The organism is Telluria sp. RB2R28 (assembly GCF_059685835.1).
This window is the reverse complement of record NZ_JCASIK010000001.1, coordinates 1,716,519-1,767,581: the sequence shown is the minus strand read 5'-3', so window position 1 is coordinate 1,767,581 and position 51,063 is coordinate 1,716,519. Positions and strand designations below refer to the sequence as shown.

Sequence of the window (51,063 nt, the reverse complement as noted above, 5' to 3'; positions counted from 1 at the left end):
GCCGGTGGCGACGCCCTTGACCGAGCCGTCTTCGTTGTACAGGATCTCAGCGGCCGGGAAGCCGGGGAAGATTTCCACGCCCAGCGCTTCGGCTTGCTGGCCCAGCCAGCGCACCACGTTGGCCAGCGAGATCACGTAGTTGCCATGATTGGCCAGTGCTGGCGGGATGGCAAACGCCGGCGTGGCGTACGACTTGGTTTCGCTCAGGAACAAGACGCGGTCTTCGGTCACGGCGGTATTGAGCGGCGCGCCTTTTTCTTTCCAGTCGGGGATCAGTTCGTTGATCGCGCGCGGATCCATTACCGCGCCGGACAGGATGTGTGCGCCCAGCTCGCCGCCTTTTTCCAGCACGCAGACTGTGACTTCCTGGCCTTTATCAAGCGCCAGCTGTTTCAGGCGGATCGCCGCCGACAGGCCGGCCGGGCCGCCGCCGACCACGACGACGTCGTATTCCATCGCTTCGCGCGGGCCGTATTGTTCGAGAAAGTTCGTTGTCTCTGTCATGGTTTTTTTGGGAAAGGAATGACGGTCATCAGAAAATAGCACGAGTGTGCGGGTTTTTGCTGTTCATTGCAATATCGCGGCCATTGTAAAGGCATTATTAGAAGGGACAATCGAATACCGGACATTTGTGGGATCATGGTGCTTTCGCAACTCGTGATCGTACTTACATCGGGGAGTCGGACGTGGGCATTGAAGTCAATTTTGAAGGAAAGATCGCCATGGTCACCGGCGCATCGAGCGGCCTGGGCGCCCGTTTCGCCAAGGCCCTGGCTGGTGCCGGCGCACAGGTCGTGCTGGCGTCGCGCCGCGTCGAGCGCCTCAAGGAGCTGCGCGCCGAGATCGAAGCCGACGGCGGCGCCGCACACGTGGTGCGGCTCGACGTGACCGATCTCGGGAGCATCAAGGCGGCTATTGCCCATGCCGAAACCGAGGCCGGGCCGATCGATATCCTGATCAACAACTCGTCCGTATCATCTACCCAGCGCCTGATCGACGTGGGCGAGGATGACTACACCTACATCATGGACACCAATTTGCGCGGCGCGTTCTTCGTGGCCCAGCAAACCGCCAAGCGCATGATCGCGCGCGCCAAGGGCGATCCGCGCAAGCAGCATCGCATCGTCAATATCGCCTCGGTGGCTGGCCTGCGCGTGCTGCCGCAGATCGGCGTGTACTGCATGAGCAAGGCCGGCGTGGTGCAGATGACCAAGGCAATGGCGGTGGAGTGGGGCAAGTACGGCATCAACGTCAATGCCATCTGCCCCGGCTACATTGCCACCGATGCGAACGAAGATTATTTCGAGACCGAGCAGGGCCGCAAACTTGTCGAGATGTTGCCGCGCAAGCGCGCCGGCCGGCCCGAAGACCTCGACGGCCTGCTGCTGCTGCTGGCCGCCGAAGAAGCCCACTTCATCAACGGCGCCATCATCACGGCCGACGACGGCATGATGGCGCACTAAACGCCAGGAACCACAGAATGAGTAGTGAGAACATCGCACCGATGCTGGTGCACACCATGCGCATGCCGATCCGCTGGGGCGATATGGACGCCATGGGGCACGTCAACAATACCAATTACTTCCGTTACATCGAGTCGGCCCGCATTGCCTGGCTCGAGCAGGTCGGTGGCCTGCCCGATTCGCGCGATGAAGGCCCCGTCATCGTCAACGCATCGATGAACTTCCTCAAGCAGCTGACCTATCCGGGCGAGATCGAGGTGCGTACCTTCGTCGCGCCGCCGGGGCGCTCGAGCATCGAGGTGTCCCACGAAATCCGTTTGCTGGACGCGAACGGCGCACCGGGCGAGCTGCACGCCAACGGGATGGCCAAGGTGGTGTGGGTCGATTTCAAGGTGGGCAAGTCGGCCCCGTTGCCGGCTGCGCTGCGCAGCGTATTCCCGGCTGCGTGACCGCCGTGGTCTGTTTCGACCGCAACCGCTTGAGACTGGAAGACATCGTCGCCATCGCGCGCGGCGCGGCGCGGCCGGTCCTCTCATCCGACCCGGCCTTTCGCGCTTTTATTCAGCGCGGCGCCGACTTCCTCGACCGACTCTTGCTTGAAGACGGTGCCATCTACGGCGTGACCACCGGCTACGGCGATTCGTGCACGGTGCCGGTACCGCTGGCGCTCGTGACCGAACTGCCGCACCACCTGTACACCTACCATGGCTGTGGCCTGGGCAGTTTTCTGAGCCCGGCCGAGACCCGCGCCGTGATGGCCGCGCGCCTGGCGTCGCTGGCGAAAGGATTTTCGGGCGTCAGCATCGACCTGCTCGAGCAGATCGTGCGGCTGTTCGACGCCGACCTGCTGCCGCTGATCCCCAGCGAAGGCTCGGTCGGCGCCAGTGGGGATCTGACGCCGCTGTCCTATCTCGCGGCGGTGCTGTGCGGCGAACGCGAAGTGTTGCGCGGGGGCGTGCAGATGCCCGCTGCCGATGCGCTGCGCGAGGCCGGCATCGCGCCGCTGCGCCTGCGGCCGAAGGAGGGCCTGGCGATCATGAATGGCACCGCCGTCATGACGGGCCTGGCGTGCCTGGCCTGGGACCGCGCTGACTACCTGACACGCCTTGCCACGCGCATCACGGCGATGGCCTCGTTCGCGCTGGATGGCAACGCCCATCACTTCGACGAAACGCTGTTCTCGGTCAAGCCGCATGCGGGCATGCAGGACGTGGCCGCCAGGCTGCGCGCCGATCTGGCCTATACCGGCCAGCAGGAGCGCAATGGCAAGCGCCTGCAAGACCGCTATTCGATTCGCTGCGCACCGCATGTGATCGGCGTGCTGGCCGACGCGTTGCCGTTCTTTCGCACCACCATCGAGAACGAACTCAATAGCGCCAACGATAATCCGGTCATCGATGCCGAGGGCGAGCGCGTGCTGCATGGCGGGCACTTCTACGGCGGCCATATCGCGTTCGCAATGGACAGCATGAAGAATGCCGTCGCCAATCTGGCCGACCTGCTCGACCGGCAGATGGCGATGCTGGTCGATCCACGCTACAACGCCGGGCTGCCCGCCAATCTGTCAGGCATGACGGGTGAGCGCGCTGCGATCAATCACGGCCTCAAGGCACTGCAGATCAGCGTGTCGGCCTGGACCGCCGAGGCGCTCAAGCTGACGATGCCGGCATCGGTCTTTTCGCGCTCGACCGAATGCCACAATCAGGACAAGGTCAGCATGGGCACGATTGCGGCGCGCGACTGCCTGCGCGTGCTGGAACTGACCGAGCAGGTGGCCGCAGCGCTCCTGATCGCCGTGCGTCAGGGTGTCTGGCTGCGCTGCCGGCTCGAGCCGGAACGCGCGTTGCCGGCGCCGCTGGCGCAGATGCTGGCGCAGTTGGGGCAGGACATTGCGCCGGTGCGTGAAGACCGGAGGCTTGATGGGGATTTGCGTCTGCTGCTGGAGCGCACGCGCGAACAGCACTGGCAGCTATACCGGTAATCGCGCGAAGGTGCATCGGGGCGCTGGTGACGCGTCAACCCGCACCCACCAGCTTGTGCACCAGCTCCACCGACGTCGATGCCGCAAACTTGCGCATCAGGCTGGCGCGGTGCATTTCGACCGTGCGCGGACTGAGGTCGGTTTCGCGTGCGATCACCTTGCTGGTCTTGCCCTCGACCAGCAGCGCGGCGATTTCGCGCTCGCGCGGCGTCAGTTGCGCCGTCACGGGCCGCTTCTCGCTCACATCCTCGAAGATCCAGACGCCCGCGCCCAGGGGCTCGAGCGGGGACAGCGCACGGCCCGTCACATGGCACCAGAACAGCTCGCCATTGGCGCGGCGCATGATGCGCTCGTCCGAGTAGCGCCCCTTGGCGTTCATGATCGGGATGATGCGGTCGCCCGTGCGCAAAAATTCGTCCATCGTCGGATACAGCACCGAGAACGACGAGCCGGTCAGGTGGCCGGCTGGATGGCCGAACATCGCCGCCAGCGCGCCATTGCAGGCCTCGATCACCCGGTCGCGCGAGATGCACATGCCCACTGGCGCATGCTGGAAAATCATCTCGTAGTCAATCGTGTGCGGCAGGTTCATGTGAGGCGGGTCAGGGCGTTGTTCGTTGGCGTGCAGGTGGCGCGGCATGGCGGTAGTTCTACGGTATTGTGGACGGGCTGCCGGTATTCTATGCTGAGACGGGTTCTCAAACTTATAAAAGGGACAGGTATGAATAAAGTGTATCCAGACGCGCGCTCGGCACTTGAAGGCGTCGTGCAGGACGGCCAGACCATCGCCGTGGGCGGGTTTGGCCTGTGCGGTATTCCGGAAGCCCTGATCGCGGCATTGCGCGACTCGGGTGTCAAGCAACTCACCGCCATCTCCAACAACGCCGGCGTCGATGGTTTCGGCCTGGGCCAGTTGCTCGAGACACGCCAGATCAAGAAAATGATCGCGTCGTACGTCGGCGAAAACAAGGAATTCGCGCGCCAGTTCCTGGCCGGCGAACTCGAACTCGAATTCACGCCGCAAGGCACGCTGGCCGAGAAGCTGCGCGCTGGCGGCGCTGGCATCCCGGCCTTCTTCACCAAGACCGGCTACGGCACCATCGTCGCCGAGGGCAAGGAAACGCGCGAATTCAACGGCGAGCATTACGTGATGGAGCATGCGCTGTTCCCCGATGTGTCGCTGGTCAAGGCCTATATGGCCGACCGCTCGGGCAACCTCGTGTTTCGCAAGACGGCCCGCAACTTCAACCCCAATGTGGCCACGGCCGGCAAGATCTGCATCGTCGAAGTCGAAAAGCTGGTCGAGGTTGGCGAGATCGATCCCGACCACGTGCACACCCCGGGCATCTTCGTGCACCGCATCGTCCACAACCCGTCGCCGGAGAAGCGCATCGAGCAGCGCACCGTGCGCACCGCGAGCAACTAAGCTTTAACCGACGACAGAAACGGAGACAACAACATGGCATGGACTCGTGATGAAATGGCCGCGCGTGCGGCGCTGGAGCTGCAAGACGGCTTCTATGTGAACCTGGGCATTGGCTTGCCAACCCTGGTGGCAAACTATGTACCGAAAGATATCGAGGTGTCGCTGCAGTCCGAAAACGGCCTGCTCGGCATCGGCCCGTTCCCGACGGAGGATGCGGTCGACGCCGACCTGATCAACGCCGGCAAGCAGACCGTGACGGCGCTGCCGGGTTCGGCCTACTTCAGCTCGGCCGATTCGTTCGGCATGATCCGCGGCGGCAAAATCAACCTGGCGATCCTGGGCGCGATGCAGGTGTCGGAAGAAGGCGACCTGGCCAACTGGATGATTCCGGGGAAAATGGTCAAGGGGATGGGCGGTGCGATGGACCTGGTGGCCGGCGTCAAGCGCGTGGTCGTGGTGATGGAGCACGTTGCCACTGCCAAGGATGGTTCTACCAGCCACAAGCTGCTAAAGAAATGCGATCTGCCGTTGACCGGAGTCGGCGTGGTCGACCGTATCATCACCGACATGGGCGTGATGGATGTGACGGCCAGCGGCTTGAAGCTGGTCGAGCTGGCGCCGGGCGTCAGTGTGGATGAGATTGTTGCAGCGACCGGCTGCGAACTGGACGTATCGTCCGTCCAGCACGCGTAGCCGTCGCTGGCGGGGACGCTGGCATTCCGGCGAATGCCGTCGCCGAACCGCTGGCGGGATGCTGGCATTCCGGCGAAGGCCGTCGCCAAACGTAGGGTGGGCGGCTGTGCCGCCCGCGCGTTCAAGCGGCATTGCGGCGCGGCGCGGCGACGTACGTTGAACGCGTGGACGGGAGACCCGTCCACCCTACAATGCCTCACCAACCGGCATGATTGACATCCCTGCCAACGCGATCAGCTCGTCGTCCACACGTACTTCACTTCGGTCCACTGTTCCTTCGGTGCGCCATTCACCGTGCCCGGCTGGAAGCTGCATTTGGCAATCGCGGCGCGCGCCGCCTCGTCGAGCGACCCATTGCCGCTGGTCTGGCGCACAACGGCTTCGCGCACCTTGCCATCTGCCTTCACCAGCATTCCCAGCGTCACCGTGCCCTCGACCTTGGCCGCCAGCGCATCGGCCGGATACACAGGCTTGGCGCAAGAATTGAATTTCGCAATTGGCGACGTCGTGTCGTTGTCGGGCATCGCGGCAAACGGATTGACCGGCGCCGTGCTCGTGCAGCCGGCCAGGGCGGCCAAAGCCAGGCCGAGCACCGGAAGCGCGGCTTTCCAGTTCAGCGCCTGCGTGTCGGGACGAACGAGTTGTTTGATGCGTTGCATGAGATTGCCTCCATTGGCCGCCTGGGCCAGATGCTGGGTTGAGAACTGGATTCGCTCCAGTTCGGATAGCGCAAGAGCCAGGCGCCGCGGTTCGCCCAGTTGTCTTGCTGCGATGGTGTCGGCAACCAGTTCCCGTTCGGCGCGGATGCGTCCCGAGATCCACCAGATTGCCGGGTGATAAAACAGCAGTGCCTCGACCACGTTCTGCAGCAGGTTGACGAGGTAATCGTGACGCCGGATATGGGCCAGTTCGTGCGCCAGCAGCGCTTCGAGCAAGTGGGGTGGCATGCCGGACACGAGCGATGCTGGCACCAGCACCACCGGCCGCCACCAGCCGAACGTGACCGGGCTGGCCAGTCCCGCGACGATGCGCAGTCGCACCAATCGCGCAACACCGGCGGCCTGCGCCATCCGGTCGAGCCGGGCTTGCCAGACTGGATCGCACGTCTCGACCGTCGCAGCGCGGTGCAGCCACAGCAAACCGGCAATCATCCGCAGTGCGAGCACCACCGCGCAGACGCCCCACGTACTGACGACCCAGCCCAGGCTGCGCTCGAACACGGCGCGCCAGCTCTCGTCGAGCGGACTGGCCAGCAGGCCGCTGGCGAAAGTCGCCATCGGCTGGGCCGCCAGATCCTGGGTGCCAGCCAGGCGCGCCGCCAGTTCGGCGGCGGGCCAGAGCAGGCACAGCAACAGCCCGGCGCAGGCGACCGCATACCGGTGCTCGGCGCGCGCATTGCGCAGCAGGCTCATGGCCAGCGCCACGGCGCAGCCGATCAGGGCGCCTTGCCAGATGAATTCGACGAGCGTCCAGCCAATGCTGGCGACCAGGTGGGCGGCGGTCATTGGCTGTCCCCGTCCTTGAGCAGTTGCTCGATCTCGGCCCGTTCCTTTTTCGAGATGCCGCTCTTGAGCGCCGCCAGCACCAGCGCCTTGGCCGAGCCGGCAAAGGCCCGTTGCATCAGGTCATTGAGCAGATTGCCCTGCAGCGCATCGCGTGCGTGAAGCGGGCTGTAGACGTGCGAGCGTTCGCTCTCGTCGCGGCCCAGCAAGCCCTTGGCGTGCATGACCTGCATCAGTCGCAGCACCGTCGCGTAGGTCACGTCGGGCCGCTGCAGCAGCATCGCTTCATGGACCTGCTTGGCGGTGGCGGCGCCCAGCGGCCACAGCACTTGTAGCAGGTCGAGCTCGGCAGGCGTGGGCTTGGGCGCGTCGGGGGCGTGCGGCATGACATCCTCGGATAGGCAAGATGACTCTAGATTATCTTGTCTAGATCGGATTGTCTACGGAGATTTGCGCAGTCACACCGCAGGCAGCTTCATTGATGGTCAATGCTGACCGCCAAAAAAAAGCCGCACCCCGGAGGGTGCGGCTTCTTGTCCCGGCACAACGACGTTGTTACGCCGCTTCGCGTACGGCCTTCATCGTGGTCTGATCTTCGACGATCACGCGGCCATGCAGGACATCGTCCATGCGCTTGACGTCGAGTTCATTTTCCCATTTCGACACGACGACCGTGGCCACACCGTTGCCGATGAAGTTGGTCAGCGCGCGCGCTTCGCTCATGAAGCGGTCGATGCCCAGGATCAGCGCCATGCCGGCCACCGGAATCGTCGGCACCACGGCCAGCGTTGCGGCCAGCGTGATGAAGCCGGCGCCGGTGATGCCCGATGCGCCTTTCGAGGTCAGCATCGCCACCAGCAGGATGGTCAGTTCCTGGGTCAGCGTCAGGTCGGTGTTGGTCGCTTGCGCCACGAACAGGGCTGCCATCGTCATGTAGATATTGGTGCCGTCCAGATTGAACGAGTAACCGGTTGGCACGACCAGGCCGACGACCGGCTTGGCGCAGCCCAGGCTTTCCAGCTTGCGCATCAGGCTTGGCAGCGCGCTTTCCGACGACGAGGTGCCCAGCACGATCAGCAATTCTTCCTTGATATAGCGGATGAACTTGAAGATCGAAAAGCCGGTGAAGCGGGCGATCAGGCCAAGCACGATGAAGATGAACAGGGCGCAGGTCAGGTAGAACGAGCCCATCAGCTTGGCCAGCGGCAGCAGCGACGCGATGCCGTACTTGCCGATCGTGAACGCCATCGCGCCGAATGCGCCCAGTGGCGCGACCTTCATGATGATGTTGACGATGCCAAAGATCACGTGCGAGATGTCATCGATGAACTTGGTCACCGGACGGCCGCGCTCGCCCATCATCGACAGTGCGAAACCGAACAGGATTGCCACCAGCAGCACTTGCAGGATGTTACCCGTAGCAAACGCATCCACGAACGTCGTCGGGATGATGTGCATGATGAACTCGGTCGTGGTCTGGGCATGCGCATTGGTCGTGTATTGCGCAATCGAGCTTGAATCGAGCGTGGCCGGATCGACATTGAAGCCGGCGCCCGGCTTGGCGACGTTGGCCACGATCAGGCCGATGGCCAGGGCGAAGGTCGAGACGACCTCGAAGTACAGCAGTGCCTTGCCGCCGACGCGGCCGATCTTCTTCATGTCCTGCATGCCGGCGATACCGGCGACGACGGTACAGAAGATCACGGGGGCGATGATCATCTTGATCAGTTTGATGAAGCCGTCTCCCAGTGGCTTCATTGCGGTGCCTACCTCTGGGTAAAATACGCCCAGCAACACGCCAAGAACAATGGCGAACAATACCTGGACGTACAGGATTTTATAAAACGGCTTCTTCATGGCAACTCTTCAACGAGGTTGGTAGTAATGCCATGGTGGAGCATTCAAGCGGTGCGGGCTATTGTGGAAATCCGCATGCTGCACTGCAGCAGTGCAGCGTGGAAATTTTCGCACTGGCAGTGTGCACGGCCGGACCGAAGGCCCGGCCGCGAGGGGCGAATTGTTACTGGGCAGCCCAGCCGCCGTCCATATTCCAGGCCACGCCGCGCACCTGGTTTGCCGCCGGGCTGCAGAAGAACACGGCCAGTGCGCCCAATTCATCGGGCGTAACGAATTCGCCGGATGGCTGTTTTTCGAGCAGCAGCGCCTTGCGCGCGGCGTCGTTGTCGAGTCCTTCGCGCGCGGCGCGGTCATCCACCTGCTTCTGGACGAGCGGCGTGAGCACGAAGCCGGGGCAGATCGCATTGCACGTCACGCCCGTCTGCGCCGTTTCCAGCGCGGTGACCTTGGTCAGACCGACCAGCCCGTGCTTGGCCGCGACATACGCCGACTTCTGGCTCGAACCCACCAGGCCATGGACCGAGGCCAGATTGATGATGCGCCCCCAGTTCTTTTGCTTCATGTCGGGCAGTGCCAGGCGCGTCGTGTGGAACGCCGAGCTCAGGTTGATGGCGATGATCGCGTCCCAGCGTTCGGCCGGAAAATCTTCGAGCGCCGCCACGTGCTGGATGCCGGCGTTGTTGACCAGGATGTCGACGCCGCCGAATTTGTCGCTGGCATATTGCATCAGCGCCGCGATCTCGTCGGGCTTGGACATGTCGGCATTGTGGTACGCCGTTTGCACACCGAATTCGGCGCCGATATCGGTGTAGAGTTTTTCGATTTGCTGCGCGTCGCCGAAGCCGTTGAACACGATATTGGCCCCCTGTTCGGCAAGCGAGCGTGCGATGCCCAGGCCGATGCCCGAGGTCGATCCGGTGACGAGAGCCGTTTTACCGTTTAGCATGGTCGATGTCATTGTGTCCTCATTGGTAAATGCCCGTTGGCGAGCGTATGGGGGGAACTCCCTCAGAATTGGTAGAATTCTAACCGTAACGCCTCCCGCGCGCGAAAGCAGCCAGGCGCCTTTCATGATTTTCTTATTCCGGAGTCGCGATGTCCGAGCCCAGATTCAAGAGCGTCCAGTGCATGTCGCCTGCCGGTTTGCACCGCGTCGCCTACAAGGAATGGGGCGCGGCGGACAATCCGAAGGTGCTCGTGTGCGTGCACGGCGTGACCCGCGTCGGGGATGATTTCGACCACATGGCGCGCGCGCTGTGCGACACCTGGCGCGTCGTGTGCCCGGATATCGTCGGGCGCGGCCGGTCCGACCGGCTGCGCGATCCGGCTGGCTACCAGGTGTCGCAGTACGTTGCCGACATGGTCACGCTGATTGCCCGCGTGACTGCCGGTTCCGACAATGAAGACGTCGCCTGGTTCGGCACCTCGATGGGAGGCCTGATCGGCATGACGCTGGCGGCACTGGAAAACTCGCCGGTCTCGCGGCTCGTGATCAACGATATCGGCCCGGCACTGGGCGGTGAAGCGCTGCAGCGCATCGGCGAGTACATCGGCCAGGACGTGCGCTTTCCGAGCTTTGCCGCGGGCGCGGAGTACATCAAGGCCGTCTCGGCCACATTCGGGCCGCACGCCGACGACGAGTGGCACAAGCTGGCCAGCGATGTGCTGCGCCAGGACGCCGACGGCCAGTGGCGGCGTCACTACGACCTGAACCTGGCGCAGCCGTTTCGCAGCATGACGGTGGAACGCGCAGCCGAGGACGAAGCGGCATTGTGGGCGGCCTGGGATGCCATCACGTGCCCCACGCTGCTGGTGCGTGGCGAACAGTCCGATCTGCTCTCGCGCGCCACGGCGCAGCAGATGACGACACGCGGGCCGCATGCGCGCCTGGTCGAAATCCCCGGCGTCGGCCATGCGCCGACGTTCGTGCATGCCGACCAGATTGCCATTGCCCGCGATTTTTTAACCGGCACGGGATCATGACGATCCGGCCTGAATCTACCTTTATCGAACAGAAAGACATCATGGAAATCAAACGACTGCACGTAGGCAAACGACTGTCCGAAGTCGCGATCCACAACGAGACCGTGTACCTGGCCGGCCAGATCGCCGAGGACACCACCCAGGGCATCGATGGCCAGATGCGCGAAGTGCTGGGCCACGTCGACCGTTTGCTGGGCGAAGCCGGCAGCGACAAATCGTGCATCCTGTCCTGCAATATCTTCATCTCGGACATGGACAACTTCCCTGGCATGAACGACGTCTGGGACGAGTGGGTCGCCCAGGGCCACACGCCACCGCGCGCCACCGTTGAAGCGAAGCTGGCCAACCCGGCCTGCCTGGTCGAGGTGTGCGTCATCGCCGCGCTGCGCTGAGCGCATGGTCTCCACCGCACTGTTAGGAGATACCAAGACCGGCCTGGTACAGGGGCTGAGCCCTGAGGACTGCGTGCGCGTGCACGCTGCGCTCGACTACGCATTCGGCGCCTACGGCACGCGTCTGGCCGGCTCGGGCCAGAGTGCGTTCGAATTCTCGCTCGGCGCTGCCGGCACGCTGGCATACCTGAATACCGATGCCGAAACCCGCATCGCCGGCCTGGTGTTCGAGCTGGCGCTGATGGACCCGGCCGTGTTCACCGACCTCGAGGAGCGCTTCGGCGCCGGCGTCGTCGCGCTCGTGCAGGGCGTGCATCAATTGATCCGCCTGCGCGACCTGACCGCCGGCGGCGCCCCCGTGGGCAGTGGCAAGAACGCGGCCCAGCAGGCGGCGGCGCAAAACGAGACGCTGCGCAAGATGCTGCTGGCGATGGCCACCGACATGCGCGTGGTGCTGATGCGCCTGGCCTCGTGCGCGGCCACGCTGCGCCACTTCGCCGAACACAAACGGTTTGACGACGTCACGCGCGCCTACGGGCGCGAGGTGCTGGACTTCTATGCGCCGCTGGCCAACCGCCTCGGCATCTGGCAACTGAAGTGGGAACTCGAAGACCTCGCGTTTCGCTTCATCGAGCCCGATACCTACAAGCGCATCGCCAAGATGCTCGAAGAAAAGCGCATGTCGCGCGAGAGCTTTGTCGCCTCGTCGATCGAGCGCCTGCAGCGCGAGCTGGCGTCGGCGTCGATTCCGGCCGATGTGTCGGGCCGGCCGAAGCACATCTACAGCATCTGGAGCAAGATGCGCGGCAAGGAGCTCGATTTTACCGAGCTGTATGACGTGCGCGCGTTTCGCGTGATCGTCCCCGACATCAAGACCTGCTACACGGTGCTGGGCGTGATCCACAATATCTGGACGCCGGTGCCGAAGGAATTCGACGACTATATTTCGCGCCCGAAGCCCAACGGCTACCGCTCGCTGCACACGGTGGTCATGGCCGAAGACGGCCGGCCGCTCGAAGTGCAGATCCGCACGCAGGAAATGCACAACTTTGCCGAATACGGCATCGCCGCGCACTGGCGCTATAAAGAAGAAGGGGGCTCGAACTTCAAGAGCCAGCAATACGACGAAAAGATCGCCTGGCTGCGCCAGCTGCTGGCCTGGAAGACCGACGTGTCCGATGCGGTCTCGGGCCAGGAAGAACTGCAGCGCGAATGGGTCGAAAAGCTCAAGGCCACGACGCTCGACGACCGCATCTTCGTGCTGACGCCGCAGGCGCGGGTGCTCGAACTGCCGGTGGGCGCCACGCCGATCGACTTCGCGTACCACCTGCACAGCGATGTCGGCCACCGCTGCCGCGGCGCGCGCATCGATGGCGTGATGGTGCCGCTCAATACGCAGCTGAAGAACGGCCAGACCTGCGAAATCATCACGGCCAAAGGTTCGAGCGGCAATCAGGGGCCGTCGCGCGACTGGCTCAGTCCCGGCTACGCGGTCAGCAGCCGCACGCGCTCGAAGATCCGCGCCTGGTTCCACGCGCTGGACCAGGCCGAAACGCTGGCCCATGGCCGCGCGCTCGTCGAAAAGTCGCTCCAGCGCGAAGGCAAGACGGCCGTCAACCTGGAACTGCTCGCGCAGAAGCTGGGCTTTGCCAAGGTCGACGAACTGTTCATCGAAGTGGGCAAGGACAAATTCAGCCTGCGCCACGTCGAAGCGGCGCTGCACGATGGCGACGAACCCCCACCGGTCGAGGAACCGAAGTTCGACAACAAGAGCCGTGCTTCGAGCGTGGAGCAGGGCGCCAAGTCGGGCGTGCTGGTGCTGGGCACCGAGGGGCTGATGACGCTGCTCGCCAAGTGCTGCAAGCCGGCGCCGCCCGATCCGATCATCGGCTTCGTCACGCGCGGCAAGGGCGTCTCGATCCACCGGCTGACGTGCAAGAACTTCTCGGAGATGCAGGCCAAGTCGCCGGAACGCGTCATCCAGACCGAATGGGGTTCAGCGGGCAACGAAACCGTTTATCCGATCGACCTGTTCATCCTGGCGCAGGACCGGCAAGGGCTGCTGCGCGATATCTCCGAAGTCTTCTCGCGCGAGAAGATCAATGTGATCGGGGTGAACACGCAAAGCGCCAAGGGCCAGGCGCGCATGATCTTCACGGCCGAAATCGGATCGACGGCGCAGGCGCAGAAGGCGCTGGCGGCGATCATGGAGGTCGGCGGCGTGATGGAGGCGAAGCGGCAGTAGCGTCATGCCCGGTGCGCGGCGGCGTGACGTAATCATTTGTCACCGACCCGCGCAGCCTGTCGCAACCGCAGTATCATTCAGCCCATGCCGCGCTCGCTTCCTTCCACCGCCCATCCCGAACTCTGGTTCGCGCACGCCAGACGCTACCTGCGCAGCTGGTGGTACATGATTCACCTGGGCGCAATCGCCATCGTGCTCGCGTTCTCGCCGTCCACCTGGCAGCGCGAACGCTTCCACGCCACCGCGCGCCACATCCACGCCAGCACCTGGCAGGTGCTGCCCTGGTTCACGCTGGCCGCGTGCCTGGTGAGCCTCGTCATCATCCGCATCGTGCTGGTCACGGCCAAGAGCTACGGCTTGTCGGGCTTCGCGCTCGAGATGGTGGTGCGGGTACTGGTGCTCGAACTGATTCCGCTGTGCGCGGCGCTGTTCGTCGCGCTGCGCGCCAGCATGGCGTTCGACGCGTCGGCGCTGGGCTTGGCCCGTCGCGCGCTGCCTGCGAGTGGCGCCAGCGACGACGCCTTGCGCCGCATGCGCCGCGACCTGGTGCCGCAGTTGATCGCCAATGCGGTGGCGGTGCTGACGCTGGCGCTGGTCACGTCCATCGTCGTGCTGCTGCTGGCCTACCTGAACGTGTACGGCGTTTCGCCGTGGGGCCTGGGCGACTATACCCGCACGGTGGGGCGCGTGTTCGCGCCAACCGTCACGGCCGGCTTCGTGCTCAAGACGGTGCTGTTCGGCCTTGCCGTGGCGCTGATTCCGACGGCGGCCATCCTCGAATTGCAGCGCTACCCGCGCCGTCTGGTCTCGACCGTGCAGCCGGGCGCACTGCGCCTCTTGTTCGTGCTGATCGTGATCGAAGCGGCCTCGCTTGCACTGAAATACATCTGATTGACAGGACCCACATTGACATGACGGACCAGATTCCCGATAGCGCGCTTCCCGATGAACCGAAGCACGTTGAAACCAAGGCCGTGATCCTCCTCGTTTTTCTGGGGTTGATGATTTGCGGCTTCGTGTTCTACGTGATGTACGCACGCGGCGTGTTCGAGCCGACCCAGCGCCTGACGCTCGTGGCCGACGATTCGACCGGCGTCATTCCCGGCATGGACATGACCTTTGCCGGCTTTCCGATCGGGCGCGTGCGCCAGGTCGAGCTGGCCGATACCGGCAAGGTGAATATCCTGGTCGACGTCCAGAGCAAGGACGCCAAGTGGCTGCGCACCTCGAGCGTCTTCACGCTGGAGTCGAGCATTGTCGGTGAAACGCGCCTGCGCGCCTACACGGGCGTGCTGACCGATGCGCCGCTGCCGGCGGGCTCGACCCGCACCGTGCTGCGCGGCGACGCCACCGCGGAAATTCCGCGCATCGTGGCCACGGCGCGCGGGCTGCTGGAAAACCTGGAAACGATGACGTCGTCCGGCTCGGACGTGAACACCAGCCTGTCGAACCTGTCAGCCGTGACGGGCCGCATGTCCGGGCGCTACGGCGTGCTCGGTGGCGCGCTCGGTGGCGACGAAGAAGCGAAGAAGCTGATGGAAGCGCTCGACCGCGTCAACCTGATCCTGGTCAAGGCCGACCAGCGCGTGTTCGGCCAGGCCGGGGTGATGGATGATGCCCAGGCGGCCGTGCGCCAGCTGGATGTCGTGCTCAAGGACGCGAGCGCCACACTCAAGAAAGTCGATGCGGTGCTGGTCGAAGCGCAGGCTGTTGGCGCCAACACGCGCGAAGCGACCGAAGACCTGAGCGCGCTGCGCGGCGATGTCGACGCTAGCCTGCGCAAGGTGAATCGCCTGGTCGAGGAAATCAACCGCAAGTGGCCGTTCGCACGCACCAATCCGGAGATCAAGCTGCCATGAAGACCATTCCATTGTTGATCGCCGCCTTGCTGGCCGGCTGCGCAAGCAAGCCGCTGCCGCCCGACTGGCAGGCAAATGCCAAGGGCGCGCTCGACGCGTCCGTTGACGATTACCTGAAAGGCCACACGGCCGCATCGAATGCCGAGTTCCGCGAAGCGCGTGCCGAGACCACTGCCACTGGCCGCCTTGATCATGTAGCCCAGGTCGAGCTGGTGCGCTGCGCGGCACAGGTGGCCAGTCTCGTGTTCGAGGATTGTCCGGGCTATGCGGCGCTGGCGACTGATGCGACACCGGCGCAGCGTGCCTACGCCGCGTATCTGGCAGGGCAGTGGGATGGACTGGATGTGGCGCTGCTGCCCGAGCAGCATCGGGCTGTCGTTGGTGGTGGGGCGCTGGACAACATCGCCGATCCGCTGGCAAGACTAGTGGCGGCTGGCGCGCAGTTCAAGGCGAGCCGCATCGCGCCGGCGGGGATTGCGCTGGCCGTCTATACCGCGTCGACCCAAGGCTGGCGCCGGCCGCTGCTGGCGTGGCTGGGCGTGCAGGCGCAGCGTGCCGAAGCGGCGGGAGACACGGCCGCGCAGGCAGCGATCGAGCGGCGCCGCAAGCTGGCCGGCGGCCAGTAACGCTTAACCCGTCAGCGCAGCGCCCACGGCAGCGTGTTGTGAATGGTTGTTGCGGCAATCGCTGCCTGGCCGGTTGCCACCGTGATCTGATTCAGCCCGCGCGTGACGTCGCCGATCGCGTACAGCCCGGGCACGGCCGTGCGGCAATGGTCGTCCACCGTCAGCGTATCGCATTCAACCGTTTCGGCGCCCAGGTTGGCCGCCAGGGCAGAGCGCGCATTTTCACCCAGCATCGGGTAGAACACATCGCATTCGTAGGATTGCCCGTCGCGCGTGTGTAGCACGGGTTTCAGGTCGTCGGTCAGCGTGACGCCAGCCAGCGGTGACGCAATGTGCTGCACGTTCGCCGCCTGCAACTGCGCATGCTGGTCGGCGTCGACCACCGACTCGTCGGCACGCTCGAACAGCAGCACGTCGCGGCTGAAGCTGCGCATGAAGAGGGCGTGGCCGACCGGGTTGACTTCGGCCGTGGCCACGGCGATGCGCTTGTCGATCACGTCGTAGCCGTCGCACACGGGGCACAGGCGCACCGCGCCGCTGGCCACGGCCTCATCCCAGCGTTCGACCGGCATGCCGACGTCGGCCACGCCGGTGGCCAGCAAGACCGTATAGGCGCGCATTTCGGTGACGCCGCCGTCCGGGCTCGTGCAGTCGGCGATGAACAGGCCGTCGTCGATGCGCAGGTTGCTGATTTCGCCGGGAATCACGTGGCCGCCGTACTTGCCGAGCTGGCAGCGCAACTGGTCGAGCAGAAGCTTGCCATTGATCCCGTCCGGGAAGCCGGGATAGTTGTGCGAGACGGGGATCCAGGCCAGGCGGCTGTTGCCCTTGTCGACCAGGGCGACATTGCGGGTAAAGCGGCGCAGGTAGATGGCAGCGGTCAGGCCACCTGGCCCGCCGCCGATGATAAGGGTGTCAAATACGTTCGGTGTAAGGTCCATCGCAGCATTATGTCGCCGATTGCCTTACCGGGCTATCGGCGCACGCGCTCGCATCTAGTGGGCCTGTGCTTACACGAACAGTGGCAAGTTGATGTTGAGCGCCGGTTTCACAGCGATTTGCCGCCGGCCGCTTCCGGTTGCAGCGTGACGTGGTCGATGCCATGGCGCGCGCGCAGCATCGCGCGTACGGCTTCCAGCACGGCGGGCCATTGCTCCAGGCTGCGGATCTCGATGTGCCCGATCAGTGCCGGATGGCCGGGCGACATGTCCCAGACGTGCATGTCGTGCACGGCCAGTACGCCGTCGACGGCGGCCATGTCGGCGCCCACCTGCACGAAGTCAATCGCGTGCGGCACGGCTTCCATGAGAAAGTGGTACGACTCGCGCAGGATGCCGCTGGTCGAGCGCAGGATCAGCAGCGCGACGAAGATCGACAGGATCGGATCGGCCCGCAGCCACCCGGTGTAATAGATGATGGCGCCGGATGCGATCGCGGCCAGCGAGCCGAGCAGGTCGCCCATCACATTGACGAGCGCGGCGCGCGTGTTGATGCTGTCGTTGTTGCGTGACAGAATCCAGGCAACGAGCAGATTGATCGAGGCGCCCAGGGCAGCTACGACCAGCACGATGCCGCCCTTGACGGGCTCCGGATGGATCAGGCGCTGGATGGCTTCCCAGCCGATCCAGCCCACCAGGGCCAGCATCACCAGGCAATTGACGAACGCGGCCAGCGCTTCGGCGCGCACGAAGCCGAACGAGTGGCGCGCCGATGGGGGGCGCTTGGCGATCATTTGTGCGAGCAGGGCCAGGCCGAGGGCGGCGGCGTCGGTGACCATATGGCCGGCGTCCGAGATCAGGGCCAGCGAGTTCGACAGGAAGCCGGTAATCACCTCGACCAGCGCGAACAGCAACGTCAGGCCCATCGCGAACGCCAGTGCCTTCTGGCTGCGCGCTTCAATGGAATGGGAATGGCTTGCGTCACCGTCGAGGTGGGCATGCAGGTGGGAGGGGTCGTGCGGCTTGTACGTCATCGCCATGCAATCAATATTCGGATGGGGCACCAGTGTAAATCATCGGCGCCCGGGCAGCATGGTGAGCTGGTCAGCAATAAATTTTGTGCGAGGGTTGCAGTTCCCGCATCGGGTCCCTATAATGGCGGCATCGGGCGGTTAGTTCAGCTGGTTAGAATACTTGGTCGACATCCAAGGGGTCGCAGATTCGAATTCTGCACCGCCCACCAGAATATCAGTAAGAGCGAGAAAGGCATCAACGGTTATGACACCGCGAACTACAACCAGGTTGTGGGGGAATCGCTAGGCGCGGTGTGGTGTTCTTTTGCTCGACACAAAGAAGAAAACGCGGCTAGCCCGCGTTTTTTTTCGTCCAGATTTTACTATCCTTGATTCTTGTTATTTAACGGCGCGCGGCGCCACGATTGGAGTACAGCATGTTGAACGTCCGACTTCCCGATGGTTCCAGCCGCCAGTTTGACGGTCCCGTGACGGTGGCGCAGGTAGCGCAGAGCATTGCCCCGAGCCTGGGCAAGGCGGCGCTGGCCGGCAAGGTCAACGGTAAAGTGGTCGACACGTCGTTCCTGATCGACGCCGACGCCGATCTCGCGATCGTTACCGACCGCGACCCTGAAGGCCTGGACGTGATCCGTCACTCGACCGCCCACCTGCTGGCGCACGCGGTCAAGGAGCTGTTCCCTGAAGCCCAGGTGACGATCGGCCCGGTCATCGAAAACGGTTTCTATTACGACTTCTCGTACAAGCGCCCGTTCACCCCGGACGACCTGACGGCCATCGAAAAGAAGATGACCGAGCTGGCCAAGAAGGACGAGCCGGTCACCCGCAAGGTGCTGCCGCGTGACGAAGCCGTCGACTACTTTAAATCGATTGGCGAACACTACAAGGCGGAAATCATTGCCTCGATTCCGGCGAACGAGGATGTCTCGCTGTACACCGAAGGCAGCTTCACCGACCTGTGCCGCGGCCCGCACGTGCCATCGTCCGGCAAGCTGAAAGTCTTCAAGCTGATGAAGCTGGCGGGCGCCTACTGGCGCGGCGACTCGAAGAACGAGATGCTGCAGCGCGTGTACGGCACCGCCTGGACCAAGAAGGAAGACCAGGAGCAGTACCTGCACATGCTCGAAGAAGCCGAAAAGCGCGATCACCGCAAACTCGGCAAGTCGCTGGACCTGTTCCACTTCCAGGAGGAAGCGCCGGGCCTCGTGTTCTGGCATCCGAAGGGCTGGACCATCTGGCAGCAGGTCGAGCAGTACATGCGCCACAAGTACCAGGTCGCGGGCTACAGCGAAGTCAAGGCCCCGCAAATTCTCGACCGCACGCTGTGGGAAAAGACCGGTCACTGGGAAAACTACCGCGACAATATGTTCACGACCGAGTCGGAGAACCGTTCGTACGCATTGAAGCCGATGAATTGCCCGGGCCACGTGCAGATCTACAATTCGGGCATGCGCTCGTACCGCGACCTGCCGCTGCGCTTCGGCGAATTCGGCCAGTGCCACCGCAACGAGCCGTCCGGCGCGCTGCACGGCCTGATGCGCGTGCGCGGCTTTACCCAGGATGACGGCCACATCTTCTGTACCGAAGAGCAGGTCGAGCGCGAAGTCACGTCGTTCCATGCCCAGGCGATGGCCGTGTATGACGATTTCGGCTTTGCCAATATCGACGTCAAGCTGGCGCTGCGTCCCGACAGCCGTATCGGTTCGGACGAGGTCTGGGACCAGGCCGAAGAATCGCTGCGCTCGGCGCTGCGTGCCTGCGGCGTGACCTGGACCGAATTGCCGGGCGAGGGCGCATTCTATGGTCCGAAGATCGAGTACCACCTGAAGGATAGCCTCGGCCGTCCATGGCAGGTCGGCACCGTGCAGGTCGACTTCTCGATGCCGGGCCGCCTTGGTTCCGAGTATGTGGCCGAAGACAACACCCGCCGCGTGCCGGTGATGCTGCACCGTGCGATCGTCGGTTCGATGGAACGTTTCATCGGTATCCTGATCGAAAACTACGCCGGCGCGCTGCCGCTCTGGCTGGCGCCGGTGCAAGTGGCGGTGCTCAACATCTCGGATGCGCAGGGCGACTACGTGAAAGAAGTCGAGGCCAAGCTGCGCGCGGCAGGCCTGCGTGTTCACGCTGATTTGCGCAATGAGAAGATCACCTATAAAATACGTGAACATTCCGTCCAAAAACTGCCGTATATCCTCGTTGTTGGGGATAAAGAAAAAGACGCGAATACCGTGGCTGTGCGAGCCCGAGGCAACGTCGATCTGGGCGTGATGTCCGTCGATGCACTCGTGGAACGTCTGGTGGGCGAAGTCGCCGCCAAGACCAAGTAATCCCGGCCAAATTTCAATACGTTCAAAGGAAACAACATAGCTACTGACAAGAATAATCGCATCAATGGCGAGATCACCCATCCCGAAATGCGTTTGAACGGCGTAGAGAACGAGCCATTGGGCATCGTTAGTCTCGCCGACGCGTTCCGCATGGCCGAAGAACTGAACGTCGACCTGGTCGAGATCGCGCCAAACGCGGTCCCGCCGGTCTGCCGCCTGATGGACTACGGCAAGTTCAAGTATTCGGAGCAAAAAAAGGCGCATGAGGCGAAGCTCAAGCAGAAGATCATCCAGGTCAAGGAAGTCAAATTCCGCCCGGGTACCGATGATGGCGACTACAACATCAAGTTGCGTAACCTCATCAAGTTCCTGGAAGAAGGCGACAAAGCCAAGATCACGCTGCGCTTCCGCGGCCGTGAAATGGCCCACCAGGATATCGGTATGCGTGTGCTCGAGCGTCTGCGCACGGATCTCGATGCAGTCGGTCAGGTGGAGCAGTTCCCGAAACTCGAAGGTCGCCAGATGATCATGGTGGTCGCGCCGAGGAAGAAGAAGTAATTCTTCGCCGGGAGCATCCAGAGCCGGGTCCGCGTTGCAGGCAGTGTCTGCAGCTCGGCCCGGCTTTATTGCGCCCGTATGCCCGGTGTCGCCGGTTAACAGTGTTTCTTGCTGTCGGCTATCGCAGCGCGTGGAAGCTGTGCTACAATCTTCGATTCCTGTTTGCGACAAGCAGGTTGTAGCAGGCTCAACGTCTGCTGCAAAACAAGTGAAAGTAGGCATCTAAGAGCAGCGTCGCTGCCACCTGCAATCCTGTTACATATGAGACTGTCCGCGAGGGCAGATGACTATGCCAAAAATGAAAACCAAAAGCAGCGCGAAGAAACGTTTTCGCGTGCGTCCAGGTGGTACTGTGAAATCGGGTATGGCGTTCAAGCGTCACATCCTGACCAAGAAGACCACCAAGAACAAGCGCCAACTGCGCGGCACCCGCAACATCAATGCAGCAGACGTCACGTCCGTCTACCGCATGATGCCATCTGCTTAATCTCACACTAAGGAGCTACTATGCCTAGAGTTAAACGTGGGGTTACAGCACGTGCCCGTCATAAGAAGGTTCTTGACCTTGCCAAAGGTTACCGCGGTCGTCGCAGCAAGGTATATCGTGTTGCCAAGCAAGCAGTCATGCGCGCTGGCCAATACGCATACCGTGACCGTCGCAACAAGAAGCGCGTCTTCCGCGCACTGTGGATCACCCGTATCAACGCGGCATCGCGTTCGCACGGCATGACCTACAGCGTGTTCATGAACGGCCTGAAGAAGTCCGCGATTGAACTGGACCGTAAAGTCCTGGCCGACATGGCTGTGCATGACAAGCCGGCATTCGCCGCGATTGTCAGCGCCGTCAAGGCCAAGCTGGCTGCTTGATTCGTTAAGCTGCTAAGCAAGTTGGTGCCGCGCCCCTCACCGGGCGTGGTGCACAAAGAAGCGGGGCAAGGTTCACACCTGTGCCCCGTTTTTGATTCTGGCGTCTCCCGCCAACGAAAAACAGGAAAAGAACAAGCATGAACCTGGAAGAACTCGTCGTCGCGGCACGTGCCGATCTCGCGGAGGCGCCAGACGCCGCCGCGCTTGAAAATGCGAAAGCCAAGTACCTGGGCAAGACTGGCCAGGTCACCGACCTGATGAAGGGTCTGGGCAAGCTCGATCCCGATGCGCGCAAGGCGCAGGGCGCCCTGATCAATGCCGCCAAAGAACAAATCGAACAGGCATTGACCGCGCGCCGCGATGCGCTCGCCGAGGCGCAGCTGCAGGCGCGTCTTTCCATGGAGGCCATCGACGTGACGCTGCCCGGCCGTGGCCGCTCGAAGGGTGGCATCCACCCGGTGATGCGCACCTGGGAACGCGTCGAGCAGATCTTCCGCTCCATCGGTTTCGACGTGGCCGACGGCCCCGAGATCGAAAACGACTGGACAAACTTCACTGCACTGAACAGCCCCGAAAATCACCCGGCCCGTTCGATGCAGGACACCTTCTATATCGACGGCAACGACAGCACCGGCAAGCCGCTGCTGCTGCGCACGCACACGAGCCCGATGCAGGTGCGCTATGCCCGCACGCACACGCCGCCGATCAAGGTCATCGCACCGGGGCGCACCTACCGCGTCGACAGTGACGCGACCCACTCGCCGATGTTCCACCAGGTCGAAGGCCTGTGGATCGGTGAAAACATCAGCTTCGCCGACCTGAAGGGCGTGTACCTGAACTTCGTCCAGGCCTTCTTCGAGACCGACGACCTGCAAGTGCGCTTCCGCCCGTCATATTTCCCGTTTACCGAACCGTCGGCCGAGATCGACATCGCGTTCGGCTCCGGTCCGCTCAAGGGCCGCTGGCTCGAAGTCTCGGGCGCCGGCCAGGTGCACCCGACGGTGGTGCGCAACTTCGGGCTCGACCCGGAAAAATTCATCGGCTTCGCGTTCGGCTCCGGTCTCGAGCGCCTGACGATGCTGCGTTATGGAATCAGTGATTTGCGCCTGTTCTACGAAGGCGACCTGCGCTTCCTGAAGCAGTTCAATTAATTCGACGCTGAGGCACAAAGATTATGCAATTCTCCGAAAACTGGCTCCGCTCGATCGTCAATCCGCAGATCAATTCAGATGAGCTGTCCCACCTGCTGACCATGTCGGGCCTCGAAGTGGAAGAGGTCGAGGCGGTCGCGCCACCGTTCTCGAACGTGGTCGTGGCCGAGGTCAAGGAAGTGGTCAAGCACCCGAACGCCGACCGCCTGAACGTGTGCCAGGTCGATGTCGGCACCGGCACCTTGCTCAACATCGTGTGCGGCGCGCCAAACGTGCGCGCCGGCATGAAAGCGATCTGCGCGAAAGCCGGCGCCGTACTGCCGCCAGGCGCCGATGGCAAGCCGTTTGAAATCAAGGTTGGCCAACTGCGCGGCGTCGAGTCGCAGGGCATGATGTGCTCGAGCAAAGAGCTGGGCATCTCCGAAGAGAGCAATGGCCTGATGGAACTGCCGGCCGACGCGCCGGTGGGCCAGAGCATTCGCGACTACCTGGGCCTGGACGACCTGAAGTTCACGATCAAGTTGACGCCGAACAAGGCCGATTGCCTGTCCGTGCTGGGCGTGGCGCGCGAAGTGGCGGCCCTGACCGGCGCACCGCTGACGCTCGAGCCGACCCGCACGGTAGCAGTCAACAGCGACGAGATCCTGCCCGTTAAGGTATCGGCGCCGGACCTGTGCGGCCGTTTCGCCGGCCGCGTGATCCGCGGCCTGAATGCGCGCGCGGCCACGCCCGAGTGGATGAAGCGCCGCCTGGAACGCAGCGGCCAGCGCTCGGTGTCGGCCCTGGTCGACATCTCCAACTACGTGATGCTCGAAGTCGGCCGTCCGTCGCATGTGTTCGACCTGGCCAAGATCCACGGCAGCCTCGACGTACGCTGGGGCAAGGCCGGCGAATCGCTCAAGCTCCTGAATGGCAACACCGTCGCCGTCGACGAATGGGTGGGCGTGATTGCCGATGAACAGCAGATCGAATCGCTGGCTGGCATCATGGGTGGCGATTCGACCGCCGTGTCGCTCGACACCACCGATATCTATCTGGAAGCGGCATTCTGGTGGCCGAACGCTATCCAGGGCCGTGCTCGCCGCTTCAATTTCTCGACCGATGCTGCGCACCGCTTCGAGCGCGGCGTGGACTACGCGACCGTGCCCGAGCACCTCGAGCGCATCACGGCGCTCCTGATCGATATCTGCGGCACGCCCGACAGCAAGGTCGGCCCGATCGATGACCAGATCGTCAACCTGCCGGTGCGTACGCCCGTGGTGCTGCGCACCGCGCGCGCCGCGCAAGTGATCGGCGTGCCGCTGACCGACGCCGTGATCGCCGACATCTTCACGCGCCTGCAACTGGGCTTCGTGCAAGAAGAAGGCGTGTTCCACGTGACGGCGCCGACCTACCGCTTCGACATCGAGATCGAGGAAGACCTGATCGAAGAAGTTGCGCGCGTCTATGGCTTCGAGAACATTCCGACCCGCCCGCCCACCGCGCCGAGCGCGATGCTGATCGAGCCGGAAAACACTCGCTCGCTGTTCGCGATCCGGCACCAGCTGGCCGACCTGGGTTTCCAGGAAGTGGTCAACATGAGTTTTGTCGAAAGCACGTGGGAGCAGGATTTCGCCGGTAACCTCGAACCGATCCGCCTGCAGAACCCGATCGCCAGCCAGCTCAGCGTGATGCGTTCGTCGCTGATCGGCAGCCTGGTCGCCAACGTGCGCTACAACATCAACCGCAAGGCCGGCCGCGTGCGCGCGTTCGAAGTCGGCGGCGTGTTCAAGCGCAACGCGTCGATCATGGATGGCCCGCTGACGGTGGCCGGTTACGACCAGCCAAAGCGCGTTGCCGCGATCGCCTACGGCCCGGCGCTCGACGAGCAGTGGGACGTCGCCACGCGCGCTGTCGACTTCTTCGATCTGAAGGCCGATCTCGAAGCGTTGTTCGCGCCGCGCCAGCTGCGTTTCTCGACCGCGGAACACCCGGCGCTGCATCCGGGCCGCTCGGCCACCGTGACGCTGGACGACCAGCAGATCGGCGTGATCGGCGAGCTGCACCCGCGCTGGCTGCAAAAGTATGATCTGCCGCAAGCACCAGTTGTGTTCGAGGTCGATGCTGAAGCATTGCGCGGTCGTATCGTGCCCGTGTATGCCGAGATTTCCAAGTTCCCGGGCGCCACGCGTGACCTCGCGCTGGTGGTCAAACAGGACGTGCCGGCCCAGTCCGTACTCGACGCTTTTACTGCTGAAATCGCAGTAAATCCTATGGGAAAGATCGTGCAAGCCGTTGTTTTGTTTGATGAATATCGCGGCAAGGGTCTCGAAGCGGATAAAAAAAGCCTTGCTTTCCGCTTTAGCTTGCAAGATACTCAATCGACACTGCAGGACGATGCGGTCGACGCCATCATGGCGGCGGTGCTCGCCACTGCTTCAACCAAACTGAACGCGAAGCTGCGTGCATAATATGCATTTCCAGGCCGACAGCACACGGGTCCCAAGCCGTGTTGCTGTCGCCGCGGCATCGTTTGACTTACGGGCAGGGCCTCAAAATTAACAATAACGACGTTGATTCGACCGTGTTCCAGGAAGCCCTCGTGGCTGACCTGGATCGTGCAATGCTGGTGGCGCGCGTGCGTAAAGAGGCAGAGCAGTCATTGCCCACGCTGACCAAGGCCGAGCTGGCCGAACTGCTGTTCGAGCAGGTCGGGCTGAACAAGCGCGAAGCCAAGGACATGGTCGAGACCTTCTTCGACGAGATCCGCAATGCACTCGAGCGCGGCGAAGCCGTCAAGCTGTCGGGCTTTGGCAATTTCCAGTTGCGCGACAAGCCGCAGCGGCCTGGCCGCAATCCGAAAACCGGGGAAGAAATTCCCATTACGGCACGCCGCGTCGTGACGTTCCACGCCAGCCAGAAGCTCAAGGCCATGGTGGAAGAAGCCGGGCCAGGCAGTTCGGGCTCGGGTTCGATGGCGCGCGCAGCCTGATTAAACGATGAACGACCGACCAAACAAGACCGAACCCACCGTGCTGCCACCCATTCCGGCCAAACGTTATTTCACGATTGGGGAAGTCAGTGAGCTGTGCGGTGTCAAACCCCATGTGTTGCGCTACTGGGAGCAGGAATTCACCCAGCTCAAGCCCGTCAAGCGTCGCGGCAACCGCCGCTATTACCAGCACCACGAGGTGCTGCTGATCCGGCGTATCCGTGAATTGCTGTACGAGCAGGGCTTCACCATCAGCGGCGCCCGTAACCGGCTCGACCATCGCGCAACCGTCGTGGCCGAGCTCGATGAAGAACGTCTGCGCGACACCCCACCGGCCATCGATGGCGACAAATTGCGCGCCGGCTTGCTGGACATTCTCGATCTGCTGAAACACGGATCGCAGCCAGCGCCCTAGTGCAGGCCAGCACTTCACGCCATCGACCAGATTGCCGTACCAGATTGCGCCGGTTCGCCCGGGACCCGCAGGCAGCGGGTCGTCGCCGGGTCAAGCACCACGTTTGATCACTCATGCATTCGTACCGCTGTTGAAGGCAGGCCGCGGAGTGTTAAAATGTCACTCGCGCGATGCTGAATGACACGCATCAACCGGGCGGAGCAGATCCGGCACTTTCCTGCGCAAGGAAAATTTAAGGGAAGACAATGATACGCGTTGCCATTTGTGACGATCACCAGATAGTACGAGCAGGTTTCAAGCAGATTTTTTCGTCGTCGGGCGACTTTGAAGTCGTGGCCGAGGGCGCTACAGGCCGTGAGGCGCTCGATATCGCGCGCCGCGAGATTTGCGACGTGCTGCTGCTCGACATCGCCATGCCAGACCAAAGCGGCATCGACATCCTGCGTACGATCCGCCAGGGCCAGCCCAATCTGCCCGTGCTGATCCTGTCGGGTTATCCGGCGCAACAATATGCGCTGAACCTGTTCAAGATGGGCGCGAACGGCTACCTCAACAAGGAATGCGAAGCGGACGAGCTCAAGACAGCCGTGCGCACCGTGTTCCAGGGGCGGCGTTACGTCTCGTCGACGGTTGGCGAATTGCTGGCCCAGAGTTTTGACCGCGATCCGAACACGGCGCTGCACACCGAATTGTCCGATCGAGAATTCCAGGTGTTCCTGCGTCTGGCGAAGGGCGCGACCGTGTCCGATATCGGCAATGCGCTGTCGCTGTCGATCAAGACCGTGTCGACCTACCGCACCAGGATCATGGAGAAAATGGGCCTGCAGTCCAACTCCGACTTGACCTACTATGCCATGAAGAACAATCTGCTCGACTAAGAGCGCGCTGATGATTCCTGTCAGATTGGTTCCATAACGCGCTTCGGCGCGTTTTGTCATTGGGGCGGCGGTAAAACGAGTTCAACAGTATCCACCACCATCAGATGCAACAAATAGTTACGTCGGGCCATTTTGCGGCGCAACAATACGTCCTTACAGGTAGAATGCGAGGCCGCGTTGTCAGCGTGAAAGGATGTCTGGATGTATTTTTCTACCACCTGGGCCGAGCGCCCGGCCCGTCGTCTTCCTCTTCACAAGTCTGTGCTGTGCCTCGTATGCGTGGTGCTGCTTGTGCTCAATGGCATATTCTTGCTGCGCAATCTCGATGATTTGCGCGACGCCAATCTGCTCCAGGCGCAGACCGCCCAGGTCTCCGACGAACTGCAATACCTGAATCTCCTCGTCACGGATGCCGAATCTAGTCTGCGTGGCTATTTCCTGTCGAACGATGCGGTCTATCTGAGCCCGCTGCGCGGCGCGCCGCAGCAGATCGATGGCCAGCTGCGCGCACTTGGCGTGCTGCTTGCCGATAATCCTTCTCAAACCCGCAATCTGGCGCAATTGCGCGCTCTCGTCCAGCGCAAGCTGGCCTTGCTGAACCAGTCCCTGGAAGTATTCCGCAACGGTGGCCTGGATGACATCGTCGCGATCGCCGCATCACCGGACGAGCGCGCAGAGATGGATGAAATCCGCCTGCAGGTGGTGATCATGGCGCGTGAACAAAACGAGTTGCTCAAGTCGCGCACTGCCGGGTTTTATCAGCAATACCGTCATGCCGCGCTGTTTGGCGTTAGCATCAATGTCGCGGCCATCATCATCCTGCTGCTCTTTTACAAGCTGGTGGAGCGGGCCTTCGGGGCGCGCCTCGATGCCGAGCACGCGTTGCAGCAGACGAACGACGGGCTCGAGCATATCGTCGCGGAACGTACTGCACAATTATCCGTACTGTCACGCCATCTGATTCGCGTGTCGGAAGAAGAGAAATCACGACTTGCACGCGAACTGCACGATGAGATGGGCGCCAACCTGACGGCAATTGGCATTGATCTTGCCACGGTCATTGATCGCTTGCGTGCGAGCGAACCGGATCTGATGGACAAACTTGGCCGCGCGCGCCGCACGCTGGTCGATACCGTGCAGCTCAAGCGCCGCATCGTCGAGAACCTGCGGCCGAGCCTGCTCGACAATATGGGCTTGTCGGCTGCGCTGCAAAGTTACTGCGCCGATTACGCGCGCGTCACGTCGCTCGATTGCGATGCGCTGATCGATCCCGACGTGGATGCAGCCGGTCCGACACAGGCCATCGCCTTGTTCCGCATCACGCAGGAAGCGCTCAACAATATCGCGAAGTACGCGAAGGCGCGCAATGTCATCGTCAACCTGACGCGGGAGCCGACTGGATGGGGGCTGGAAATTACCGACGATGGTATCGGCATCCCTGATGGCATGTTGACCGGCACGAGATCCCATGGCTTGCTTGGCATGCGTGAGCGCGCCTTGCTACTGGGCGGAACCCTGGTGGTGGAGCGGGGAGTGAATGACGTTGGAACGTGTGTTCGGGCCTTGATTCCGGCATTGGCGCCGGGTGGCAATGAGGTGGCAGGCACTGCTTGCGCGCCGCCGGCCCTGACGCAGAGTGCAGGGCCGGATTATCAGGATCCGCTACCGCACAGGGCGGCGAATCCGGGTTGACTGCTTAGCGTGCGACGTCCGACAGCAGGCGGTCGTATTCCGACTTGGCGACCTTGTAGCATTCGCCAGCGTAGTCTTCCAGGCCAGCACGGTCGAGCACGGTGATGTTGCCGCGACGGTACTGGATCAGGCCCTCGTCTTGCAGCTTGCCAGCGGCAGCAGTGATGCTTTCGCGGCGGACACCCAGCATGATCGAGATCAGTTCCTGGGTCACTTTCAGTTCGTTGCTTGCTGAACGATCCAGACGGTCGAGCAACCAGCGGCACAGCTTCTGTTCAATCGAGCTGTGACGGCCACCGACAGCGTTCTGTGCCATCTGGGCGAACAGGGCGTTGGTGTAGCGCATCAGCAGTTGTGGCAGGGCGCCGCCGCGGTTGAAGGCGTCACGCAGGTACTGGGTGCGCAGGCGATAACCGTAACCGGCGCTTTGCACGACAGCCGAGCAGGTAGCACGCTCACCCATGAACAGCGACACGCCGACTGCGCCTTCGTGGCCGACGACAGCGATCTCGGTCGTGGCGCCATCTTCCATCACATACAGCAGCGACACGATTGCCGTTGTCGGGAAATACACGTATTCCAGTTTGCTGCCATACTCGAACAGTTCTTTACCGAATGGCATCGCCACCAGTTCGAGGTGGTCGAACATCTCTTCGAGGTCCATGCGTGGCAGTGCTGCCAGCAATTCATTTTGTTGGGTGCCGCTGTAGCTGACGATCGGTTTAGACTGGGACTTCATTGCCTCACTCGTGGCAGGGGTCTGGCTTTTTGCTTTTTGTGTGATACCAGCAAGTTGAGTGTTGTTCATTTTATGTCCTCTTAGGTCTATCGTGCGTCGGGTGCAAGTCAGAAGGCGTATGGTGCTTGCCTTGTTGCGATGTGTGTACTTTACGTCCACCGTCTGTTAACGCACATAAGACATGTAGTCGCCCCGGTGTAGGTTGCAAGCATCATCACGTGTCAGCCCAGTCCTACTGGGAGAAATGCCTGTTTTGCCCCTGAAAGGCGTTGTATTTTGTTATGGAAACAAAAAATAACGCATAATTCGGGGTGCCGGCGGTGATGTTCATCGTCCACAAAACAGGGTATTCCTACAAATGCTGCGCACTGAGCCGCGAACCGGACCGCACATCGGGCTGCATATATTGCTTGTCGAAGACGATGCCGTGCTCGCCGACGGTTTGCTGCGTGCGCTTCACGCGCAGGACATGACGGTTCACCTGGTGCGCGACGGCCTTGCCGCTGACACTGCCTTGCAATGTGCCGAGTCTGCCCCCACATTCGATGTCGCCGTGCTGGATATCGGCCTGCCCGGGATCGATGGTTTCGAGGTGGTACGCCGCCTGCGCGCGCGTGGCGGCGCAATCCCCGTCCTCCTCTTGACCGCCCGTGACGCCGTCGAAGACCGCGTACGCGGCCTGGAAACCGGCGCTGACGACTATCTGGTCAAACCCTTTGCCACTGCCGAACTGGTCGCCCGCATCCGCGCGCTGGCCCGCCGCCACGCCCCCCCGTCGTCCGTGCTGACACTAGGCCGTCTGAGCCTGGACAGCGCCACGCGCCGCGCGCGCATCGGCGAAGGCGCCATTGAATTGTCCGTGCGCGAGTGGGGCGTGCTCGAATACCTGCTGCAGCATGCAGGGCGCGTCGTCTCCAAGCAGCAGATCCTCGACGCCATCCTGCCCTGGGGCGACGATGTCACGCTCAACGCCGTGGAAGTCTATGTCTCGCGCCTGCGCCTGAAGCTCGATGGCGCCGACGTGGCGATCCGCACCATCCGCGGCTTCGGCTACCTGCTCGAAGCGTCCACATGATCGGGTCCTCCCGGTGAACAGCATCCGCCTGCGCCTGCTGAAATGGCTGCTCGGGCCGATCCTGCTCGTCAATCTCGTGCTTGCCGCGCTGGTCGCGGGCCTGGCCTGGACACCCGCCCAGGTGGCCTTCGATGCCGGCCTCATGGACACCGCCACGGCCCTGGCAGGCCGTGTGGCCGCCGGTGGCGCAGCCAGCCTGCCGCCCGTGGCCCCTGCGGCGACAGGCGAGCGCGCCTGGTTCGCGGTGCGCGACGTGGGAGGCCGGCATCTCGAAGGCAGCGCGGGATTTCCGGCATTGCGGCCCGGCGCGCCGGCGTACGACGCCGACGTCAATGGTGAGCCGGTGCGCGTTGTCGCGCTGGCCGTGGCCACGCCAAACGGCATCCGGCACGTCGGCGTGGCCCGCACACTGCGCCAGCGCCTCGAGGTGCGCGCCGCCATCGTGCGCTCGCTCGTCGTGCTGGTCTCACTCGGCACGCTGACGCTGGTTGGCGTCGTCTGGCTCTCGGTCGGCAATGGCTTGCGGCCACTCGCGCGCATCCGCGCCGAGCTGGCCAGGCGTGGCCCGGACGACCTCGCGCCCATTCCCGGCGACGGGGTGCCGTATGAAATCGCACCGGTGGTCAGCGGCTTCAACGACCTGCTGGACAAAGTCGAGGCCGGCGCGCGGGCCCAGCGCGACTTTCTGGCCGATATGGCGCACCAGCTCCGCACGCCGCTGGCCGGCGTGCAACTGCAGCTCGAATGGTTGCATGCCCGCCACGCGCAGGACGCCGACACCGTGGCCTCGCTCGCCATGATGGGCCTGGCCAACGAGCGCATGATCCGCCAGGTCAACCAGTTGCTGGCGCTGGCGCGGGCGAGGGAAGGGCGGCCGGGTGACCATGCCGGCCCGCTCGACCTGGCGCTGCTGGTGCAGGAGTCGATCCAGTTCTTCGTCGACAAGGCGGCGCGCAAGGGGATCGATCTGGGCTTCGAGCTGGCGCCAGCGCCGGTCACGGGCGACGCCTTTCAGCTGCGCGACCTGATCGACAACCTGGTCGACAATGCACTGCGCTATACGCCGGACGGCGGGCAGGTGACGGTCGGTTGCGGGCTGGATGACGGGGTAACGCAGTTTTTTGTGGTTGATTCCGGCCCCGGCATTCCTGCTGCCCGGCGCGCCGCCGTGTTCGAGCGCTTCGTACGGCTCGATGACAAGTCCACTGGCAGCGGCCTGGGGCTGGCGATCGTGCGCGACATCGCGCGCGCTCACGGCGCGGCCGTAACGATCGGTGAGGCAGCAGGCGGCGGCGCGCACGTCATTGTGCGTTTTGGCGCATCAACGACGTCCGGCTGACAACCTGTCCGTCGGCTGCGGCAAACGCGGCAATCCCCTAAACCAGGTTGTTGCGTCAAGCCGGCACCGCATTTTGCGCGGCTGTCAGGGTTTTGTCAGCATTCCCTCAGGGAAATGACAGCTTCATGCATTATGATTCCACCTGGAAACATGCCGCGCAACAAATGTAGCCCGGCCATCAGCGCCCGGCGCCCAGGAGAATTTCATGCAGCAACGTCAATCCGGTTTTACGCTCGTCGAGCTCATGGTCGTCGTGGCCATCATCGGCATCCTGAGCGCCATTGCCTTACCTTCTTACAATAGCTACATCCTGCGCGCGCGCCTGGCTGAAGCCCATGGCGACCTGGCGTCGACCCAGCCGCGTCTTGAGCAGTACTGGTCCAACGAACGCACGTACGAGGGCTTTGCGGGCAAGCCGGCCGACACCAAAAACTTCACCTATACATTGACGAGCGCCAGCGCAAGCGCCTACGTGCTGACGGCAACCGGCCGCGCTGGCGCAGCCGAGTTCGTCTATACCATCGACCAGGCCGGTACCCGCGCCACCACCGGCGCACCGGCCGGCTGGACCAAGAAAGACACTTGCTGGGTCGACCGCAAGGATGGCGCATGTACCCAGTAAGCCCACCCCCGCGCCTTGCAGGCGGCTTCACGCTGATCGAGTCGATGGTCGGCCTGGTCGTGCTGGGGATCCTGCTGGCCGTGGGCGTGCCGCAGATGACGGGCTGGCTGGCCAGTACGCGCGCCACCGGCGCGGCGCAGTTTTACGCTGACGGCTTCGCGCAGGCGCGCAACCTGGCCATGACGCACAACAGCCAGAGCCGGCTGGTGTTTGCTCCCGGCGCCAATGGCCAGCCAGGCTGGCAGATCGATGTGTGCCTGCGTAACAGCGACAACCCCTGCACCGATGGCAGCAACGACTGGTCGACCGCCACCACGGAGGCCAGGGGGGCAACCGGCCCGACGGCAGACTACCGCTCGCTCGTGCGCAGCGCCGACACGCTGCCCCCGACCACCATGCTGACCGTCACGCTGGATCCGGCCGACGATGACGCCGTATATTTCACGCCGCTGGGCTGGATCGATGCCGGCCAGCAGAATCAGGTGCGCCGCGTCGACCTCGCACCAGCCGGCACGCTCGTGGGTGAATTCAAGCCCTCGGCCGTCGTACTGACCCTGGGCGGCATGGCGGTGACCTGTGTGCCGGGCGCCGCCCCCGGCGATTCGCGCAGGTGCCCGCCATGATCCGCACTTCAATGATTCGCCGTGCCGAACGCGGCGTCGCGCTGCTCGAGTCGCTGCTTGCCGTGATGATCCTGGGTATTGCCCTGGTCGGCACGCTGGGTCTGCAGGCCCGTTCGATCGCGGCGCTGTCGGATGCCGGAATGCGGGCCGAGGCCACTGTCGCTGCCAACGAACTGCTGGGCATCATGTACAGCGACATGCCGCACGCCGCCGACTACGCGCTGGCTGCCGGCGGCACCCCGGGTGCGCGCCTGGCCGCCTGGCATGCGGCCGTGCAGGAGCGGATTCCGGGCGCCGGCGTCGTGGTGGGCGTGGCCACCAATGCTGCTGCAGGCCGCACCGAAGTGAATATCGCGATCGGCTGGCAGCGCACCAGCGACAGCCAGCGCAATACCCATCGGATCAAATCCTACCTGACGGCATCGAAACCATGAGCGCCCCGTCCACAAGGGCCCCGTCCCCGTCCATTCTCCGCGCCGGTGGTTTTTCGCTCGTCGAACTGATGGTCAGCGTCGTCATTGGCCTGCTGGCAGTGCTGTTTGCCACCCGGATCATGACCGACAGCGAGCGCAATAAGGACGCCGCGCTGGGCGGCTCCAACTCGATGCAGAACGGCATGCTGGCAATGTTCCAGATCAGCAGCGACGCCGAGCAGGCCGGCTTCGGCCTGAACGACCCTTTGATCACCGGCTGCAACACCATGTTCGCCGACAGCCAGGGCTACGAGCTGGCGCCGGCCACGCGTGGCGGCGCCACGATCCGGCCGCTGGCCGCTGCCGTGATCGAGCCGGGCGGCACGGGTCCGGACCGCCTGACGCTGTATGCAGGCGGGGCCCCTGGCGGCACGTCGACCATGCGAGTGATCAAGAACTACATCGGCGGCACCAGCGTCGAGGTCGATCGCGATCCATGGGGTTACTTCACGCTGGGCGACGTGATCGTCGTCGCGCCCGAGAATATCGGGGCCGATTGCGCACTGGCGCAGATCTCGCGCGTTCCCGACAAGCCTGAACTCTCCTTCGGCGCGACCAGCCAGCGCTTCAACCGCGGCGCGCTGGGCGCGAATTACACGGGCAATACGACCCGCCTGTTCAATCTCGGACCGGGCGCGCGCCTGGCGTTTCATACCTGGTCGGTCGAGGGTGGCTACCTGCGCCTGCGCGCCACCGACATGGCCAATGCCGCCCAAAATGCGCAGGCGGTGACTGGCGACATTGTCTCGCTCAAGGCGCAGTACGGTTTCGACGGACGCCTTGGTGCCGCGTTTGCACCGGAGAAGGGCACCGCCATCAGCGCCTGGTCGTCCACCATGATCGATGCCGACGGCGACGGCGTGACCGGCAGTCCCGGCGACTATGGCCGCATCGTGGCGCTGCGCATCGCCGTGGTGGCGCGCGGGAAAAACCCCGAGCGGCCTGCCGCTGACGGCACATGCAGCGCCACGACCACCGCGCCGACACTGTTCGCGAGCGCGCAGCCGAGCGAAGCCACGGCCGAAGAAGTGGAGATCGACCTGGCAGTGGAGAACGATCCAGTCGACTGGACGTGCTATCGCTACCGTGTATTCGACACCATTATCCCGCTGCGCAATGCGGGATGGAGGCCATGATGGCGCATCGTCCGCACCCACTTGCCCTGGCAGCCCAGCGCGGCATTGCGCTGCCGGTCATGCTGATCATGATGCTGGTGATGCTGGTGACGAGCATCTATCTGCTCAAGTCGAGCAACAGCACGACGCTGAGCGCATCGAGCCTCGCCTATGACGCTACCCTCAGCCGCGCCGCCGATTTCGGGCTGCACAAGGGCTTCGAATGGATCGACCAGAAAGCCAAGACCGACAAGGGCGCACTGACGGCGCACCTGCCGGCAGAGGGTTACCGCGCCACGATGGCGCCCGGCCTGTCCACCCGTGAAGAAGAGTTCTGGAGCGACAGCAAGAAGGTCACGGATTCGGGCGGCACCGAGGTGGAATACGTGATCCACCGCCTGTGCAAGAGCACCGGCACATTCGACGACAAGAACGCCTGCGTGCAGACCGCCGCCAACACGGCCGGCCTGGGCAACGCGACCGCCATCGGCGAGAGCATCCGCACCGATGGCGTCGTGTACGCCGCCAGCCCGCAGCTTCACTATGTGATCACCGCCCGCATCCACGGTGCGCGCGGCGGCACTGTGGTGAACCAGATGGTAGTACTGATCGGCGTCTGATGGCGCCGTACAAACGAACGGATTGCCCATGAACTTCTTGACGACCCTCACGCGTGCCGCCGGCCGCATTGGCCCAATGGCACAGTTGGCACCGCTGGTATTGCTGGCGCTGCTTGTAAGCGCGCCGCTGGCGCAGGCAGAGCCCACCGCCATCGCCCAGCTGCCACTGCTCAATATCAGCGGCAGCGGCACCGTCAAGCCGAACCTGATGCTGCTGTACGATAACTCGGGGTCGATGAATTTCAATTACACGCCCGATTACATCAACGTCACCGACACCTGCCGCGCCGGCAGCACGATGTCAGCCGGCACGCGCGCCTGCAAGATCGGCGATCCGCCATTTGCCAGTGCCGGCTTCAACCGCCAGTACTACGACCCGGCGGTGCGGTATGTCCCGCCGGTCAAGGCCGACGGCACGTCCTATCCCGATCTCGACGCCGGGCGCACGGGCGACTGGAAGCGTGTGCCGACCGACGTGTATGGCGTCAACAAGGCTGACTTTCTGGGCAATACGGCGGACACCAGCAATCTGGTGGACGGCTACTACGATATCGAATGGTGCGACGGCAACCTGAACAATTGCGTGCGCAATACGGGGGGCTATGCCTACCCAACCAACGCCCGCTACCGTGCGCGCTATGTCTACAGCACGCCGTACTACTACACCAACAATGTTGCTGAATACTGCACCAATACCAACCTGACCGATTGCCGCGCCGCGACTGCCAACGGCACGTCGCCGGCATCAGACTACACCGTCGCTGCGCGCGTGCGCTGGTGCGACTCGAAAGCATTGACCAAATGCCAGGCCAAGTTCGTCGGCACTTACAAGTATCCGCGTTTTGGCGCCGAGAACGTGGTGGCGCCGTGGTACGGCACGATCAGCATCGGCGCGTCCAATACCGCCAGCACGCGCTCGATCGCGGCGGTGACCGCCGTCGGTCCGCTGGGCACGCAGGTCATCACCAATAGCGCCGTGACTGCGGCCGCCGGCACCAACACCGCCGACAAGCAGGCCGCCCTGGCCCAGGCGCTGGCCGTGTCGATCAATGAAAAGGTCGGCGACGCCGACAGTTACTTCGCCTGCGTGCGCTCCCCGAGGAACGGCACGGTGCCCAGCTGCAGCAGCCTGGGCGTGGCCCTCGGCGCCGACAATGTGGTCGGTGTCGTGCCGGTCTCGTGCCCTGCGAATTCAACCACCAAGTCGCTCACCGTGTGCAGCCTGGTGTCCGACAACAGTCGCGCCGGCACCGGCCTGATGGTCTCGAGCGGCACGGGCGCGACCGCCCTGCTGCGCGTGGGGGGCAGCACCAACAACAGCAACAACAACCGCGACAAGCAGGTAATGAGCCGCCTGAACTTTGCCGGCAGCGGCATGCTGGGCGGCGATATCACGTTCAACCGCAGCACGGGCGCGAGCGCGGTCGTGGCGGCACTGCAAGCGCGCATCGGCACCCGGGGCAATGTGACCGCCTATGTTGGCGGCACCCCGAATTCGTCGCCGGTCTGTGCGAACGAACCCAACACGACGCTGTGCCTGGTGGACAGCTCCGGCCAGGCCGAAGGGCTGGGCATCGACTTCACCATTCCGAGCAACAACCGGCTCAACAACAACACCTGGCTGACGATGAGCGCTGTCAACGCCGTCTCGGACATCGTGCCGACGTCGGCTACCGGTCTGGGTGGCTCGGTGTTCGTGCGCACGGACATCGTTCCTGGCCGCACCATCTACCCGCGCGCCATCGGCCGCACCGACTGCACCAGCGGCTCCTGCTCGTATGCGCAGGAGATGACCAACTTCGCCAACTGGTATGGCTACTACCGCACCCGCAACCAGATGATGAAGACGGCCGTCGGCCAGGCGTTCTCGCCCGTCACCGACAAGTACAACGTCGGGCTGGTCGCGTTGTCGGTTGCCGCGGTCGAAGGCGCCATGACCAAGCCCAAGCCGTTTGCCGGCGCTGAACGCACCAGCTGGTACAACGCGCTGTACGCGATGGACACGGAGGGCTCGACCCCGGTGCGCCAGGCCCTGCACGCCATCGGCAAGATGTACGCCAATCAGAGTCCTTACAACTACGCGGCCGGCGAGGAAGTCGTAAAGTACCCGTGCCAGCAGAACTTCACGTTCATCACCACCGACGGCTACTGGAATGGCAAGGCGCCGGTCGGGGTGGCCAGCAACGACCAGGTCGACAATCCGGCCCGCTTCTGCCTGCAATCGAAGGGCTGCGTCGATCCGCGTGGCCAGGGCAAGCCATCGCTGGCTGACATCGCGCTGTACTGGTACAACGGCGGCTCGGCCGACAAGACCGTGTCACTGCGCACCACGCTCGAGGACTACACCAAACCCGGCGCGGTGCCGGCTGGCACCGGCGAGAACAACCGCCTGCACATGCGCACCTATGCCCTCGGCCTGGGCGTGGACGGCATCATGAACTACGAGAAGGACTACGACACGAAGCCGGATCCGAACGGCGACTTTTACAAGCTGGTCAGCGGCGCGCTCAACTGCCCCTGGAACGACAAGGGCCGCTACGTCTGGCCCGATCCGGACGTCGACGAAGACAGCGGCTCGGCTGCCCTGCAATCGCGCGTGGACGACCTGTGGCATGCCGCGATCAATGGCCATGGCAAGTACTTCTCGGCATCCGATCCGATGCAGGTGGTGGAAGGGCTGCGTACGGCCCTGTCGAACATCGAAGTCAAGACCGGCGCAGCAGCGGCGGCAGCCACCTCGACCCCGAACATCTCGCAAAGCGACAACGACATCTTCTCGGCGACGTTCACCACCGTGCACTGGTACGGGCGCCTGTCCAAACGCAAGGTCAATACCATCACCGGCGACGTGGAGCCGACCGAGGACTGGAATACCTCGAGCCTGCTCGGCAAGCAGGTCGAGGTGGACGCGGATGGACTGGACGGCCGCTCGATCTACATGCTCAAGGATGGCGCGCTGGCCGCGTTCAGCTACGACACGATGGACACGGGCACGCGCGCCTGGTTCGACAACAAGTGCAATGCGCTGACGCAGTGCGCCAATATGTCGGTGGCCAACCGCGCGCTGGTCAACGATGGCCGCAACATCGTCAACTGGCTGCGCGGTCGCCAGCAGTACGCCAACGACAACGTCCTGCGCGCGTTCTCGCGCCAGGAAGTGGGCACCGACAAGACGACGATCCCGATCGTGCTGGGCGATATCGCCTCGTCCAAGCCGGCATACCTGCGCGAGCCGCGCCGTAATTTCGACCGGCCCGGCTACGGCGCCTTCAAGGCCACCCATGCAAGCCGCAAGGCAACCGTGTTCGCCGCGGCCAACGACGGCATGCTGCACGCGTTCGACGCCAATTCCGGCGAAGAATTGTGGGCGTATGTCCCGCGCATTACGATGAAAAAATTGCACCAGCTGGCCAGCACGACCTACGGCACCAACCACATCTTCTCGGTCGACGGCTCGCCCGAGATTGCGGACGTCCAGGTCGGCACGGAATGGAAGTCGGTGCTGGTGGCGGGGCTGAACGCGGGCGGGCGCGGTTACTACGCGCTCGATGTCACGGACCCGGCCGCGCCGAAAGCGCTGTGGGAACTGTGCGCCGACGCCAGCGCCTGCGCCGGCAATGTCGATACGCGCCTGGGCCTCACGTTTGGCAACCCGCAGTTCGGCACCATCGTCGACAGCGCGGGCGTGGAAAAATGGGTCGTGTTCCTGACCTCGGGCTACAACAATATCCCGGGTGTCGACGGCGTCGATGGGGGCGACGGCAAGGGCTATCTGCTGGTGGTGGACGTTGCCACCGGCAAGGTGATCGAATCGCGTTCGGCGACGACCGGCGTGGGCAGCGTCGGCACGCCGTCCGGCCTGGCCAGGATCTCGGCGATCACGAATGACCCGAACAACGATCCGCGTGTGACGTATGTGTACGGCGGCGACAATACCGGCAAGATGTGGCGCTTTGACTTTACCGGCACCGGCGCACCGGCGCGCGTGCTGATGGGCGACGCCGGCGTGAACCAGCCGGTCACTACCCGCCCTGAAGTCACGCTGTGCCGGGTCGACACCACGGTCGACAACAAGACTGTCGCGTCGGCGCAGCGCGTGGTGCTGTTCGGCACCGGCCGCCTGCTCGACCTGGTCGACGTGACCAGCACCGAGGTGCAGAGCGCCTATCTGCTCAAGGATGACGGCGAGGGCATCAGCACGGCCGCCTGGCGCCAGTCGTCGGCCATGGTCAAGCGCACGCTGGCGCGCGTGGACGGCGACGACACGGGCAATGCGCCCTACACGATCGATGGCGGCGACGTGAACCTGGCCAGCACGAAGGGCTGGTTCACCGACTTCAACCTCAATGACGGCGAGCGCGTCAACCTCGACCCGCAAGTGGTGGCCGGCACCATCAACGTGGTGACCAACTTGCCAAGCTCGTCGACCGACTGCAAAGTCGGCGGCACCAGCAATATTTACCAGCTCAATGTCTGCACCGGCCGCGCGGCTTCGCCGGACGGGCTGGCCGGGTATCCGCTGGCCAGTTCGGCCGCGGTGGGCTTCATCGTGATCCGCCTGCCGTCGGGCGCGCTCAAGACGATCACCACGACTGCCGACGGCACCATGGTGACCGGCAAGTTCCCGCCATCGGAAACGATCGAGGCACACCGCGCCGGCTGGCGCCGCGTGCGCGACTGAGGGATGGCATAGGGAGCGAAGAGAGTTCACACGGCGCCTTGCGAAAACGGTAAAATCGAGGGTTTTCGACAAGGGCCGTTTGAAGGGCTCGACTATGGCCAACGATACCGACACCTCCGCCGCGCAGGACACGCCTGACGCTCGCGATGACAGCACCACCACTACCACCAACTCGGCCGCGCAGGCCGGCGTGATCGCGCGCGAAGTGGGGCGCCGCCGCACCTTCGGCATCATCTCCCACCCGGATGCCGGTAAAACCACGCTGACCGAAAAGCTGCTGCTGTTCTCGGGCGCCATCCAGCTGGCCGGTACCGTCAAGGGCCGCAAGAGCGGGCGCCATGCGACGTCCGACTGGATGGACATCGAAAAGCAGCGCGGCATTTCGGTCGCCTCGTCGGTGATGCAGTTCGATTTCCGCGACCACGTCATCAACCTGCTCGACACCCCCGGCCACCAGGACTTCTCGGAAGACACCTACCGCGTGCTGACGGCGGTCGACTCGGCGCTGATGGTGATCGATGCGGCCAAGGGCGTCGAAGCGCAGACGATCAAGCTGCTCGAGGTGTGCCGCATGCGCGCCACGCCGATCGTCACGTTCATGAACAAGATGGACCGCGAAACGCGCGATCCGCTCGAACTGCTCGACGAAGTCGAATCGGTGCTCAAGATCGAGTGCGCGCCGGTGACCTGGCCGATCGGCATGGGCAAGAACTTCCGCGGTGTGTACCACCTGCTGAAGGACGAGATCATGCTGTTCAAGGCCGGCGAAGAAAAAGCCGATGGCGCCTTCGAGATCGTCAAGGGCATCGACAACCCGCGCCTGGCCGAGATGTTCCCGCTCGAGATCGAGCAGCTCAAGATGGAAGTCGAGCTGGTGCACGGCGCCTCGCACGTGTTCGACCTCGAGCGCTTCCTGTCCGGCGTGCAGACCCCGGTGTTCTTCGGCTCGGCGATCAACAACTTTGGCGTGCGCGAAATCCTGTCGGCGCTGGTCGACTGGGCGCCTGCGCCGCGCGAGCGCGACGCCACGGTGCGCTCGGTCCTGCCAAGCGAAGTGCCGTTCTCCGGTTTCGTCTTCAAGATCCAGGCCAATATGGACCCGGCCCACCGCGACCGCATCGCGTTCCTGCGCGTGTGCTCGGGCCGCTTTGAAAAAGGCATGAAGGTCAAGCACCTGCGCCTGGGCCGCGACGTCAAGCTGTCGTCGGTCGTGACGTTCATGGCATCGAGCCGCGAGCAGGTCGAAGAAGCCTTCGCCGGCGACATCATCGGCTTGCCGAACCACGGCAATATGCAGATCGGCGACAGCTTCACCGAAGGCGAAATGCTCAGCTTCACCGGCATTCCGTACTTCGCGCCAGAGCTGTTCCGCTCGGTGCGCATCCGCAATCCGCTCAAGATGAAGCAGTTGCACAAGGGCCTGCAGCAGCTGGGCGAAGAGGGCGCGGTGCAGGTCTTCAAGCCGGTGCTGGGCAGTGAGCTGATCCTGGGCGCCGTCGGCGTGCTGCAGTTCGAGGTGGTCGCCAGCCGCCTGCTCAACGAGTACGGCGTCGACGCCGTGTTCGAAAGCGCCAGCATCAGCAGCGCGCGCTGGGTCTCGAGCGACGACAAGAAGGCGCTGGCCGACTTCGAAAACTCGCTCGGTCACAACGTGGCCTACGATGCGGCCGGCAATATGGCGTATCTGGCCACCTCGGGCGTCAACCTGCGCCTGACGCAGGAACGCTGGCCGAAGCTGACTTTCCACGCTACCCGCGAGCACGCGGTCAAGCTGGCCTGATTCAAGGCCCGTGCCCGCGTCGTCCTGACGCGGGCCGTTATTCTTGCGGTTAATCTTTTAGTATGACGCTGGCGTCGATCGCAATCGATGCCAGCGTTTGCGTGCGCGAGGCACCCAGCGCGTCGGTCACGCGCAGCTGCACCGGCAGCCAGGCATGCTGTGGCGCCAGCCACAGTTCCAGCACGGGCGCGCCCGGCTCGCCCAGGCGCGCCAGCCGCACGGTGTCCAGCGACCCGGCGGTCGTGGCGATCCGTTCCGGCCCCATCACCTGGTAGCGCTCGATGCCGGCGCCGCCCGCGCCACCGACCCAGAATTCCAGCACGTCCTTGATCTGGCCCGCATCGCTCACGCCCATGCCCGCCAGTTGCAGCAAGACCGAGGCCGGGTCCTGGCTTCCCGGCACGAGCGGGAAGGGCTGCCCCTGCGGCCCGGCGACGATGGTGCCGCTGCCGCGATCGAACACGGTCGTCAACGCACCGGTACCCATTCCCGTCAAGGCCCGCTGCGGCGCGATGCCGGCATCGTCGACCTGGCCTTCGCTGGAGATCGTACCCAGCACACCATCGAGCTCGACCGCATAGCGCGTGCCATCGCTGCGCCAGACCATGCTCGCCTTGCCTGCGTCCTGTGACGGCGCGTCCAGGCTGCTGCGCGTGACGACGGTGTAGTCGATGCGGCCGGACGGCGGTGGTTTGACACGGTAGGTGCCCGGCATCTGGACGGGGGCAGCATTGCCGCCGCTGGCGGCGGGGAGCGCGCTCTCGCCAGCATCGATGGGCAGCGAGGCGGACGGCATGGCAACCGGGCCGCTATCGGCCATGGCGATGGGGGCGGGTGCTACAGGTGGCGCTGGCTGGGCAGGTTCGGGCGGTGCGGCAGGTGTTTCGACCGCCCTGGACGGTGCATCCACGATGCCCCGTTCGGCCGAGGCCAGCCGTACCGTGAACTCCGGCATGCCGATAACGGCGGGGCGTTGCGTCAGGCGCGCGTCGATCCACGCGATCACTAGCGCGTGCAGCAGGAGCGACAGCACGCAGACCAGAAGCAGGCGCCGGTTCCGCTGCAGTGGAGCAATAAAGATCATGCCGCTAGTGTAGCGCGCGCTTTGCGCCATCACAAAGGCTGGCTTGTTCTGCGGCGTACATTCAAGAGTGCACTCAAGAAATATTACGCTCTCCAAGGGGATACCATGACGATGAGACAGCCGCGCCGCCCGTTCGTTCCACCTGCCATGACGGCGGCGTGACATGCTGGCCCGTCTTCGCATCGGTCCCAAGCTCCTGCTGGCCCCAGGCGCCGTCCTCGTGCTGCTGCTGGTGCTCTCCTGCGCGGCCTATGTCGCGCTGGCGCGCCAGAATGCATCGCTCGAATCGATCGTCGGCCAGCGCGCCGCCAGCCTGCGCGCGGCCGCCAGCCTGGGCACGCAAGCGCACAAGGCGCATGCCGATATTTACCGTTACCTGAGCTGGATGGGCGGCAGCTTTCCGCCGGCCCGCACCGAACCGCTGCGGCGCGACATCCTGGCGCAGCACGGGCGCATTGCGGTTGGCCTCACGACGCTGGCGGCCGGTCCGCTGACTGGCGCCGAGCTGCGTCACGTCGAGCAGGCCGCGCAGGCGCAGCGCCGCTATGCGCGCGCGGTGCGCGACGTCATCGAGCTCGCGCCACTGGACGGCTCGATCAGCGCCAATGCGATGCAGAAGGCCGAAGCTGCCTACGCGCTGGTCGACCAGCGCCTGGCGGGCCTGAGCGCGCTCGAAGACACGCTGGCACGGCAGGCCGCCGCGGGTGCCAAGGCCGACTTTCGCATGGTCTCGCTGCTGATGCCGGCCGTGCTGGTGCTGGCGATCGGGCTGTCGCTGGCCATCACGTTCGCCGTGCGCCGGATCCTGCTCGGCGAGATCCGCGGCATCGGCATGGCCGCCAGCAGCCTGGCCAACGGCAACTTCACGGTGCAGGAGCGTGACTACGGCAGCGATGAAATCGCCGACACCTCGCGCCTGCTCGATGCCAGCATCCGCAACCTGAATGGCATGCTGTGCACGGTGGCCGAAGCGGCGCGCACGATCGGCGCCGCGTCGCGCGACATCAAGCTCGGGAGCCTGAGCCTGGGCAGCCGCGCCGTGTACCGCGCCAGCGCGCTGGCCGACACCGAGGACACGCTGCAGGCGCTGGCGGCGAACGTGCGCGACAACGTCGACGATGCCCGCGCCGCCAACCGCCTCGCTGCCGGCGCCGGCGATGTCGCGCAGGACGGTGGCGGTGTGGTCGAGCGCCTCGTCAACACACTGGACGAGAGCCGGCGCAGCGCGCAGCAGGTGATGGCGATCGTCGATGCGCTGGAGGTGGCGGCAGGCGAAACGGGCACGCGGGTGTTGAATGCCGCGCTGGACGCCTCGCGTGCGCCAATGAGCGCCACGGATCTGGCGGCGGTGGCGACCGAGGTGCGCTCGCTCGCGCGGCGGGTGGCCGCGGCCAGCCAGGAAATCCGCGCCGTGATCGCGCAGTCGGTGGCGCAGATCGACGGCGGCACGGCGTGGGCGCTGCACGCTGGCAGCAATATGCAGCGCATCGCCAGTTCGGTGCGCGATGTCGAACATCTGGTCGGGCGGATCGGTTCGACCGGCGATGGCCAGGCGAAGCAGTTGCAGGGCGTCAGTCAGGCGATCGTGCAGATGGACCAGGTCACGCGCCAGAACTGCACGCTGGTCGAGGAAGCCGCCAGCGCCGCCTGCATGCTGCAGATGCAGGCGATTGCGCTGGCGCGCACCGTGGCCGGGTTCAGGCTGGAAGAGGGAGAGGGTAGCCACGGGGCGCCAGCGGCGACGTTGCCGGCACCGCCAGGCCCCAATGACAACAGCGGCGTCCCCGGCGAACCCACGCGCGAACGGCGTGGGTCAAACCGGGAACGCCGCCGTCACTTGGCGTCGCATTTGCGGCTCGCATCGAGCCGCAAATGATGCCGCTGCCAGGGCAGGTCAGCGATTACTCGTAATCGCTGATCGGCGCGCAGCCGCAGAACAGGTTGCGGTCACCGTACACGTTGTCGGCACGGCCGACCGGTGGCCAGTACTTCTTCTTGCGCAGGCTCGCGACCGGGAACGCCGCCACTTCACGCGTGTAGCCGTGGGCCCAGTCGTCGCTCGTGACCACTTCGGCCGTGTGCGGTGCACCCTTGAGCGGATTGTCCATGCGGTCGTACTCGCCGCGCTCGACCTTGACGATTTCGGCGTGGATCGTGATCATCGCCTCGATGAAGCGGTCGATCTCGGCTTTCGATTCCGATTCGGTCGGCTCGATCATGAGCGTGCCCGGGACCGGGAAGCTCATGGTCGGCGCATGGAAACCGAAGTCCATCAGGCGCTTGGCCACGTCTTCGTTCGAGATGCCGGTCTTGTCCTGCAGCGGACGCAGGTCGATGATGCACTCGTGCGCCACCAGGCCGTCGTGGCCCGCGTACAGCACCGGGTAATGCGGCGCCAGGCGGCGTGCGATGTAGTTGGCATTCAGGATCGCCACTTCGGTCGCTGCCGTCAGGCCATCCGCGCCCATCATCGCGATGTACATCCACGAAATCGGCAGGATCGAGGCCGAGCCGAAGGCCGCAGCGCTCACGGCGCCGATGCCTTGTTCGTCGCGGACGTAGCCGGTCGAGAGCTGATTCGGCAGGAACTTGGCCAGATGCGCGCCGACGCCGATCGGGCCCACGCCCGGACCGCCACCGCCGTGCGGGATGCAGAAGGTCTTGTGCAGGTTCAGGTGGCTGACGTCGCCGCCAAACGCGCCCGGCGAGGCCAGACCCACCAGTGCGTTCATGTTGGCGCCGTCGACGTACACCTGGCCGCCGTGCTGGTGCACGATCTCGCACAGTTCCTTGATGCCTTCTTCGAACACACCGTGGGTCGACGGGTAGGTAACCATCACGCAGGCCAGATTCGCGCTGTGCTGCTCGGCCTTGGCCTTCAGGTCGGCCAGGTCGACGTTGCCGTTTTCATCGCAGGCGGTAACGACGACCTTCATGCCGACCATGCTGGCCGACGCCGGGTTGGTGCCGTGGGCCGACGACGGGATCAGGCAGATATTGCGGTGGCCTTCGCCACGCGCCTGGTGGTACTTCTGGATCACCAGCAGACCGGCGTACTCGCCCTGCGAGCCGGCGTTCGGCTGCAGCGAGATCGCGGCGTAACCGGTGGCGGCGCACAGCATCGCTTCGAGCTGCGTGATCATTTCGCGGTAGCCGACGGTCTGGTCGTTTGGCGCCAGCGGGTGGATGTTCGAGAACTCGGGCCAGGTGACCGGCACCATCTCGGACGTCGCATTGAGCTTCATCGTGCACGAACCGAGCGGGATCATCGTGCGGTCCAGCGCCAGGTCCTTGTCGGCCAGTGCGCGCAGGTAGCGCAGCATTTCGTGCTCGGCGTGGTAGCGGTTGAAGGTCGGGTGCGTGAGGTAGGCGCTGGTGCGGGCCAGGGCCGTTGGCAGCGCGTCGCTGGCGTCGGCGTCCAGTGCGTCCAGGTCGACCGATTTGCCGTCGCCGAAGATGGCCATCAGCGTGGTCAGGTCGTCGCGGGTGACGGTTTCGTCCAGCGCGATGCCCACTTGCGTGGCGTCGATCTGGCGCAGGTTGATGCCGTGCTCAACCGCTGCGGCGTGGATCGCGCCGGCATCCTTGACGCGCACGGTCAGCGTGTCGAAGTAGGTCTGGTTGACCAGCTCGAAGCCCAGCTGCTGCAGGCCGGCGGCCAGGATCGCGGTCTGGCGGTGCACGCGGCGGGCAATGCGCTCCAGACCCTGCGGGCCATGGTAGACCGTGTACATGCCGGCCATCACGGCCAGCAGCACTTGCGCGGTACAGATGTTCGACGTCGCTTTTTCGCGGCGGATGTGCTGTTCGCGCGTCTGCAGCGCCAGGCGGTAGGCCTGGTTGCCCTGCGCGTCGATCGTCACGCCGACCAGACGGCCCGACATGCTGCGCTTGAATTCGTCGCGGGTGGCCAGGTAGCCGGCGTGCGGGCCGCCGAAACCGAGCGGCACGCCGAAGCGCTGGCTGTTGCCGACGACGACGTCGGCGCCCCATTCGCCCGGAGGCGTGAGCAGGGTCAGCGCCAGCAGGTCGGCGGCCACGATCACCATGCTGCCGGCGGCGTGCAGTTTCTCGACGGCGGCGCGGTAGTCGCGCACTTCGCCATTCACGCCCGGGTATTGCAGCAGCACGCCGAAGCAGGTTTCGCCCAGCGACTCGATGTCGGCCGCTGCGATGGTGCGCACTTCCACGCCGATCGGCAGCGCGCGCGTTTCGATGATTTCGCGGGTCTGCGGCAGCACGTCGTCGGCGACGTAGAACACTTTCGATGCCGACTTGCCGACGCGCTGGATCAGCGTCATGGCTTCGGCGGCGGCGGTGCCTTCGTCGAGCATCGACGAGTTGGCGATGCCCATGCCGGTCAGGTCGGTCACGGCCTGCTGGAAGTTCAGGATCGCTTCCAGGCGGCCCTGCGAAATCTCTGGCTGGTACGGGGTGTAGGCGGTGTACCAGGCCGGGTTTTCGAAGATGTTGCGCAGGATGACCTTCGGCGTGAAGGTGCCGTAGTAGCCCTGGCCGATCAGCGACTTGAGCACCTTGTTCTTCGAGGCCAGGCCTTTAAGAGTGGCCAGTGCTTCTTCTTCGGTGCGTGGCTCGGCGAACTGGCCCAGGTCGATCTTGTCCTTGCGGCGGATATTGGCTGGCACGACGGCGTCGATCAGCGCGGCGCGGGTCTCGTAGCCGAGGGCCGACAGCATCGCTGCCTGGTCGGCGTCGGACGGGCCGATGTGGCGCGGGATGAATGAATCACGTGCTTCGAGTTGGGTGAGGCTTGGTCGGGTCATGTTGGGGGACACAGTCTGCGGCGACGTTGAAGGAGAATGGCGGGTGGTGCAGGGCGGTGCGCCGCGGCGGGGCCGGCGGCGCACCTGGAGGCGATCAGTGGTCGGTGGTCTTGCCGTAGGCGTCAGCGTCGAGCAGATTGTCGTACGAGCCGGCGTCGCTTGGCGCGAGCTTGAACAGCCAGCTGCCGTAGGCATCCTGGTTGATCGAGTCCGGGGCGTCGGCCACTGGCTGGTTCACGGCGGTGACGGTGCCGTCGACTGGCGAATAGATGTCGCTGGCGGCTTTCACCGATTCCACGACGGCGGCGTCGCTGCCGGCGGTGAAGGCCTTGCCGACCTGCGGCAGTTCGACGAACACGATGTCGCCCAGCGCGTCCTGCGCGTACTCGGTGATGCCGACGGTCAGGGTGCCGTCATCTTCGCGGCGAACCCACTCATGGGATTCGGTGTATTTCAGGTCGGTAGGGATGTTCATGAGGGCTCCGGGTAGTTGGGTGGATAGCAGTATAGGTGTTCTGGATTCTAGGCAGCGCTCAGGCGGCCAGCACTTTACCGTTGCGCACGAACGGCAGCTTGACGACGCTGGCGGCCAGGCGCTTGTCGCGGATGATCACGTGGACGGTGTCGCCGATGGCCACGTCCATCGGCACGCGGGCCAGGGCGATCGCCTGCTGCATGCTCGGGCTGAAGGTGCCGCTGGTGATCTCGCCTTCCAGGCCGGACGCTGCGACGACTTTCTGGTGCGCGCGCAGGATGCCGCCTTTTTCACGCAGGATCAGGCCGACGAACTGCGCGCCCTGACCCTTGGCCTGCAGCGCTGCCTTGCCGATGAAGTCGCGCTCCGAGACCAGGTCGATCGTCCAGGCGAGGCCAGCGTCGAGCGGGTTCACGGAGTCGTCCATGTCCTGGCCGTACAGGTTCATGCCGGCTTCCAGGCGCAGCGTATCGCGCGCACCGAGACCGGCCGGCTTGATGCCGACGGCGACAAAGGCATTCCACAGCGCTTCGGCCTGCGAGGCCGGTACGCCGATCTCGAAGCCGTCTTCGCCGGTGTAGCCGGTGCGGGCGATCATCGCTTCGCCAAACGCCGTATCGGGAACGATGACGGCGTTGAACGGCTTGAGGTTTTCCGATGGCGCCTGGGTGGTCGGCAGCACCTGCCACACCTTGGCGCGGGCGTTCGGGCCCTGCACGGCGATCAGCGCGATCGGATCGTTGCCGTCGCGGCGCGCGGTGATCGTCACGCCGCTGTTGGTGGCGGTGTTCTGCTGATTCATCCAGGCGACGTCTTTTTCGGCGGTGCCGGCGTTGACGACGATGCGGAACCATTCTTCGGACAGGAAATAGACGATCAGGTCGTCGATGACGCCGCCTTCGGGATTGAGCATGCACGAGTACAGCGCCTTGCCCGGCACCTGCAGCTTGTCGACGTTATTGGCCAGGAGACCGCGCAGGAACGTGCGCACATTGGCGCCCTTGACGTCGACGACGCACATATGGGACACGTCGAACATGCCGGCGTCACTGCGCACCGCGTTGTGCTCTTCGATTTGCGAACCGTAGTTGACGGGCATGTCCCAGCCGCCGAAATCGACCATCTTGGCGTTGGCGGCGCGGTGAGCGGAATTGAGCGGGGTCGCTTTGAGCGTCATGGAATCCTCAGGCAGAAATAGGGGTACAGCACGGTCGTCGTGCGCTGTCGACCCCTCTGTCCTTGGTACCTGAGAGATAGCGGCTGTGCGCCGCTTGCCCCTTCGGTGGACCGCTACTGCGGCCGCTCTCCAGAGTTGAACCGCCGCGCGTCGCGCCGCCGTCCCTTGACCGGTCCTTTTGCCTGAGAGTTTATGGGTGAGTGCCCCTTCGGCGGCAGCATGCTGCGCTCTCCCGATCAAGACTGCGGAGGATATGCCACCCTTTGCCGACTGTCAACCGCACACCCCCACCCACAATTAGGGTCAGAGTCGAATTGTTTGACAACTTTTGAGAATTGCCCATTAAATCGACTCCGACCCCCATTATTTTTGACCGCTTCGGCAATAAAAACGATGCACTTAGAAAACTAGATGACGAAGAGAATCGAAACCAAATTTTGATAGCGCTAAATTAGCAAATAATAATGAGGGTCAGAGTCGAATTGTTTGACAACTTTGAGGAATTGCCCATTAAATCTACTCTGACCCTGATTGCGGGTTGGCGTAGGATTGCCTTGAAACATTGCTTTGCACTATTGGAGATCGGTTGTGGGGGCGTGCGAGGTGATTTGCTACACTTGGTTCACTTATTTTGTAGGCGGAACAGACTATGAATCAAGAAAAAGCGCGGCAGGAGAAAGAGGGGTGGTTTACGCTGTCTGGCGATGTCAACAGTGATATGGTTCACCGGATATTCGAGGCGGTGGCCAATATGACGGAAGATGGCATCGATACCGCCCACGTGCTGCTGCAATCCAACGGTGGTTATGTCAGCGATGGGCTGTGCCTGTATAACTTCATGGCCAATTCGCCCATTAAATTTGTCATGTACAACGCCGGGGCGGTGGCGTCGATTGCTGTCGTCGTATATCTGGCCGGGTCGCGCCGCTATGCCAGCGAGACGGCGCGGTTCATGATTCACAAGTCGCATGCGACGGCGTCGCCCGGTTCGCGGCCGGACGCGCTCAATATCATCGTCGAGGGCTTGCGCGCCGACGACGCGCGCACCGAGGCGATCCTGCGCAAGGAGATCGAGCTCACGCCCGAGCAATGGAGCGTTCACCAGTACGGCGACCTGCACATGACGGCGCGCGATGCCAAGCTGGCCAGGATGATTCATGAAGTGAAAGACTTTGCGCCGCCCAAGGGCGCCGTATTGCGCAATATCTGACCGTCATCCGACCTGCCTGGCACGCAGCGTAACTCAGGGCCTCGTGTCGTTCTTGCCGCTCTGGCCACCTGCGCTCGCGTGAGGCCCGGTTATGCCGCCCTGGACTTGGGCAGCGGAGAGCGAGCCAGGCTCATGCGATTCATTTACACGGGTATCCGGTTGCTGGACCGGCGTGGGCTGGCGCTCCGATTGCACCGATGCAGCGGGCGCTGAATCCGCTTGCTGATTCGACAGAGCATCGGACTGCCCGGCTGGATTGTTCTCGCGACGCTGGCATTCGGCGTCGATCTGCTGCGCCTGCGCGCTGCCCCCATTGCCGGCACCCGGACCAGCACTGTTTTTCTCGATCATGATGATTCCTTTCAAGAGTGTCGACAGATCGTACTCCTGCCGCCGACATGGCGTTGT

General features: G+C 63.8%; 46 protein-coding genes, 1 tRNA gene and 2 riboswitches. Of the genes, 33 read left to right on the top strand and 14 right to left on the bottom strand.

The window, feature by feature from the left end; genetic code table 11:
- Positions 1-504: NAD(P)/FAD-dependent oxidoreductase (locus tag AC56LV_RS07655; protein ID WP_499556754.1), on the bottom strand; the 504-nt coding region annotated here is incomplete at its 3' end.
- Between the two features lie 182 nt (positions 505-686).
- On the opposite strand from AC56LV_RS07655, the gene AC56LV_RS07650 reads away from it, so the two are divergent.
- From AC56LV_RS07650 to AC56LV_RS07640, 3 genes are read left to right on the top strand one after another with little or no spacing between them, the layout of a single operon-like run.
- Positions 687-1,463, top strand: coding sequence for an SDR family oxidoreductase (locus AC56LV_RS07650; RefSeq protein ID WP_183553104.1), 777 nt, complete (start codon positions 687-689; stop codon positions 1,461-1,463).
- Positions 1,464-1,480: 17 nt separating this feature from the next.
- Positions 1,481-1,912 carry an acyl-CoA thioesterase gene (locus AC56LV_RS07645; protein ID WP_499556753.1) on the top strand — a complete coding sequence of 144 codons (432 nt, stop codon included), beginning with the start codon at positions 1,481-1,483 and terminating at the stop codon, positions 1,910-1,912.
- Positions 1,909-3,444: an HAL/PAL/TAL family ammonia-lyase gene (locus AC56LV_RS07640; protein WP_499556792.1), complete on the top strand. Its 1,536-nt coding sequence runs from the start codon at positions 1,909-1,911 to the stop codon at positions 3,442-3,444. The genes AC56LV_RS07645 and AC56LV_RS07640 overlap by 4 nt, the downstream gene beginning before the upstream one ends.
- A 34-nt stretch (positions 3,445-3,478) precedes the next feature.
- On the opposite strand, the gene AC56LV_RS07635 is transcribed toward AC56LV_RS07640, so the two are convergent.
- Entirely contained in the window at positions 3,479-4,036 is a 558-nt protein-coding gene (locus AC56LV_RS07635; RefSeq protein WP_499456768.1) for a LuxR C-terminal-related transcriptional regulator, read from the bottom strand.
- 129 nt (positions 4,037-4,165) lie between these two features.
- On the opposite strand from AC56LV_RS07635, the gene AC56LV_RS07630 reads away from it, so the two are divergent.
- Both AC56LV_RS07630 and AC56LV_RS07625 read left to right on the top strand, forming a co-directional pair.
- Complete coding sequence (locus tag AC56LV_RS07630; RefSeq protein ID WP_499556752.1) at positions 4,166-4,870, top strand: CoA transferase subunit A; 705 nt, start codon at positions 4,166-4,168, stop codon at positions 4,868-4,870.
- A gap of 33 nt (positions 4,871-4,903) precedes the next feature.
- Complete coding sequence (locus tag AC56LV_RS07625) at positions 4,904-5,563, top strand: 3-oxoacid CoA-transferase subunit B (protein ID WP_499556751.1); 660 nt, start codon at positions 4,904-4,906, stop codon at positions 5,561-5,563.
- Between the two features lie 233 nt (positions 5,564-5,796).
- Here AC56LV_RS07625 and AC56LV_RS07620 read toward each other — a convergent pair whose 3' ends face one another.
- From AC56LV_RS07620 to AC56LV_RS07605, 4 genes are all read right to left on the bottom strand, one after another.
- Positions 5,797-7,068: a M56 family metallopeptidase gene (locus AC56LV_RS07620; RefSeq protein ID WP_499556750.1), complete on the bottom strand. Its 1,272-nt coding sequence runs from the start codon at positions 7,066-7,068 to the stop codon at positions 5,797-5,799.
- On the bottom strand, positions 7,065-7,451 hold the full coding sequence (locus AC56LV_RS07615) for a BlaI/MecI/CopY family transcriptional regulator (RefSeq protein ID WP_499556749.1): 387 nt from the start codon (positions 7,449-7,451) through the stop codon (positions 7,065-7,067). The genes AC56LV_RS07620 and AC56LV_RS07615 overlap by 4 nt, the downstream gene beginning before the upstream one ends.
- 169 nt (positions 7,452-7,620) lie before the next feature.
- Complete coding sequence (locus AC56LV_RS07610; protein ID WP_499556748.1) at positions 7,621-8,922, bottom strand: dicarboxylate/amino acid:cation symporter; 1,302 nt, start codon at positions 8,920-8,922, stop codon at positions 7,621-7,623.
- A 163-nt stretch (positions 8,923-9,085) separates the two neighbouring features.
- Entirely contained in the window at positions 9,086-9,868 is a 783-nt protein-coding gene (locus AC56LV_RS07605) for a 3-hydroxybutyrate dehydrogenase (RefSeq protein ID WP_499556747.1), read from the bottom strand.
- Between the two features lie 149 nt (positions 9,869-10,017).
- Here AC56LV_RS07605 and AC56LV_RS07600 point away from each other — a divergent pair, with 149 nt between their 5' ends.
- The 6 genes from AC56LV_RS07600 (at position 10,018) to AC56LV_RS07575 (ending at position 16,027) form a co-directional block, all read left to right on the top strand.
- Complete coding sequence (locus AC56LV_RS07600; RefSeq protein ID WP_499556746.1) at positions 10,018-10,905, top strand: alpha/beta fold hydrolase; 888 nt, start codon at positions 10,018-10,020, stop codon at positions 10,903-10,905.
- Between the two features lie 41 nt (positions 10,906-10,946).
- Positions 10,947-11,297, top strand: coding sequence for a RidA family protein (locus AC56LV_RS07595; protein WP_183553092.1), 351 nt, complete (start codon positions 10,947-10,949; stop codon positions 11,295-11,297).
- A gap of 4 nt (positions 11,298-11,301) precedes the next feature.
- Positions 11,302-13,542, top strand: coding sequence for a RelA/SpoT family protein (locus AC56LV_RS07590; protein ID WP_499556745.1), 2,241 nt, complete (start codon positions 11,302-11,304; stop codon positions 13,540-13,542).
- Positions 13,543-13,626: 84 nt separating this feature from the next.
- On the top strand, positions 13,627-14,433 hold the full coding sequence (locus AC56LV_RS07585; protein ID WP_499502767.1) for an MlaE family ABC transporter permease: 807 nt from the start codon (positions 13,627-13,629) through the stop codon (positions 14,431-14,433).
- A gap of 20 nt (positions 14,434-14,453) precedes the next feature.
- A complete protein-coding gene (locus AC56LV_RS07580) occupies positions 14,454-15,401 on the top strand; it encodes an MlaD family protein (RefSeq protein ID WP_499556744.1) in 948 nt (315 codons plus the stop codon).
- Positions 15,398-16,027, top strand: coding sequence for a hypothetical protein (locus AC56LV_RS07575; RefSeq protein ID WP_499556743.1), 630 nt, complete (start codon positions 15,398-15,400; stop codon positions 16,025-16,027). Before AC56LV_RS07580 ends, AC56LV_RS07575 begins: the two co-directional genes overlap by 4 nt.
- Positions 16,028-16,038: 11 nt before the next feature.
- On the opposite strand, the gene AC56LV_RS07570 is transcribed toward AC56LV_RS07575, so the two are convergent.
- Positions 16,039-16,968 (bottom strand): NAD(P)/FAD-dependent oxidoreductase, encoded by a 930-nt coding sequence (locus tag AC56LV_RS07570; RefSeq protein ID WP_499556742.1) that lies wholly within the window; start codon positions 16,966-16,968, stop codon positions 16,039-16,041.
- 107 nt (positions 16,969-17,075) lie between these two features.
- Complete coding sequence (locus tag AC56LV_RS07565) at positions 17,076-17,999, bottom strand: cation diffusion facilitator family transporter (protein ID WP_499456767.1); 924 nt, start codon at positions 17,997-17,999, stop codon at positions 17,076-17,078.
- A gap of 132 nt (positions 18,000-18,131) precedes the next feature.
- Here AC56LV_RS07565 and AC56LV_RS07560 point away from each other — a divergent pair.
- The 11 genes from AC56LV_RS07560 (at position 18,132) to AC56LV_RS07510 (ending at position 28,858) form a co-directional block, all read left to right on the top strand.
- Positions 18,132-18,208, top strand: a tRNA-Val gene (locus tag AC56LV_RS07560).
- A gap of 207 nt (positions 18,209-18,415) precedes the next feature.
- The gene (gene thrS, locus AC56LV_RS07555; RefSeq protein ID WP_183553081.1) at positions 18,416-20,326 is read left to right on the top strand and encodes a threonine--tRNA ligase; all 1,911 of its coding nucleotides are present in this window, start codon (positions 18,416-18,418) and stop codon (positions 20,324-20,326) included.
- Between the two features lie 87 nt (positions 20,327-20,413).
- On the top strand, positions 20,414-20,884 hold the full coding sequence (infC, locus tag AC56LV_RS07550) for a translation initiation factor IF-3 (protein ID WP_221290154.1): 471 nt from the start codon (positions 20,414-20,416) through the stop codon (positions 20,882-20,884).
- A 289-nt stretch (positions 20,885-21,173) separates the two neighbouring features.
- A complete protein-coding gene (gene rpmI / locus AC56LV_RS07545; RefSeq protein ID WP_183553079.1) occupies positions 21,174-21,371 on the top strand; it encodes a 50S ribosomal protein L35 in 198 nt (65 codons plus the stop codon).
- Positions 21,372-21,391: 20 nt separating this feature from the next.
- Positions 21,392-21,751: a 50S ribosomal protein L20 gene (gene rplT, locus AC56LV_RS07540; protein WP_183553077.1), complete on the top strand. Its 360-nt coding sequence runs from the start codon at positions 21,392-21,394 to the stop codon at positions 21,749-21,751.
- Between the two features lie 137 nt (positions 21,752-21,888).
- The gene (pheS, locus tag AC56LV_RS07535; RefSeq protein WP_499556741.1) at positions 21,889-22,902 is read left to right on the top strand and encodes a phenylalanine--tRNA ligase subunit alpha; all 1,014 of its coding nucleotides are present in this window, start codon (positions 21,889-21,891) and stop codon (positions 22,900-22,902) included.
- Between the two features lie 23 nt (positions 22,903-22,925).
- Positions 22,926-25,352 carry a phenylalanine--tRNA ligase subunit beta gene (gene pheT / locus AC56LV_RS07530; protein ID WP_499556740.1) on the top strand — a complete coding sequence of 809 codons (2,427 nt, stop codon included), beginning with the start codon at positions 22,926-22,928 and terminating at the stop codon, positions 25,350-25,352.
- A gap of 152 nt (positions 25,353-25,504) precedes the next feature.
- Positions 25,505-25,873, top strand: coding sequence for an integration host factor subunit alpha (locus AC56LV_RS07525; RefSeq protein ID WP_499556791.1), 369 nt, complete (start codon positions 25,505-25,507; stop codon positions 25,871-25,873).
- 7 nt (positions 25,874-25,880) lie between these two features.
- Positions 25,881-26,288 carry a MerR family transcriptional regulator gene (locus tag AC56LV_RS07520; RefSeq protein ID WP_499556739.1) on the top strand — a complete coding sequence of 136 codons (408 nt, stop codon included), beginning with the start codon at positions 25,881-25,883 and terminating at the stop codon, positions 26,286-26,288.
- A gap of 245 nt (positions 26,289-26,533) precedes the next feature.
- Positions 26,534-27,166, top strand: coding sequence for a response regulator (locus AC56LV_RS07515; RefSeq protein ID WP_091873377.1), 633 nt, complete (start codon positions 26,534-26,536; stop codon positions 27,164-27,166).
- 201 nt (positions 27,167-27,367) lie between these two features.
- On the top strand, positions 27,368-28,858 hold the full coding sequence (locus AC56LV_RS07510) for a CHASE3 domain-containing protein (RefSeq protein WP_499556738.1): 1,491 nt from the start codon (positions 27,368-27,370) through the stop codon (positions 28,856-28,858).
- A 4-nt stretch (positions 28,859-28,862) separates the two neighbouring features.
- Here AC56LV_RS07510 and AC56LV_RS07505 read toward each other — a convergent pair whose 3' ends face one another.
- On the bottom strand, positions 28,863-29,666 hold the full coding sequence (locus AC56LV_RS07505; protein ID WP_183553067.1) for a Crp/Fnr family transcriptional regulator: 804 nt from the start codon (positions 29,664-29,666) through the stop codon (positions 28,863-28,865).
- A 328-nt stretch (positions 29,667-29,994) separates the two neighbouring features.
- Between AC56LV_RS07505 and AC56LV_RS07500 the strand changes: the two genes are divergently transcribed.
- The 9 genes from AC56LV_RS07500 (at position 29,995) to AC56LV_RS07460 (ending at position 41,925) form a co-directional block, all read left to right on the top strand.
- On the top strand, positions 29,995-30,672 hold the full coding sequence (locus AC56LV_RS07500) for a response regulator transcription factor (RefSeq protein ID WP_499556790.1): 678 nt from the start codon (positions 29,995-29,997) through the stop codon (positions 30,670-30,672).
- Between the two features lie 13 nt (positions 30,673-30,685).
- Positions 30,686-32,011 (top strand): sensor histidine kinase, encoded by a 1,326-nt coding sequence (locus tag AC56LV_RS07495; RefSeq protein ID WP_499556737.1) that lies wholly within the window; start codon positions 30,686-30,688, stop codon positions 32,009-32,011.
- Positions 32,012-32,216: 205 nt separating this feature from the next.
- Positions 32,217-32,633 (top strand): type IV pilin protein, encoded by a 417-nt coding sequence (locus AC56LV_RS07490; protein WP_499556736.1) that lies wholly within the window; start codon positions 32,217-32,219, stop codon positions 32,631-32,633.
- Positions 32,621-33,256, top strand: a complete 636-nt coding sequence (locus AC56LV_RS07485; RefSeq protein ID WP_499556735.1) for a prepilin-type N-terminal cleavage/methylation domain-containing protein — start codon at positions 32,621-32,623, stop codon at positions 33,254-33,256. Before AC56LV_RS07490 ends, AC56LV_RS07485 begins: the two co-directional genes overlap by 13 nt.
- Positions 33,253-33,690 (top strand): type IV pilus modification PilV family protein, encoded by a 438-nt coding sequence (locus AC56LV_RS07480; RefSeq protein WP_499556734.1) that lies wholly within the window; start codon positions 33,253-33,255, stop codon positions 33,688-33,690. Before AC56LV_RS07485 ends, AC56LV_RS07480 begins: the two co-directional genes overlap by 4 nt.
- Positions 33,687-34,865 (top strand): PilW family protein, encoded by a 1,179-nt coding sequence (locus AC56LV_RS07475; protein ID WP_499556733.1) that lies wholly within the window; start codon positions 33,687-33,689, stop codon positions 34,863-34,865. The genes AC56LV_RS07480 and AC56LV_RS07475 overlap by 4 nt, the downstream gene beginning before the upstream one ends.
- On the top strand, positions 34,862-35,464 hold the full coding sequence (locus tag AC56LV_RS07470) for a pilus assembly PilX family protein (protein WP_499556732.1): 603 nt from the start codon (positions 34,862-34,864) through the stop codon (positions 35,462-35,464). The genes AC56LV_RS07475 and AC56LV_RS07470 overlap by 4 nt, the downstream gene beginning before the upstream one ends.
- Positions 35,465-35,492: 28 nt before the next feature.
- The gene (locus AC56LV_RS07465) at positions 35,493-40,145 is read left to right on the top strand and encodes a pilus assembly protein (RefSeq protein ID WP_499556731.1); all 4,653 of its coding nucleotides are present in this window, start codon (positions 35,493-35,495) and stop codon (positions 40,143-40,145) included.
- 94 nt (positions 40,146-40,239) lie between these two features.
- Positions 40,240-41,925, top strand: coding sequence for a peptide chain release factor 3 (locus AC56LV_RS07460; RefSeq protein ID WP_499502752.1), 1,686 nt, complete (start codon positions 40,240-40,242; stop codon positions 41,923-41,925).
- Positions 41,926-41,974: 49 nt separating this feature from the next.
- Here the strand turns inward: AC56LV_RS07460 and AC56LV_RS07455 are convergent, their stop codons facing one another.
- Positions 41,975-43,009: a DUF3108 domain-containing protein gene (locus tag AC56LV_RS07455; protein ID WP_499556730.1), complete on the bottom strand. Its 1,035-nt coding sequence runs from the start codon at positions 43,007-43,009 to the stop codon at positions 41,975-41,977.
- Positions 43,010-43,172: 163 nt separating this feature from the next.
- On the opposite strand from AC56LV_RS07455, the gene AC56LV_RS07450 reads away from it, so the two are divergent.
- On the top strand, positions 43,173-44,885 hold the full coding sequence (locus tag AC56LV_RS07450; protein WP_499556729.1) for a methyl-accepting chemotaxis protein: 1,713 nt from the start codon (positions 43,173-43,175) through the stop codon (positions 44,883-44,885).
- Positions 44,886-44,910: 25 nt separating this feature from the next.
- Here the strand turns inward: AC56LV_RS07450 and gcvP are convergent, their stop codons facing one another.
- From gcvP to gcvT, 3 genes are all read right to left on the bottom strand, one after another.
- The gene (gcvP, locus tag AC56LV_RS07445) at positions 44,911-47,793 is read right to left on the bottom strand and encodes an aminomethyl-transferring glycine dehydrogenase (RefSeq protein ID WP_499556728.1); all 2,883 of its coding nucleotides are present in this window, start codon (positions 47,791-47,793) and stop codon (positions 44,911-44,913) included.
- A gap of 94 nt (positions 47,794-47,887) precedes the next feature.
- On the bottom strand, positions 47,888-48,268 hold the full coding sequence (gcvH, locus tag AC56LV_RS07440; RefSeq protein WP_499556727.1) for a glycine cleavage system protein GcvH: 381 nt from the start codon (positions 48,266-48,268) through the stop codon (positions 47,888-47,890).
- A gap of 58 nt (positions 48,269-48,326) precedes the next feature.
- Positions 48,327-49,445, bottom strand: coding sequence for a glycine cleavage system aminomethyltransferase GcvT (gene gcvT, locus AC56LV_RS07435; protein WP_332533356.1), 1,119 nt, complete (start codon positions 49,443-49,445; stop codon positions 48,327-48,329).
- A gap of 46 nt (positions 49,446-49,491) precedes the next feature.
- A riboswitch (glycine riboswitch) is annotated at positions 49,492-49,588 on the bottom strand.
- 17 nt (positions 49,589-49,605) lie between these two features.
- A riboswitch (glycine riboswitch) is annotated at positions 49,606-49,690 on the bottom strand.
- Between the two features lie 404 nt (positions 49,691-50,094).
- On the opposite strand from gcvT, the gene AC56LV_RS07430 reads away from it, so the two are divergent.
- Positions 50,095-50,655 carry an ATP-dependent Clp protease proteolytic subunit gene (locus AC56LV_RS07430; protein WP_499556726.1) on the top strand — a complete coding sequence of 187 codons (561 nt, stop codon included), beginning with the start codon at positions 50,095-50,097 and terminating at the stop codon, positions 50,653-50,655.
- Positions 50,656-50,688: 33 nt separating this feature from the next.
- On the opposite strand, the gene AC56LV_RS07425 is transcribed toward AC56LV_RS07430, so the two are convergent.
- A complete protein-coding gene (locus AC56LV_RS07425; RefSeq protein WP_499556725.1) occupies positions 50,689-51,006 on the bottom strand; it encodes a hypothetical protein in 318 nt (105 codons plus the stop codon).
- Positions 51,007-51,063 lie beyond the last annotated feature (57 nt).

Excerpts from the sequence above, each read along its gene's own strand:
- AC56LV_RS07645 (WP_499556753.1), top strand. The coding sequence starts at position 1,481 with ATGAGTAGTGAGAACATCGCACCGATGCTGGTGCACACCATGCGCATG.
- AC56LV_RS07635 (WP_499456768.1), bottom strand. The coding sequence starts at position 4,036 with ATGAACCTGCCGCACACGATTGACTACGAGATGATTTTCCAGCATGCG.
- AC56LV_RS07630 (WP_499556752.1), top strand. The coding sequence starts at position 4,166 with ATGAATAAAGTGTATCCAGACGCGCGCTCGGCACTTGAAGGCGTCGTG.
- AC56LV_RS07625 (WP_499556751.1), top strand. The coding sequence starts at position 4,904 with ATGGCATGGACTCGTGATGAAATGGCCGCGCGTGCGGCGCTGGAGCTG.
- AC56LV_RS07620 (WP_499556750.1), bottom strand. The coding sequence starts at position 7,068 with ATGACCGCCGCCCACCTGGTCGCCAGCATTGGCTGGACGCTCGTCGAA.
- AC56LV_RS07615 (WP_499556749.1), bottom strand. The coding sequence starts at position 7,451 with ATGCCGCACGCCCCCGACGCGCCCAAGCCCACGCCTGCCGAGCTCGAC.
- AC56LV_RS07610 (WP_499556748.1), bottom strand. The coding sequence starts at position 8,922 with ATGAAGAAGCCGTTTTATAAAATCCTGTACGTCCAGGTATTGTTCGCC.
- AC56LV_RS07605 (WP_499556747.1), bottom strand. The coding sequence starts at position 9,868 with ATGCTAAACGGTAAAACGGCTCTCGTCACCGGATCGACCTCGGGCATC.
- AC56LV_RS07600 (WP_499556746.1), top strand. The coding sequence starts at position 10,018 with ATGTCCGAGCCCAGATTCAAGAGCGTCCAGTGCATGTCGCCTGCCGGT.
- AC56LV_RS07595 (WP_183553092.1), top strand. The coding sequence starts at position 10,947 with ATGGAAATCAAACGACTGCACGTAGGCAAACGACTGTCCGAAGTCGCG.
- AC56LV_RS07590 (WP_499556745.1), top strand. The coding sequence starts at position 11,302 with ATGGTCTCCACCGCACTGTTAGGAGATACCAAGACCGGCCTGGTACAG.
- AC56LV_RS07585 (WP_499502767.1), top strand. The coding sequence starts at position 13,627 with ATGCCGCGCTCGCTTCCTTCCACCGCCCATCCCGAACTCTGGTTCGCG.
- AC56LV_RS07580 (WP_499556744.1), top strand. The coding sequence starts at position 14,454 with ATGACGGACCAGATTCCCGATAGCGCGCTTCCCGATGAACCGAAGCAC.
- AC56LV_RS07575 (WP_499556743.1), top strand. The coding sequence starts at position 15,398 with ATGAAGACCATTCCATTGTTGATCGCCGCCTTGCTGGCCGGCTGCGCA.
- AC56LV_RS07570 (WP_499556742.1), bottom strand. The coding sequence starts at position 16,968 with ATGGACCTTACACCGAACGTATTTGACACCCTTATCATCGGCGGCGGG.
- AC56LV_RS07565 (WP_499456767.1), bottom strand. The coding sequence starts at position 17,999 with ATGACGTACAAGCCGCACGACCCCTCCCACCTGCATGCCCACCTCGAC.
- thrS (WP_183553081.1), top strand. The coding sequence starts at position 18,416 with ATGTTGAACGTCCGACTTCCCGATGGTTCCAGCCGCCAGTTTGACGGT.
- infC (WP_221290154.1), top strand. The coding sequence starts at position 20,414 with ATGCGTTTGAACGGCGTAGAGAACGAGCCATTGGGCATCGTTAGTCTC.
- rpmI (WP_183553079.1), top strand. The coding sequence starts at position 21,174 with ATGCCAAAAATGAAAACCAAAAGCAGCGCGAAGAAACGTTTTCGCGTG.
- rplT (WP_183553077.1), top strand. The coding sequence starts at position 21,392 with ATGCCTAGAGTTAAACGTGGGGTTACAGCACGTGCCCGTCATAAGAAG.
- pheS (WP_499556741.1), top strand. The coding sequence starts at position 21,889 with ATGAACCTGGAAGAACTCGTCGTCGCGGCACGTGCCGATCTCGCGGAG.
- pheT (WP_499556740.1), top strand. The coding sequence starts at position 22,926 with ATGCAATTCTCCGAAAACTGGCTCCGCTCGATCGTCAATCCGCAGATC.
- AC56LV_RS07525 (WP_499556791.1), top strand. The coding sequence starts at position 25,505 with ATGCTGGTGGCGCGCGTGCGTAAAGAGGCAGAGCAGTCATTGCCCACG.
- AC56LV_RS07520 (WP_499556739.1), top strand. The coding sequence starts at position 25,881 with ATGAACGACCGACCAAACAAGACCGAACCCACCGTGCTGCCACCCATT.
- AC56LV_RS07515 (WP_091873377.1), top strand. The coding sequence starts at position 26,534 with ATGATACGCGTTGCCATTTGTGACGATCACCAGATAGTACGAGCAGGT.
- AC56LV_RS07510 (WP_499556738.1), top strand. The coding sequence starts at position 27,368 with ATGTATTTTTCTACCACCTGGGCCGAGCGCCCGGCCCGTCGTCTTCCT.
- AC56LV_RS07505 (WP_183553067.1), bottom strand. The coding sequence starts at position 29,666 with ATGAACAACACTCAACTTGCTGGTATCACACAAAAAGCAAAAAGCCAG.
- AC56LV_RS07490 (WP_499556736.1), top strand. The coding sequence starts at position 32,217 with ATGCAGCAACGTCAATCCGGTTTTACGCTCGTCGAGCTCATGGTCGTC.
- AC56LV_RS07485 (WP_499556735.1), top strand. The coding sequence starts at position 32,621 with ATGTACCCAGTAAGCCCACCCCCGCGCCTTGCAGGCGGCTTCACGCTG.
- AC56LV_RS07480 (WP_499556734.1), top strand. The coding sequence starts at position 33,253 with ATGATCCGCACTTCAATGATTCGCCGTGCCGAACGCGGCGTCGCGCTG.
- AC56LV_RS07475 (WP_499556733.1), top strand. The coding sequence starts at position 33,687 with ATGAGCGCCCCGTCCACAAGGGCCCCGTCCCCGTCCATTCTCCGCGCC.
- AC56LV_RS07470 (WP_499556732.1), top strand. The coding sequence starts at position 34,862 with ATGATGGCGCATCGTCCGCACCCACTTGCCCTGGCAGCCCAGCGCGGC.
- AC56LV_RS07465 (WP_499556731.1), top strand. The coding sequence starts at position 35,493 with ATGAACTTCTTGACGACCCTCACGCGTGCCGCCGGCCGCATTGGCCCA.
- AC56LV_RS07460 (WP_499502752.1), top strand. The coding sequence starts at position 40,240 with ATGGCCAACGATACCGACACCTCCGCCGCGCAGGACACGCCTGACGCT.
- AC56LV_RS07455 (WP_499556730.1), bottom strand. The coding sequence starts at position 43,009 with ATGATCTTTATTGCTCCACTGCAGCGGAACCGGCGCCTGCTTCTGGTC.
- AC56LV_RS07450 (WP_499556729.1), top strand. The coding sequence starts at position 43,173 with ATGCTGGCCCGTCTTCGCATCGGTCCCAAGCTCCTGCTGGCCCCAGGC.
- gcvP (WP_499556728.1), bottom strand. The coding sequence starts at position 47,793 with ATGACCCGACCAAGCCTCACCCAACTCGAAGCACGTGATTCATTCATC.
- gcvH (WP_499556727.1), bottom strand. The coding sequence starts at position 48,268 with ATGAACATCCCTACCGACCTGAAATACACCGAATCCCATGAGTGGGTT.
- gcvT (WP_332533356.1), bottom strand. The coding sequence starts at position 49,445 with ATGACGCTCAAAGCGACCCCGCTCAATTCCGCTCACCGCGCCGCCAAC.
- AC56LV_RS07430 (WP_499556726.1), top strand. The coding sequence starts at position 50,095 with ATGAATCAAGAAAAAGCGCGGCAGGAGAAAGAGGGGTGGTTTACGCTG.
- AC56LV_RS07425 (WP_499556725.1), bottom strand. The coding sequence starts at position 51,006 with ATGATCGAGAAAAACAGTGCTGGTCCGGGTGCCGGCAATGGGGGCAGC.